This is a genomic window from Pseudomonas sp. C8002 (genome assembly GCF_013385765.1).
Classification (GTDB): domain Bacteria; phylum Pseudomonadota; class Gammaproteobacteria; order Pseudomonadales; family Pseudomonadaceae; genus Aquipseudomonas.
Map to the genome: position 1 here is coordinate 21916 of NZ_JACAPJ010000025.1, position 46575 is coordinate 68490.

The window sequence follows — 46575 nt, forward strand, 5'->3', positions numbered from 1 at the left end:
CGGGAGGCCGCTGTGCTCTTGATTTTGATCTGACTGCCCCATCCAGCCCGAGGCCGAACGCAGGCAGTGCGCAGCAGCCAACCTGTAACTACAGCCCCATCACCCGAGCCAGGGATTGGCCGCCAAATGCTCACGCTCAAACGCCTTGATCTGCTCACTGCGCTGCAACGTCGTGCCAATAGCATCCAACCCCAACAACAACGCAGTCTTGCGCAACGTATCGATCTGGAACGCAATCACCTGCCCGTCCGCCAAAAGGATCTCCTGCGCCTCCAGGTCCACACTGATCTGCGCCTGCTCAGGCTGACTCACCATCTGCCCCAACCGCTGCAACACCGCCTCCTCCAGCGTGATCAACAACACCCCGTTACGCTGGCAGTTGTCATAGAAAATCCCCGCAAAGCTGCTGCCGATCAACGCGCGAATGCCCATCTGCTTCAGGCCCCACACCGCATGCTCCCGGCTGGACCCACAGCCGAAGTTCGGCCCCACCACCATAAAGCTCGCGCCCTGCCAGGCCGGCTGGTTCAGCACAAATTGCGGGTCAGGCTCACCCGAGGGCAAAAAGCGCAAATCAAAGAACAACCCGCGATCCAGCCCGTTGCGGTCGATGCCCTTGAGAAACTGCTTGGGCATGATCACGTCGGTGTCGATATTGGCCGCCAGCATCGGCGCCGCCTTGCCGGTGATCCGAGTGAAGGGTTGCAAGCTCATGTGCGGTCTCCAAAGTGGCGAATATCTGTCAGCCGGCCAGTGATGGCCGCAGCGGCGACCATGGCCGGGCTCATCAGGTGCGTGCGGGCACCCGCGCCCTGGCGGCCTTCGAAATTGCGGTTGGTGCTGGAGGCGCAGCGGTCGCCCGGCTCCAGCACGTCGTCGTTCATCGCCAGGCACATCGAGCAGCCCGACTGGCGCCATTCAAACCCGGCGTCGATAAAGATCGCGGCAAGGCCTTCGGCTTCGGCCTGGTCACGCACTTCGGTGGAGCCCGGCACGATCATCGCCCGCACATGGTCGGCCACGTGCTTGCCGCGCACCACGCTGGCGGCGTCGCGCAGGTCTTCGATGCGGGCGTTGGTGCAGGAGCCGATAAACGCGTGGCTGATCACAATGTCGCTCAACGGCATGCCCGCTTCCAGGCCCATGTAGTTCAAGGCACGGCGCATGTCCTGGCGCAGGATCAGGTCGCTGATGTCTTGCGGGTCCGGCACGCGGGTACCGATGGGCGCGGCCTGGTCGGGGCTGGTGCCCCAGGTGACCATCGGCTCAAGGGCGCTGGCATCCAGCTGCACTTCGAGGTCGAACACCGCGTCGGCATCCGAGTGCAGTTGGCGCCAGCCCACCAGGGCGCGTTCCCACAACTCGCCCTTCGGCGCGCGTGGCTTGCCCTTGAGGTAGGCGAAGACCTTTTCGTCCGGCGCCATGAAGGCTCCACGTGCACCGGCTTCCACCGCCATGTTGCAGATGGTCATGCGCGCCTCGACGCTCAGGGCATCGATGGTCGACCCACAAAACTCAATGGCGTAGCCGGTGGCACCCGAGGCACCGATCTTGCCGATCAGCGCCATGATCACGTCCTTGGAGGTCAGCCCACGGGCCAGTTCGCCGTCCACGGTCACACGCAGGCTTTTCAAACGCTTGTAGACCAGGGTTTGCGAGGCCAGCAAATGCTCGATTTCCGAAGTGCCAATGCCAAAGCCGAACGCGCCCAAGGCCCCGTAGGTGGTGGTGTGGCTGTCGCCGGCGGCGATCACCATGCCCGGCAGGATAAAACCCTGTTCCGGGGCGATCACATGTTCGATGCCCTGGCGCTTGTCGAGGATATCCAACAGCTCGATCCCGAAATCCCGGCAGTTTTCCGCCAGGTACGACACCTGGCGCGCACCGCCCGCATCCGGCATGGTCGCGATGCGCTTGGGCGTGGTGGGGTTCACATGGTCGACCACCGCCAGCGCCGTACCGGGCCGCCACACACCACGGCCCGCCTCGCGCAAGCCGCTGAAAGCTTGCGGGCTGGTGTATTCATTGATCACCTGGCGGTCGATGTACAGCAGCACATGGCCCTGGTCATCCAGGCGGCACACCGTGTGGGAATCGATGTGTTTGTCGTAGAGGGTTCTGGCAGAAGTCATTATGGGGCTCGCTCAACGGTATGACCCCATCATAGGCAGCGCCCCCGCCCCATCAATCCCGCCTTGGTGATGGCTCGGAACATGTTTCGTGTTGCATGAATGCGTATTTGAAACATTTACTTTCATATCCGCCTTAGGGTTTTGTGTTTCTCATCCGTCTTAACTTAGATACAGCCGCTCGCGTCAGCAAAAGCTACGGGTGGCGTTTTCCGGGCCTTTACCGCCTCCCTCCGATCAAGACCCTCATTCACATGTCGAAGAAGTCACGCTCAAAACTCTGGTTTCTCGTGCACAGCTGGCTGGCATTGCCCATCTGGTTCTTTGTGCTGATCGTCTGCGTCACCGGCACCCTGGCGGTGGTCAGCCAGGAGATCGTCTGGCTGGCCAACCCGGACATCCGCGCCAGCAAGCCGTCGGACGATGCCGAACCGCTCACCTACGACCAGGTGATCGGCGCCATCAAGCGCGCCGAACCCCAGGTGATCGTCGAATCCCTGAGCCGCCCGGACGAATCGCACTTCGCCCTCAGCGCCGACCTCAGCTACCCCGACGGGCGCTCGCTGGAGGTCTACGTCAACCCATACACCGGGGTGATCCAGGGCATCAGCCCATCGTTCAACTTCCAGCAATTTACCCGTGCCCTGCATGGCTGGTGGCTGGTGCCTTTCACCAATGGCTACAGCTGGGGCTGGTACCTGGTCTCGCTGCTGGGCTTGCCGCTGCTGGCCTCGCTGGTCACCGGCCTCGTGGTCTACAAGCGTTTCTGGAAAGGTTTTTTCAGGCCGACCCTGCGCATTCGTCACGGTGCGCGGATTTTCTGGGGCGACTTCCACCGGTTGAGTGGCATCTGGTCGATCTGGTTTATCGCGGTGATTTCCATCACAGGCACCTGGTTCCTGATCCAGGCGATCCTGGGTGATAACCAGATCACCATTTCCAGCGAGCCGATCGTCCCGGCGATTGCCCGCGACAAAGTGCCGATGTCCGCCCCGGGCGTACCGGCGCCCATGATTCCCCTGGACGAGGCGATCAACATCGCCACCCAGCGCATTCCCGGGCTTGAGGCCAGCTTCGTGAGCCTGCCCAGCAACGCCTACAGCCACCTGCGCATCGGCGGGCGTGGCTGGTACCCGCTGATGTTCCAGACCGCGGAAATCAACCCGTACAACGGCGAAATCGCCGCCTCGCACCTGCTGTCCGACCGTTCGGCCCTGGAGTTCGTCACCGAATCCATGCGCCCGTTGCACACCGGGGACTTTGGCGGGATCTGGATCAAGCTGATCTGGGCCTTCTTCGGCCTGGTGCTGAGCATGATGGTCTTGAGCGGCTTGCTGATCTGGACCAAACGCACGGCTCTGGCCACCCTCAATGCGCTGAAACGCGAAGCCAAGGCAGCCCGTCAACCGGCGAAAACCCAGGCCTTGCAGGCTGAGACCACGGAGGCCAACCCATGAACAAGGCCATGACGGTTCAACCCCCCTCGCCCCTGCGGGCCTTCTGGCTCAAATGGCGCTTCCACATCAATATCCTGCTGTTGCTGGTGCCCCTGGGCTTCATGCCCAAGTACTTTGCCGACGCGGCACTGTTTCGCGGCGACAGCGGCCTGGGCGAACGGGAGATCGGCGAAGTACAGGTCGGCCCCTGGAGCCTGAAGCTCGCCGAGCTACGCAACGAGCCGCCGCGCCCGGACCCGGCAGGCCCGATGAAATCCTTCAACGCTGCCCTGTGTGCCACGTGCATCGACCAGGTCAAGGCGACCTACCTGCGTATCGGCAAGCCCCGCAGCCTGCGGGCGGCCGGGGTGATTTTCTTCGGCACCCCATACCGCATGGGCGCCGCGTTGCCGATCCCTGAGCGCACCCCGCTGGACGCCGAAGTGTGGATCACCATGGAAGGCTGGGACGGCGCCATGCACCAGGCCTCCATTCCCTTGAGCCAGGCATCGCCGGCCACCATCGACTGGCTGAAAAAACGAGGAGTTAAACCATGACTTTGCCGCAACTGGCCCGCACCGTTGGCGCGCTGATCCTCAGTGCCGGTTTCAGTACCGTCGCCCTGGCCCACAACCCGATGTGCGAATGCAAGGAAATCGCCGGCGAGCAGATCCAGTGCACCGGTGGTTTCTCCGATGGCAGCGGTGCCCCCGGCGTGACCCTGGATGTGATCGGCTACGACGAGACCATCCTGGTGCCCGGCAAGCTGGGAGAAGACTCGAAGCTGACCTTCAAGAAACCCTCCGCCGAGTTCTACGTGTTGTTTGATGCCGGCCCCGGCCACGTGGTGGAAATCGACCAAGCGGATATCCAGCCCCAATGAGCCGTACAACCCAAGTCGTGCGCCCGGCCGGTGCCGGGCACGAAACCCTGTATGTCCTGCTGTTGTGCCTGATCATCCTCGCCGTTGCCGGCACGGTGGTGGCCTTGCGCGGTGAAAGCCAGGAGATCGCCGCCGTGCCCAGCCACCAACTGGACGCCCGCCGCGACCTCAGCGCCGCCGAGCAAGGCATCTACGCCGACCTGCGGGTGACCCTGGATGAAATCCACTTGCTGCAGGAGGAACACAGCGCCCTGCCGACGCCTGAACAGCTGGCCGAAGAGGGCTTCGCGCCCTTCGCCCAGGACGCCAGTTCGGTGAGCCGTGGCGACCACCGCTGGCAGTTGCTGGACGCGGCCTATCTGGGCCTGAGCCAGACGCCGGACCTCAGCGGTTCGCTGTTGATGCGCATCCGCGGCGCCGAGCCGGATATCTGGCTCAACCGCAGCGCCCACCTCACCGCCCCCACCGACCTCACTGACCAGGCGCTGATCAGCGCGGGCTGGCAGCAGGTAGTCGCGCAATTCGATGCCGGTGTCACCCGCCAGCATCGTCACTGAATTCACGTTGCAGCCGAGAGAAGACCATGTCTATTTCATCTCCATTATTACGTCTGGTGCTGGTCGGCCTGATCACCGTGCTGCTGGCCCCGTTCGCCAGTGCCGACCCGGCAAAGCGCCTGCGCATCGGCATCACCCTGCACCCGTATTACAGCTACGTCGCCAATATCGTCGGCGACAAGGCTGAAGTTGTCCCGCTGATCCCGGCCGGTTTCAATCCCCATGCCTACGAACCCCGCGCCGAAGACATCAAACGCATCGGCACCCTTGATGTGATCGTGCTCAACGGCGTCGGCCATGACGATTTCGCCGACCGCATGATCGCCACCAGCGAGCGCCCGGACATCCCGGTGATCGAGGCCAACGCCAACGTGCCGCTGCTGGCCGCCACCGGCAACGCTGCGCGCGGTGCGGGCAAGGTGGTCAACCCGCACACCTTCCTGTCCATCAGCGCCTCGATTGCCCAGGTGAACAACATTGCCCGGGAACTGGGCAAACTCGACCCGGACAACGCCAAGACCTACACCCAGAACGCCCGCGCCTACGGCAAGCGCCTGCGCCAGATGCGCGCCGACGCCCTGGCCAAGCTCACCAGCGCGCCCAACCCCGACCTGCGGGTGGCCACCGTGCACGCGGCATATGACTACCTGCTGCGGGAATTCGGCCTGGAAGTCACCGCCGTGGTGGAACCGGCCCACGGCATCGAGCCGAGCCCCAGCCAGTTGAAGAAAACCATCGACCAACTGCGGGAACTGGACGTGAAAGTGATCTTCTCGGAGATGGATTTCCCGTCCAGCTACGTCGACACCATCCAGCGTGAATCCGGGGTGAAGCTGTACCCGCTGTCGCATATTTCCTATGGCGACTACAGCGCGGAAAAATACGAAGTGGAAATGACCGGCAACCTCAACACCGTGGTGCGGGCGATTCAGGAGTCCGGGGCATGACGGCGGCTGAACACCTGAGTGTGGCCAGCGTTGGCCCGACCCTCGACTTCGATAACGTCGCGCTGACCCTGGGCCGTACGGTGATCCTCGATGCAGTGAGTTTCCAGGTGCAGCCCGGCAGCATCCATGCGCTGGTGGGCCCCAACGGCGGCGGCAAAAGCTCGCTGATCAAGACCCTGCTGGGGCAAACGCCGCACCAGGGCCAGTTGAGCCTGCATTGGCCGGATGCACCCGGCACCATCGGCTACGTGCCCCAGGCGCTGGAGTTCGACCGGGGCTTGCCGATGACCGTCGACGATTTCATGGCCGCGATGTGCCAGCGGCGTCCGGCGTTTCTCGGGCTGTCCAAACATTACGCCGCCGCGATTGGCGACGCACTGGAACGGGTCGGCATGCAGGACAAGCGCAAGCGGCGCATGGGTGCCCTGTCTGGCGGTGAACGCCAGCGGGTGCTGTTGGCCCAGGGCTTGATCCCGGCACCGCACTTGCTGGTGCTGGACGAACCGATGTCGGCGCTGGACGAAGCCGGGATCCAGGTGTTCGAGCGGCTGCTGAACGACTGGCGCCAGGCCGGGATCACCGTGCTGTGGATCGAACACGACCTGGAAGCCGTCGGCCGCCTGGCCGATCGCGTCACCGGCCTGAACCGCCGCGTGCTGTTCGACGCCACGCCGAAAGAAGCACTGACCCCGGACCGCCTGCTGACCCTGTTCTCCACCCACCCACGGAGCCCGGCCTTATGAGCTATGAAGCCTTTCGCCTGATGGTCCAGGGCTGGGCGTCTTCCGGGTATCTGCCGGAAGCGCTGGCCTATGGATTTGTAGTCAACGCCCTGCTCGCCGGCCTGCTGATCGGCCCGGTGCTGGGCGGTTTGGGCACCCTGGTGGTGGTCAAGCGCTTTGCGTTCTTTTCCGAAGCCGTGGGCCATGCCGCACTGACCGGCGTGGCCGTGGGCATTCTGCTGGGGGAACCCTACACCGGGCCTTACGGCAGCCTGTTCGGCTACTGCCTGCTGTTCGGGATCCTGCTCAACTACCTGCGCAACCGCACCGGCCTGGCGCCGGACACGCTGATCGGCGTATTCCTCTCGGTGTCCCTGGCCCTGGGCGCGAGCCTGCTGCTGATTCTGGCGGGCAAGATCAACGTGCACATTCTCGAAAACGTGCTGTTCGGCTCGGTGCTGACCGTCAACGGCAATGACCTGCTGGTGCTGGCGATTGTCGGCGCATTGGTGATGGCCCTGGCCCTGCCGCTGTACAACCGCATCATGCTCGCCAGCTTCAACCCGCAGTTGGCAGCGGTGCGCGGGGTGGCGGTGAAGACCCTGGACTACCTGTTCGTGATCCTGGTGACCCTGATCACCGTGGCGGCGGTCAAGGTCATCGGTGCGATCCTGGTGGGTGCGTTGCTGGTGATTCCGGCGGCCGCCGCACGCCTGTTGAGCCAATCGCTCAAGGGCTTCTTCTGGATCTCGGTGGTGATCGCCACCGTCAGCACCCTGTGCGGGATCCTGCTGCCGATCATCTTCGACCTGCCGATTCCGTCCGGTGCCGCGATCATCCTGGTAGCCGGTATCGCCTTCGCCCTCGCCGCCATCGCCCGCGGCACGGTCCCCAGCCTGAAAGGGAATCTTGGATAATGCGCCCGATGTTTCGACCACTGCTTCTGGCCCTGGCCATTGCCACACCGGCATTCGCCGCCGACGGCGTCAAGCCGCTACAGATCACCGCCAACCAAGGCGTTGGCCATGTTGCCTTGAACCAGGCCAAGGCGACAAAACCGGTAAAAGTCCTCGCCGCCTTGCCGATCACCTATGGCTTGGCGCAGGTGTTGCTCAAAGGCACTGACGTACAGCTTGAGCGCGCGGCACCGGCCAACCTGCCCGGCTCGCGGCAAGTCGCCTATTTCACAGGGCGCGGTGCGCAGGCGCTGAACACCCTGGCGCTGGACGCCGATGCAGCCATCGGCCTGCGCTCGCTGTGGCCCGACGACCCGCTGTACCCGGTGGCCCGGCGCAGCAATATCCGCATCGTCGAAGTCGACGCCGCGCGCCCGGTGGACGGCGGCTTGCCGGGGATTGCCGTGCAGCCGGGCGCCACCGACGGCCTGAACAGCCAGCCGTGGCAAGCCATCAACAACATGGGGCGTATGGCCGATGTGATGGCCGCCGATCTGAGCCGTCTGGCGCCCGAGGCCAAGCCGCAGATCGAAGCCAACCTGGCCGCGCTCAAGCAACGCCTGCTCAAGCTCACCGCCGACAGCGAAGCGCGACTGGCCAAGGCCGATAACCTGACGGTGGCCAGCTTGAGCGATCACTTTGGTTATCTCGTCAGTGGCTTGAACCTGGAGCTGGTCAGCACCGATGCAAGGGCGGATACCGAGTGGACACCCGAGGCGTTGCAGCAACTGAGCGAAGGCTTGAAGGAGAATGAGGTGGCCGTGGTGCTGCATCACCGCAAGCCAAGCGATGCGGTACAGGCGGCGGTCACGGCGGGCGGGGCGAAGTTGCTGGTGCTGGGCACCGATGGCGCCGACCCGGTGGCGGAACTGGAAGGCAATGTGGATCAGGTGATCAAGGCGCTGTAACGCGCCTCTCACCGGCGAAACACAGTAAATGTGGGAGCGGGCTTGCTCGCGAATGCGGTGTGACAGTCAACACATACGGTGACTGAAACAACGCCTTCGCGAGCAAGCCCGCTCCCACATTTGAGTCGGTGTTATGCCCGAGGTCCGGGTCAGCCGGCAAGTGCCTGGCTATCCATCTTCTGGCGCAGGCTCAGCGGACGCATGTCGGTCCACACTTCTTCGATGTAGGCCAGGCACTCTTTCTTCATCCCGCTCTTGCCCACGGTGCGCCAGCCTTCCGGCACGGCCTTGTAGTCGGGCCAGATGGAATATTGCTCTTCATGGTTGACCACTACCTGAAACAGGATGTCTTCGCGGTCGAATACTGAGGTCATTGCTGTTCTCCGTCGGGGTAAGGCTGGCTGCGCACCACGCACAGCTGATGTAAGAAGGAACGTGCCAGCCCGATAAAAAATTAGAGGCTGGTGACTGACGCCGCCAGGGCGCGACCAAAAATCTCGGCCACACGGTCGATTTCTGCGGCAGTAATCACCAGCGGCGGCAGGAAACGCACGACGCTGCCGTGTCGCCCGCCCAGTTCGAGAATCAACCCGCGCTTGAGGCATTCACGCTGCACCAGCGGCGCCAGTTGGCGATGCACCGGCGGGTGGCCCTGGGCATCAGGCGCACCGGCGGGGTCCACCAGTTCCACACCGAGCATCAGCCCACGGCCACGAATGTCTCCCAACTGCGGGAAGTCGCGCTGCAGGATGCGCAGGTGTTCGCCGAGGCGCTCGCCCATGGCGGCCGCGTGGGCGGGAATGTCGTGGTCCTTGAGGTAACGCATCACCGCCGAGCCGGCCGCCATGGCCATCTGATTGCCACGGAAGGTCCCGGCATGGGCGCCCGGCAACCAGGTGTCGAGCCAGTCGCGATACACCACCACCGCCAGTGGCAGGCTGCCGCCGATGGCCTTGGACAGCACGACCACGTCCGGGACAATGCCGGCATGTTCGAAGGCAAACATCTTGCCGGTGCGACCAAAGCCGCTCTGGATTTCGTCAACGATCAGCGCCACACCAGCCTGCTCGGTAATGCGCCGCAGGCCGCGCAGCCAGTCGAGATCAGCCGGGATCACACCGCCCTCGCCTTGCACCACCTCGACGATCACCGCCGCCGGCAGCAATACACCGGCCTCGGGATCGTTGAGCAGGTTTTCCAGATAATGCAGGTTGACCTTCACCCCTTCCGCGCCGCCCAGCCCGAACGGGCAACGGTAGTCGTACGGGAATGGCAGGAATTGCACGCCATTGCCGAGCAACGCGCCCAGTGGCTTCTTCGGCCCCAGGCTGCCCATCAGGCTCAGGGCGCCCTGGCTCATGCCGTGATAACCGCCCTGGAATGACAACACCGTGCTCCGCCCGGTGGCGGTGCGCACCAGTTTCAGCGCGGCCTCCACCGCATCGGTGCCGGTGGGGCCGCAGAACTGGATCTTGGCTTCCTGCGCCAGCGCCGGCGGCAGCAGGCCGAACAGGTCCTGCACGAATTGGTCCTTGACCGGCGTGGTCAGGTCCAGGGTGTGCAACGGCAATTCATCGCTCAGCACCTGGCGAATGGCATCGATCACCACCGGGTGGTTGTGCCCCAGCGCCAGGGTGCCGGCACCGGCCAGGCAATCGATAAAGCTGCGGCCTTCGACGTCCTCGACATAGATCCCTCGGGCGCGCTTGAGCGCCAGGGGAATGCGCCGTGGGTAGCTGCGGGCATTGGATTCCTGCTGGCGCTGGCGGGCCAGCAGCGGGGTTTCATCGAACTGGTAAAGCGTTTCCGCAGGGACCGCCTGGGTCTCTTCGATACGGCTGGTAGCGACTGACATCTCTCGATCCCTCAATACGCTGATGATGGTGACCAAACTGCCCACCCGTTGGCGCCAGGCCCAAGGGCCGCGCACGGATTTCCTGTTCTGGAAACGCATCAGCGAAGGGAGGATTTACACCTGTGGTCGTTAAAAACAGCTTTAGCGGATTTACCCGGCCACCCCGGTGTATTTTTCATTCAACGCATACAGGATCGCGCAGGTCTGCGCATCCAGCCGCCCACTGTAGTCAGAGGGCCGAAAATGCATCTGGAACGCACGGACACGTTGCTGGAAACCCAGGCGATTTTTCGCCGGGGCATAACCGTAGCGCTGGAACGCCCGCTCCACCTCAACCTCTGGCGGCAGGCCGATGTCGAACCGACGTTGATAGGCCATCTTGGCCACCTCTTCATACCAGGCCCCCACGCCCGCCTCGAACAGGCAGCGCCATGGCAAGCGGGGGCCGGGGTCGCTCTTGCGCCAATAGGCAATGTCGGAATGCCCGAGGATGTCGGTAGGACCGATCGCCGGGTAACGCACCTGAATGTCACGAATCAAGGCGATCAACACGTCAATCTGCTCTGCGCCATACGCCGGGAAGGTCAACACACCGGCGTCATCCCGGGCCTGGTTGACGATTTCAATGCCGATGGAGCGGCTGTTGAGGTTATCGCGCCCGGCCCAGTGGCTGGTGCCGGCGTGCCAGGCGCGTTGCGCTTCGTCCACCAGGCGAAATACCCGCAACTCGTCATAGCCGGCGGCGCGGTAGCTGGCGTCATGGGGGTCGGCCAACAGGTAGTGGGCACTGAAACCGTCGCGGGTCAGTGCACGCAATGACGAGGCAAAGGGCGCGGCGGTGTAATGCACAATCACCTGGCGCACGGCCTGGCCATTGCGCTCATTGAAGTCGTTTGCGGGATACGTGGAATCGATAACCAACATAGGGGCTGTCCTTTTCAACACAGGCCGAGTCATTCAGCCGGTTCAAACACAAAAAAATGACCGCCATCCTGAAGCGTTGCGCTTGAGGATGGCGGTAGCTATGTGTGCTGTGAAAAGAAGGTTTCAGCGCCGCAACGGCATGCCCAGGTCGACGCGCATGCCATCGGCCTGGCTGTCGAATTTCAGGGAGCACGAGCAGCGCTGCACGATGGCCTGGACGATCGCCAACCCCAGGCCGCAACCCGGGCTGTTGCCGTTGCGCCAGAAGCGCTGGGTCAAGTGTTGCAAGTCTTCGCTGGAAATCGGCGCGCCATGGTCACGCACCCGGAACACCACATTGTCGCCAGCGCTGGACACACTCAGCTCCACCCGGGTATCGGCCGGGGTGTGGCGCAACGCGTTGTCCAGCAGGTTGCGCAGGGCGGCGACGGCCAGGCCCACCGGCATTTCCAAAGGTTTTTCGGACAAACCGTCTGCCAGGATCAGGTCAATACGCTGATTGTCGCCGCCGTTGGCATCCTGGATCGCCAGTTGCGCAACTTGCTCGGCACTCGATTGCAGGCCGTCATCAAACGACAGGCTGCCTTCGACCCGCGCCAGCAGCAGCAACTGCTCAAGGGTGCGGTGCAAGCGGTCGGCGCCCTCTTCAGCATGGGCCAGGGACTGGTCACGGGCGGCGCCTTCGGTCATGCGCGCCACTTGCAGGTGGGTCTTGATCGCGGTCAACGGGCTGCGCAGTTCGTGGGCCGCGTCACCGGTCAAGCGGCGTTCGCGTTCGATGGTCTTGGCGATGCGTTGCAGCAACTGGTTCTGGGTGTCGAGCAGTGGCTTGAGTTCGCTGGGCAGCGGGCTGATCTGCAACGGTTCGAGGGAGTCGGCACTGCGGCGCATCAAGGCGTCACGCATGCGGTTGAGCGGCAACAGGCTCTGGCCGATCCCCAGCCACAACAGGCACAGGCAGCCCAACAATGCCACGCCCACCGGCACCGAGGCGGCCAGCAGGATCGACAGGTTCAACGCTTCACGCTCCACCTGCCGGTCGGCGGTGGTGATAAACAAATCGCCACGGGACAGGGTAAAGCTGCGCCAGCCCACGCCATCAATCATCTGGTCGCGAAAGCCGCTCTTGCGCGACTCCAGGCCCTGGTCCGGCGTGGTGTGGCTGCGGGCCAAAACCACGCCGCGCAAGGAACTGACCTGGCACGCCATACCGCCTGGCACATTCAGTTGTTCGGCGCTGAAGTGCGCGCCCTCCCCCGTGCTGGAGAGGCCGGGCATCTGCTCCATCAGCCCCGCCACCATGCGCGCCGACGCCACCAGGCGCTGGTCGAGGGAGAACATCATCTGGTTGCGCAGGTCGTTGAGCATCCACGCGGCGGCCAGGACCCAGATCAGCACGAAAGCTGCGCCGAGCTTGAAGGTCAGCCGCAGGCGCAGGCTCATCACGAAGCGTCCTCTCCACCGTCAGCCGGGCCCAGGCGATAGCCCAGGCCGCGCACGGTTTCGACAATGCCGTTGCCGAGTTTGCGCCGCAGGTGGTGGATGTGCACGTTGAGGGCGTTGCTTTCCAGTTCGTCGTTCAGGCCGTAGACGCTGTCCTTGAGCTGCTCGCTGGAGAGCACCCGACCACGGTTTTGCAACAGGGCCTGCAACAGCGCCTGCTCGCGGCGGGACAGGTCCACCGACTCACCGCCCAGCAACGTTTCGCGGCTGCTGGGGTTGTAGGTCAGGCGCCCGTGCTCGATCAGGTTGACGCTGCGGCCGGCTACCCGGCGCAACAGGGTGTGCAGGCGTGCGGCGAGTTCGCGCAGGTCGAAGGGCTTGAGCAGGTAGTCGTCGGCACCGGCCTGCAGGCCGTCGACGCGGTTGGTCACCGAATCCCGTGCGGTCAGGATCAGCACTGGAATCTCCAGGCCCTGGCTGCGCAGTTGCTGCAACAGCTTCAAGCCGTCTTCATCCGGCAGGCCGAGGTCGAGTACCATCACGTCGAATTCCGCCACCTTGAGCATCGCCCGGGCAGCCGCAGCCGTGCCGACGCGCTCGACCGTCAGGCCCTGGGCGCTGAGCCCGGCAACAATGCCGCTGGCGATCAGCTCGTCGTCTTCACAGACCAGTACGTGCATGGTGAACCCTTTGCAAAATGTGAGGGTGATTAAAAAGGCAGTGGATTAAGCGTGCATTATGCCGCCAACGCCAAGAATCCCGGATAATCGCTTCTTTCTAGGATAGCCCGGTTAATCATCGGTTAATCAACGCCACACATTGTGTGTCCCACTTGCTTCGAACTAAGGCTTGATCATGCGGCATCTGTTTATCTTTCTGCTGGTAGTGTTTGCTGGATTCGCCCAGGCCGCGCCTGGCAACAATCCATTCGAGACCAAACCCGACTTCCTCCCGGTGGGCAAAGCCTTCACCTTTACCTCCGAGCGTCTGGCCTCCGGCGAAACCCAGTTGTATTGGCAGATTGCCGACGGTTACTACCTGTACCAGCAGCGCATGAAATTCGATGGCCTGGCCGAAAAGCCGACGTTGCCCCAGGGCGAAGCCCACAGCGACGAGTTCTTCGGCGAGCAGCAAGTCTATCGCCAGGGCCTGGAAGTGAAGATTCCCGCTGGCGCCACCGGCCAGGTCAAGCTCGGCTGGCAAGGCTGCGCCGATGCCGGCCTGTGCTACCCGCCGCAATCGATCACCGTGGACCTGGGCGGCAACCCTGCCGTCGCCGCCACCGGCCAGGCCCAGGACCAAAGCCTGGCCAGCGGCCTGCAACAACGCAGCCTGGGCTGGAGCCTGCTGGTGTTCTTCGGCCTGGGCCTGCTGCTGGCCTTCGCCCCGTGTTCCCTGCCGATGTTGCCGATCCTCGCCGGCCTTGTGGTCGGCAGCGGCGCCAGCCCACGGCGCGGCTTTGCCCTGGCCGCCAGCTACGTGGTGTGCATGGCGCTGGTGTATGCCGCGCTCGGTGTATTGGCTGCGCTACTCGGCGGCAACCTCGCCGCCCTGCTGCAAACCCCGTGGATCCTCGGCAGCTTCGCTGCGTTGTTTGTGATTCTCGCCCTGCCGATGTTCGGCTTCTTTGAACTGCAACTGCCGGCCTTCCTGCGCGATCGCCTGGACAACGTCAGCCGCAACCAAAGCGGCGGCAGCCTGGTAGGCGCCGGCGTGCTCGGCGCCCTGTCCGGCTTGCTGGTGGGCCCGTGCATGACTGCGCCCCTGGCCGGCGCGCTGCTGTACATCGCCCAAAGCGGCAACGCCTTGCACGGCGGCCTGATCCTGTTTGCCATGGGCATCGGCATCGGTGTGCCACTGTTGCTGCTGGTGACCGTGGGCAACCGCTTCCTGCCCAAGCCTGGCACCTGGATGAATATCCTCAAGGGCATCTTCGGCTTCCTGTTCCTCGCCACCGCCGTGCTGATGATTCGCCCGGTGGTCGGTGAAACCCTGTGGCTCGGCCTGTGGGGTGTGCTGGCGCTGGTCATGGCCTACTGCGGCTGGCGCCTGGCCCGCGATTTCGGGCGTACCGCCATGCTGTTCGGTGCCGGTTCGCTGGTGTTGGGCCTCTGGGGCAGCGTATTGGTGATCGGCGCGGCCGGCGGCAGCGACGACCTGTGGCAACCGCTGAAGGTCTACAGCGGCTCGCGGGTAGCCGGTGCTCCCACCGCCCACGAAGCCTTCATGACCATCAACGACCCGGCCGTACTGCAAAGCCAGCTCGACAGCGCCAAGGCCCAGGGCCAATGGGTGCTGGTGGACTACTACGCCGACTGGTGCGTGTCGTGCAAGATCATGGAAAAACAGGTGTTCGGCAAACCCGAGGTACTGGCCGCCCTCAAGGATGTGCGCCTGCTGCGCCTCGACGTCACCGCCGACAACGCCGCCAGCCGCGAGCTGCTGGGCCGCTACAAGGTCCCCGGCCCGCCGAGCTTCGTCTGGATCGGCCCCGACGGTGAAGAGCGCCGCGCCCAGCGCATCACCGGCGAAGTCGACGCCGCCGCCTTCCTGCAACGCTGGACCCAAGCCCGGGAAGCCCTCTGATGCTGACACTGACCATCGGCACCTTCGCCATCGCCCTGAATCACTTGCTGCTGATCACGGCGTTGATCCTCGCCACCCTGGTGGGCTGGCGGGTGGCCAAGCGCGGCGGCGAGAACCCCGAGTCGGTGCTGTTCACCCTGTTTCTGCTGGGCATGCTCGCCGCACGCGTCAGCTTCGTGCTGATGTACTGGTCGTACTACCAGAATGACCCGCTGCAAATCGTCGACCTGCGCGACGGCGGTTTTCTCGCCTGGCCCGGCGTGATCGTGCTGATCATCGGCGCGCTGATCTACGGCTGGCGCCGCCCGCTGCTGCGCAAGCCGCTGAGCGCCGGCGTGATCACCGGCCTGGCGTTCTGGGCCTTGACCAGCCTGTCCCTGACCCTCTACGAAAAAGGCACGCACCTGCCGGACATTGCCCTGCGCAACGCCAATGGCGAAACCGTGCAACTGGCCGACTACAAGGGCGGCCCGCTGGTGATCAACCTGTGGGCCACCTGGTGCCCGCCGTGCCGGCGCGAAATGCCGGTACTGGAAAGTGCCCAGCGCCAGCGCCCGGACGTGACCTTCCTGTTCGTCAACCAGGCCGAAAGCATGCAAAGCGTCGCCACCTACCTGGCGACCCAGGGCCTGAACCTGGATAACGTGCTGTTCGACGCCAGCGGCCGCCTCGGCCAGGCCGTCGGCTCCATGGCCTTGCCCACCACCCTCTTCTACCAACCTGATGGTCGCCTGATCAACAGCCACCTGGGCGAACTCTCACAGGCCAGCCTGGCCCGCGCCATGGAGCGCTTCGAGCCGACCACCGCCAAACCGGCCTTGCCGGCCACCACAAGGAATTCGCCATGCTCCGCCTCCGCCACCTGCTGACACTCCTGCCCCTGACCCTGGCCGCCAGCCTGGTCCACGCCGAAGACTGGCCGGCGCCGATCAAGAACATCGAAGCCAAGGGGGCCAAGATCATCGGCAAGTTCGATGCGCCCAGCGGCCTCACAGGTTACGCGGCGCAATACCAGAACCGTGGCATGGCGCTGTACCTGACTGCCGATGGCAAAAGCGTGATTGCCGGCAACCTGTACGACGCCGATGGCAATGACCTGAGCACCGCGCCGCTGGAGAAACTGGTGTATGCGCCGATGGCCAAGGAAGTCTGGGCCAAGATGGAACACAGCAACTGGATCCAGGACGGCAACAAGGACGCGCCGCGCATCGTGTACCTGTTCAGCGACCCGAACTGCCCGTACTGCAATATGTTCTGGGAGCAGGCGCGGCCTTGGGTGAAGTCGGGCAAGGTACAGTTGCGGCACATCATGGTGGGGATTATCCGTGAAGACAGCCCGGGCAAGTCGGCCGCGCTGTTTGCCGCCAAGGACCCGCAACAGGCCTTGGAAGCCCATGAGTCGGCCGGTAAAGGCAGCAAGTTGCAGGCGCTGGAGAAGATCCCGGCGGATATCCAGGCCAAGCTTGATTCGAATATGAAGCTGATGGACGAACTGGAGTTGTCGGCCACGCCGGCAATTTTCTATCTGGATGACAAGGGTGGATTGCAGCAACAGCAAGGAGCGCCGTCGCCGGATAAGCTGGTGAAGATTCTCGGTCCGAAATAAGCAGACTGTTGGAAAAGGCCTCCCAAAAGCCGGAGGCCTGTATCCTTCAAGCGACCAATTCCAAGCAGATCAAACCTCCTCCACCACCAGTAACGTCACATCGAAGTCATTGCCGGGGTTCCCCATCTGACGATTATCAACGCTGAGCCTTGTCGTTGAAGTGGCAGTAAAGGTTCCTTGGAGCAACTGCCAAGACAACCCAGGAGAGGTGATCGAAGTAATATCGGCCCCGTTTGCCACCAACACCATAGAAGGCTTTGGAGGTGAGCCGCTATTGTCACGTATCCAAGCACTGAACCTGTAAATACGGCCTGACTGCAGTTGAGTGTAGAGTTTGAAAAGCTTTTCGCGCTGTGTAACGGGGTTACTGGTGTACGTATTCCCCCAATCAAACAAGTAATACCCCGACGCTGCTCCCGGCACTGCCCCGGTTTTAAGTACCAGGTCACCCTGAGATGCTGCTCCCGCCCCTCTTTGCCAGTTATTCCAGCCTTTCTGGTTCGGGTTAAAGTCAGTTACATCTTTCATAGGCTTGGTAAAAACCAAACTCAGTACTGGGAAGACGATCTCCTGACCCGGGCTGGGACTGCCATCCGGCGTGCAGCCGAATGTCACGACCAACGGTGTAAGGTTACGCAACTGCTCCAACTCGGAGCGCAGGAGAACCCGTCTCAGGCCGTTCTCAACATCCCCCTCGGTAATCAGTTCGGCCATCATCACCCTGATGACATAGGCGCTCCCATCTTCCCTTGTGCCGTCTACTTGTAGCCAACCTCTCTGCCCCGCCAGGATAAACCACCATTTTTCCACAGTAATATGGGCATCTCCCGCGAATGTCCGCAGGTCCAGAATACCGCTTTGGGTCGCAGGTGGCGTGGCCTCGGGCACTACCGGCATCGGCAGCCGCACCGGTACACTGATGCGCAAATTGAGCGTTTTGGAGGGTGCCCGCTTGCAGGCACTGGTGACGGTGTAGTTAATCTGGATCGTTTTACCGGCGCCTTGAATCACCGCTTCACGGGGGATTGGGAAATCCACATAACCCGGGTCGCCGTTGCCGGGCTCCGGCGCCAACGGCAAGCGGGTACCGTCCGACCGAATCCAGTCCAGGCTGATCATTTGCCCCGAGCTGATGTGTGCATACTCCACACGCACCGTCACACCGTCCCGACCGTTCCAAATCGTCAGGTCCTGGCCGACTGCCTCCAGCACCCTTGGTGCGTCGAGCACCAGCGCTTCCTGTTCAAGCTCCAAGTGCAACACCGGGAACCGTTCAGCGCTGGCCAGATCAACCTGGCCATTGAAGTTCACCGCAAAGTGCACGCTCAACCCACTGCAATCCGCCAGTTTTTGCAGCTCATGCCGCGACAGCACCGCACTGACGCCGTCGTGCAACCACTCCTCGGCCAGCGGCTCCCCCTCCAGCACATCAAAATGATAAGGCGTGCCATCGTCCAATTCACCGGTGGCCCATAACCAGCAAGGCTGGCCCAAGGCACGATAAGGGAAAGGAATCACCAGGGCTTGTGCGTCACCGTGGAAGGTATTGAGGTCCAGTACATGGCCTGTGGCCTGGAGAACCTGCGGTGCAGGCAACTCGCTGACATTGAGAATTTGCACATGGCGTTCAGGCGATGGCCACGTCTGACCTTCCCGCTGGACCGTGTAATGGACCGTGACCTGTTCATTGAAATTGGCGCTGATAGCCGAGGGTGGCACGTGAAATTCCACAAACGCCTCATCGCCAGCATTTTTACATTCCAGCTGCGGGCTACCCGCCCCGGGCGTGCCCTCCCAATAGGCACACACCCAGTCGCATGGGCACATCTGCTCATAACTGACCCGGATGGTAGCCCCCTCCTGGGCATTGACCGGATTGAGTGCATAGTGTTCAGGCGAAATCAGCGTCGCTTCAACCAGCGTAGGTGCCACGAGATTCAAATGGGGTTCAGTGAGCACCGTCAATGTGGTACTCGGAAAAAGTCTGGATGCATCATCCTCCGGACCGTTAAAGGCCACGATAAATACCAGGGTCAGTTGACTGCCCTGTTTAAGCCCCCGCAGTTTGTCCAAGGGTAAAGCTCTGCGCCATCCCTCATGCACCTCGGCTTCTGTCACCTGCTCGTGATTGACCAGGCGAAGCGTAAAGGCGCTCCCGTCCGCCAGGGTGCCATAGAGGTCCAGCCAAACGAACTGAATCGGATCAATAAACACCCAAGGCGTCACATACACCTGCGGGTCTTGCCCACACAATACTGTAAGGTCCAACACCCCATCGACCGCCTGAGGCACGTCAGGATGGGGAAGATCGTTGAACGGCAATGTCACATAAATATCGCTCTCACTGCTGGAAAACTCCTCGCCATTATGGGTAACCACACAACGAAACAGCGCAAAGCGATTGATACGCAGCCCGACGTAATAGGGCGGGATATGAAAATCCACACACCCCTCTGTCACACCATGCAGGGGCTCAGGCGCATATTCTTCCCCTGGCAAGCTCTTCCAGAACACCCGAATGAGGTCATCCTCACTCATTCCTTCATAACAAACTCGAAGCGTTGCGCCGTCGATCGCATCAAGCGGATCCAGCCTTCGTCCCACAGCTTGAACCAATGTAACCTCAGGAACGATGGCGGTTGCAGATTTGGCAGGCATACCTAAACTCCTTTTCCATGAGAAGAGCGCCTCATGACGGACTGAAACCAGTCCGACTGGCGAGCCCTTATCAAATGCTGAAAAAGAAACCGAATCTACTGTCAGAATTCACAGTTCCAACCTCAAAAACCACGCCGCACGACGAGTGGCACGTCGTGGCACGAGTGATTTTCTATCTGGATGACAAGGGCGAACAGCAAGGAGCGCCGTCGCCGGATAAGCTGGTGAAGATTCTCGGTCCGAAATAATCAGCCCTAGCCTGAAAAGACAATGCCCGCATCGAAGCGGGCATTGTCTTTTCAGCGCGGATTAAATCCCCTCGACCAGGAAATCATCCATGTACCAATCGTTGCCGCTCGTAGCGCCTTCATGGCTATAGATTTCCAGCAGCACGGGAGCGATGGTTGGCGTAAAGGTGAAGCTCAGTGTGTGCCAGTTCAGGTCAACCAACTCTTCCACCGGTGTTTGTTGAATGGAGTCTTTGCGCAACGATAACTTGGGCGTCGCGAACGCAACGCTGTACCGTCGAATCCGTACGGAAAACCGATAAGTAAAACCGCTCTCCAAATCCAAGAAGCGCCGCTGCAGGATCGGGCCGAAACTGTTATTGGTGTATGTGAAATTCCTGACTGCGTAATCGGGCTTGCCGTCAGGTCCCGTCCCCATATATTCAATGCTGATATCCCTGGCATCGGGTGCGCCTGACCCTACGGTCCATAAACCCAAGGTCTGATCGTTGAAATCCGTCAGGTCTCTGTACTGCTTGCGCAACAGCAACATCAGCACAGGGAACACAATTGCTTCGCTCACATGGGAGCTGCCGTCCGCCGTAACCTTGAACACGATGTTCAATACGGACCTGTGGCGAAACTTTTCCAGTTCCTCACGAGGCAGAACGTGCGACAACCCATGGTTTGCCTGCTCTTGCGTGATCGGCTCATTGACCAGCAGCTTGAGGGTATGGGACGACCCGTCGAGCAAGGTTCCCGTACATTCCAGCCAGCCCTTTTGCCCCGCCAGGATGAACCACCAGGCTTGCAGCGTAATCTCGGCATCCCCGGTAAAGGTGCGCAAGTCCAGTGTCCCCTGGCCACCGGGCAATTGAGTGGCCTGCGGCACCTCTGGCGCAGGCAAGCGCTGCGGGACACTGATCTGTAGCTCCAGGTCAGCTGACGTGACGTGCTTGCATGCGCTCGCGACGCTGTAACTGACGGGCACTGTTTTGCCGCTTCCAGCGATTACAGCCTCGCGGGGAATGGTGAAGTCAACGTACTTCGGATCAGTGTTACCCGGCTTGGGTGGCAACGGCAGGCAACTACCGTCCGATTGTGTCCAACACACGCTGATCTCGTCATGAGCACTGATGTGGTCATATTCCACCCGTGCCGTCACGCCATCACGGCCATTCCATACCGTCAACTGCGAGCCCACGGCCTCCCGAATGGTCAAGGGTTTCAGGACCAGGTCTTCCTGATGAATATCCAGGTGCAGCACAGGAAACGGTTCGGCGCTGGCCCTGTCGGACCGGCCATCGAAGTTCACCGCAAAATGCACGTCAAAGCGGCTGCAATCGGCCAGTTTTTGCAGGTCGCGCCGGGACAGCAGCGTACTGACGCCCTCCTGCAGCCATTGCTCGGAGAGCGGCTCGCCGTCCAGCACATCGAAGCGATAAGGCGCGCCATCTTCCCGCTCACCGGTTACCCACATCCAGCAGGGCTGCCCCAAGGCGCCGTACGCATAGGCCGCCACCGTCAGTTGCGCGTCCCCCTGGAACGTATTGAGGTCCAGCGTACTGCCCGTGGCCTGTTCCACCTGCGGCTTGGGCAGGCCGGAGATATTCAGGATTTTTACCGGTCGCGGCAGCGCCGACCAGGTTTGCCCTTCCCGTCGGACGGTGTAGCGGACCGACACCTGCTTATTGAAATTGGCGCTGATGGCTGACGCCGGCACATTAAAATCAACAACGTCCCGATTGTCGGCCTGCTTGCACTCGAGTACCGGAGTGCCTGCCCCGGCAGTCCCTTCCCAGAAGGCGCAAACCCAGTCGCAAGGGCACATATGCTCATAGCTGACCCGGATGGTCGCACCGTCCTGGGTATTGACCGGATTCAATACGAGATTTTCAGGTGTGATTTGCGTGGCTTCCACCACCGTGGGCGCTACGAGATCCAAATGAGGCTCGATGAGCAACGTCAACACCAAACCAGAAATCAGCCGATACACCGGCCTGGAATCCGCACGCGGCAAAAACTCAACGTAGAACGCAATATAAAGCTCACTGTCATGCTTGAGCGTGGCCAGCTCGGCACGGGACAACTTTCGGGTCCAGCCGTGGCGCACGTCCTCCTCTGTTACCGGTGCATCTTCATAAGGGTAGAGACTGGCCTTGGACCCATCAGGGTAAATCCCCCCGATATAGACCTGAGCCACTTGAACCGGGTCGATGAACGGCCAGGCGTCGACATGCAGAACCGGGTCTTCACCGCACAACAAGGACAGGTCCAGAACACCGCCTGAGGCTTGAAAGATCTGCAGTTGCGGCAAATTGGACGGCAGCTTGATGAACACGTCGGCAACGGGGGAAGGATGTTCCTCGCCATCGCGGGTAACGACATAGGAAAACAGCGCGAAGTTATCAATGCGCAGCCCTACGTAATACGGGGGTACGTGGAACTCGACCGAGCCCGCTTCGACGCCATCCAGGGAGGCAATCGGCGCGTATTCCCCCGGTGTCGACTCCCAGCGCAACGCAATACTGTCGGTGCTGAGCATCCCTTCGTAGAACACCCGGACAGTAGCCCCCTCCAGCAACTGGAGCGGGTCAACCCGGGGCTCTCCCTCGGCTTCGACCAACTGTGGCTTGGGCAGGTCAAGGGTCAACGGTGATGACTTGGGCATGATAGAACTCCATTTCAACGAGTGATGGTGTTGCCCATCACACGCCGAAATGCCCCCCTTGCCTACTGTCAGAATTCACAGTTCGAACCTTAAAAACCGCGCCACCCGACGAGTGGCGCGTTGCGATCCGAGTTAAAAACCCTCCAGCTCCGCCATCAAATCACTCAACCGATCCACCTTCTCGGCGCTGATCTCATTCGCCGCCAGCCCGTCGATATACCCCGCCAACGCCTCCACCGTGCTGCACTCGAACATCGCCCGCAACGGCACATCCCGCTGCAGCGTCTTCTGCACCCGTGAAGCTATCTGCGTGGCCAGCAACGAATGCCCGCCCAGTTCGAAGAAGTTGTCCTGCACGCCGACGCGCTCGACCTTGAGCACCTCGGCCCAGATCCCGGCCAGCGTCTGCTCCAGCTCATTGCGCGGCGCCAGATATTCCTGGCTGTGCAACTGGCCGATCTCCAGTGCCGGCAAGGCCTTGCGGTCCAGCTTGCCGTTGGCGTTCAGCGGCAACCGGTCGAGCCACAACCAATGCAACGGCACCATGTATTCCGGCAGCTCGGCCCGCAGGCGTTGCTTGATGCGATCGAGGCGCTCACCCGGGTTGAGCTGCGCATCCGCCGCCACCAGGTAGCCCACCAGATGCTTGCCGTTGACGCCCTCCTGCACGCCCACCGCCGCATCCCGCACTTCAGGCTGCTCATGCAGGCGCGCTTCGATTTCACCCAGCTCGATCCGGTAACCGCGAATCTTCACCTGATGGTCGATGCGCCCGACGTACTCCAACACACCGTCGCTGCGACGGCGGGCCAAATCCCCTGTTCGATACAACCGGTCCGCACCAAATGGATTCGGCACAAACGCTTGCGCCGTGCGCAGCGGATCGCTGACATAACCACGCCCCACGCCCGTCCCGGCCACGCACAACTCGCCAACCGCGCCTTGGGGCACCAATTCCAGCGCGCCGTCCAGCAGGTACAACCGGTTGTTGTCAGTCGGCGTACCAATCGGCAGATAAGTGCCACGGGTCGACGCCAGGTCGACGCGGAAGAACGCCACGTCGTCAGAACATTCCGCCGGACCATACGCGTTGACCAGGCCAATCTGCGGATAACGCAGCAACCACTGGTGCGCCAGTTCCGGCGGCATCGCTTCACCCGTCGGCAGCATCCAGCGCAAGCCATCCAGGCTCATGCGCTCCTGGGCGAGCATGCCCTGGATCAGTGACGGCACGCTTTCCAGCACGGTAATGCCCTGGGCCTGGACGTGAGCGAGCAAGCCTTGCGGATCATGGGCAATGGTATTCGGCACAATGTCCACCCGCGCCCCGAACAGCGGTGCCGCGAGGAACTGCCACACCGAGATATCGAAACTTTGCGAGGCGGTCTGGGCGATCACATCGTGCTCAGTCAGTTGCAGATACGGCACCTTGCTCAACTGGTTATTGAGCATGCCGCGCTGCTCCACCATCACGCCCTTGGGCAAGCCGGTGGAGCCCGAGGTGTAGATCACGTAGGCAAGGTTGTCCGGCGCACTGTAGATACCGGGGTTTTCCTGCGAGCCAGCCATCTCCTCCCACACCAGCAACTTCGGCCGGCCGCAGCAGGCAAACTCTTCCAGCAGCACCTGCGCCTGCTCACGGCACGCTTCGGTGCACACCAGCAACGGCGTGCGGCTCAAGTCGATAATACGGCTCAAGCGCTGGCTCGGCAGGCCCGGGTCCAGCGGCAGGTAACCGGCACCGGCCTTGAAGCTGCCGATGATCATGCCCAGCAAATCCAGATTACGTTCAGCCAGCAACGCCACCGGTTGGTCCAGCCCGACACCCGCGGCAATCAGCGCATGACCCAGGCGGTTACTGCGCCGGTTCAGCTCAGAGTAGGTCCATTGCTGATCCAGGCAACTGGCGGCAATCCGCTGTGGATGCTGTGCCACCTGGGCTTCGAACAGCTCGATGTAACTGCGCTCCAGCGGATATTCATGCTCGCTCTGGTTGCAGCCGTCCACCAGGAACTCACGCTCCTGCTCGCCAATCAGCGGCAAGTCGGCCATGTCGCCATGGAAGCCCTGCACCAGCGCCAGCAGCAGCCGCTTGAATTCAGCGAGCATGCCTTGCACGGTGGTTTCATCGAAATAACGCTGGTCGTAGGACAGGTGCAAGCCCAGGTCATCGCCCGGGTAGCACACGGCCGTCAGCGGGAAGTTGGTGTGGGTGCGACCGGAATCCGAGGTGGCATTCAGGCTTTGCGCACGGTCCAGTACCGAGACTTCCACCGGGGCGTTCTCGAACACGAACAGGCTGTCGAACAGCGGCTGGCCTTTCGGCAGTTCGCTGTGCTCCTGGATGGTCACCAGCGGCAGGTACTCGTACTCGCGCAGTTGCATATTGCTGTCGAGCAGGCCGCTCAACCATTGGCGCACGCTGCACTGCTGATCGTCCTCCGGCAGCTTGACCCGCAAGGCGATACTGTTGATAAACAGCCCGACAGTGCGCTGCATCTCGGGCATTTCTACCGGGCGCCCTGCCACGGTGACGCCGAACAGCACGTCGCGATCGCCACTCAAGCGCCGCAGCACCAGGGCCCATGCCGCCTGGGCGAAGGTGTTCACCGTCAATTGATGAGCCTGGGCCAGCTCGCGCAATTGCGCGCCGTCGCGCACATCCAGGCGGGTGTAGCAGTCGCCTACCACCATGCCGCCGCTGTGGCCGGCATGCTCGCGCAGGAACGGCCGGTCGCTCGGAATCGGTGTGGTGCGTTCGAACCCTTGCAGGTTCTGCTGCCACCACTGGCGCGCCTCGGCGAGGTTCTGGCGTTGCAGCCAGGCGATGTAATCGCGGTAACGCGGTGGCGTCGCCAGTTGCGCTTCGCGACCTTCGCCGAGGGCCGTGTAGATGTCGAAGAAATCGTTCATCAGCAGCGAGCGGCACCACGCATCGATCAGGATGTGGTGGTTGCTCATCATGAACCAGTAGCGGGCTTCGCCTACGCGGATCAGCCGCAGGTGGAAGGGCGCCTGGTTAAGCAGATCGAAACCGGCTTCACGCTCGTTTTTCAGCAACGCTTGCAGGCGCGGTTCCTGCTCGCTTTCCGGCTCCTGGCTCCAGTCGAGGTACTCGATCGGCGTGCTGCCGGGCTTGTGGATAACCTGCAACATGTCTTCGCCGACGTTCCAGCAGAACGAGGCGCGCAAGGCTTCATGACGGGCGATCACCGCCTGCCAGGCCTGGGCGAAACGCTCGGGGTCCAGGGCGCTGTTGATGCGGTAGCGGTCCTGCATGTAGTAGAGGCCGGTGCCCGGTTCCAGCAGGGTGTGCAGCAGCAAGCCTTCCTGCATCGGGGTCAGCGGGTACACGTCTTCGATGGCATTGGCCGGCACCGGCAGCGCATCGAGTTGCCCCTGGGTCAGGTGCGCCAGCGGGAAGTCCGACGGCGTAAGGCCGCCCGCGTCTGCCTTGAGGCAATGTTCGATCAGGCTTTGCAGTTCCGCCAGGTAAGCGTCCGCCAGTTCAGCGATGGTCTGGCTGTGGTGACGCTCGCGGCTGAAGGTCCAGCGCAGCACCAGCTCACCGCCGTACACCTGGCTGTCGACACTCAGCGCGTTGGGCAACGGCGCGTCCGGGTCGTGGGCGATCCCGGCGGACTCGTCCAGCGGGTGGAACAGTGCGTCGGCGCCAAAGCTCTGGTCGAACTGGCCGAGGTAGTTGAAGGTGATACTGGCGCTCGGCAACGCGGCCATGGTCTGGCGGCACAGGTCGTCGGCCAGGTAGCGCAGCACGCCATAACCCAACCCTTTGTGGGGCACGCCGCGCAGTTGCTCCTTGATCGCCTTGATCGAGGCGCCCTGCCCGGCGGCCTCTTCGATATGCAGCGGGGTCAGGCGCAGCGGGTAGGCGCTGGTGAACCAGCCGACGCTGCGGGTCAGGTCGATCTCGTCGAATAGCGGTTCGCGGCCGTGGCCTTCCAGCTGGATCAATGCGGATTCATGGCCACTCCAACGGCACAGCACACGGGCCAGGGCCGTCAGCAGCAAATCGTTGACCTGGGTGCGGTAGGCACTTGGCGCCTGCTGCAACAACTGGCGGGTGCGCTCGGCATCCAGGCGCACGCTGACGGTATCGGCGTCGCGATTGCGCAGCGAACCCTGTGGGCGATCCACCGGCAACTCAACGGCAGGGCCGGCCAACTGTTGCTGCCACACGTGCAGCTCCTCACGCAGGGATTCGCTGCCGGCATACGCCTGCAACCGCGCCGCCCAGTCGCGCAAGGCGCTGGTCTTGGCCGGCAGGTTGACCGGCTGGCCGTCGCTCAACTGGCGATACACGGTCTGCAAATCTTCCAGCAATACCCGCCAGGAAACGCCGTCCACCACCAGGTGATGGATCGCGATCAGCAGCCGGCGCTGGCCTTGTGGGCCGTCCACCAGTAACGCGCGCAACAACGGGCCATGGGCGAGGTTGAGGCTGCGCTGGGTGTCGGTGAACAGCGCGCCGCACTGCTCCATGTCCGCCACCTGGGCCTGCAACAGCAGGCCGCCTTCCGGCACCGCCAAGTGTTCGGCGTGCCATTGGGCGTCGCGCTGGGTGAAGCTCAGGCGCAGGGCGTCGTGATGTTCCAGCACCGCCAGCAACGCTTGCTCCAGGCGATGAGGTTCCAGGGCCTGAACCGGCTCCAGCAGCAATGCCTGGTTCCAGTGTTGGCGCTCCGGGATGTCGGTGTCGAAGAACCAGTGCTGGATCGGCGTCAGCCCGGACGCGCCGGTCAACACGCCTTGTTCGGCGCTGACCTGCTCGCTGCGGGTCGCCACGGCGGCCAGGGTTTGCACGGTCTGGTGCTGGAACAAATCACGCGGGCTGAAATGAATCCCCGCCTGCCGGGCCCGGCTGACCACCTGGATCGACAGGATCGAGTCGCCGCCCAACTCGAAGAAGTTGTCGTCAAGGCCTACCTGTTGCACGTTCAGTACCGCGCACCAGATGGCCGCGAGGTTTTGCTCCAGCTCGTTGCGCGGCGCCACGTACTGTTGACGATTCGCCTCGGGGTCCGGCTGCGGCAAGGCGCGGCGGTCGAGTTTGCCGTTGGCGGTCAGCGGCATGCTGTCGAGGACGATCAGGTGCGCGGGCACCATGTAGTCCGGCAGCTGCGCTTTCAAATGCGCCTTGAGGGATTCACGCAGCGCGCCCTGCTCCTGGTCGCTGACCAGATAGGCCACCAACTGCTTGCCGCTCGGAGAGTCCAGCGCCAACACCACCGCTTCACGCACCGCCTCGTGTTCCAGCAGGCGGGTTTCAATTTCTCCCAGCTCGATGCGGAAACCACGAATCTTCACTTGATGGTCGATACGACCGAGGTATTCCACCAGGCCATCGGCACGCTGGCGCACCAGGTCACCGGTGCGATACAGGCGACCGCCGTTCGTGGCAAACGGGTCCGCGACAAAGCGCTCCGCGGTCATGCCCGGACGCTGGTGATACCCCTGGGCAAGGCCTGCACCGCCGACGTACAACTCGCCGGTCGCGCCTTGCGGCACCAGCGCCAGATCCGCATCCAGAATGTAGGCCACACGCGCGCCGATGATGCTGCCGATCGGCACGCTGCCGGCGCCCTCTTCCAGGGCTTCCGGGGCCAGGCTGGCCAACGGCATCACCACGGTTTCAGTCGGGCCATAGGCGTTGAAAAACAGCGCCGGCTTGAATGCCGCACGAATGCGCTGCAAGTGTTCGCCGGTCAGGGCCTCACCGCCGGTGATGCACATGCGCACCGCCAGGGTCTGGTCTTGCGTGGCCAGCCATTGCGCCAACTGGCTGCCATAGCTTGGGGTGAAGCCCAGGATATTGATGCGGTGCCGACGAATCAGCCCGCAGATTTCTTCCGCGTCCCATTGACCCTGGGCCCGCAACACCACCTGGGCACCACTGAGCAACGGCACCAGCAGACGCTCGGTGGCAGCGTCAAAGTTGATGGAATAGAAGTGCAGCTCGCAGTCATCCGGGCGCATGCCGAAGCGCTCGATCACCGCCTGGCAATGCATGGCGATTTCGCCGTGGGACACCACCACGCCCTTGGGCTTGCCGGTGGAACCGGAGGTGTAGATCAAGTAGGCCTGATGTTGCGGCAGGCTGATGAAAGGCAACTCGCTTGCCGGGTAGTCCGCCAGGGTCAGCAGGTCATCTTCCAGGCACCAGCGGCCGACACTCTCAGGCAGTTCGCCCAATGCGTCGAACATCGCGGCATCGCTAAGCAACAGGCCGATGCCACTGTCTTCGATCATGTAATGCAGGCGGTCCAGCGGGTATTCCGGGTCCAGCGGCACATAGGCGCCGCCGGCCTTGAGGATTGCCAGCAGGCCGACGACCATTTCCAGCGAACGCGACAACGCCAGGCCGACCCGCACCTGCGGGCCCACGCCGCGCTCGCGGAGCATCCAGGCCAGGCGATTGGCACGGCTGTCGAGTTCGCTGTAGCTCAGGGTCTGCCCGGCAAAGGTCAACGCCGGTGCATCGGCACGGGCCAGGGCCTGCTCGCTGAACAGGTGATGGATGCACTGGTCGAGGCGATGCTCGCCAGCCTCAATGCCGAGGCTGTCTTGCAGGGCGCGCTGTTCGCCAGCCTCCAGCAACGGCAACTCACTCAGGCGCTGTTGCGGATCGGCGAGCAAGGCTTCCAGCAGGTTTTGCCAATGCGCCGCCATGCGCGCAATGCGCGGCTCGTCGAACAGGTCGGTGCTGTAGGTCAGGCAGCAACCCAGGCGATGATCGAGGTCAGTGACTTCCAGGTTGAGGTCGAACTTGGTGGCGCGGGCGTCGTTAGCCAGGTATTCGACTGTCATCCCGGCCAGGGTGCGGCTCTGCTGGAATTCCCAGCGCTGCACGTTGCACATCACCTGGAACAGCGGGTTGTACGCCGCGCTGCGGGTTGGTTGCAGGGCCTCCACCAGATGGTCGAACGGCAGGTCCTGATGGGACTGGCCTTCGATCACGGTGTGGCGAACCTGGTCAAACAGTTCGCCGACACTCATCTGCCCGTTAAGCTGGCAACGCAGCACCTGGGTGTTGAGAAATGCGCCAATCAGCCCTTCGCTTTCCGGGCGAATCCGGTTGGCCACCGGCGCACCGATGCGCAGGTCGGTCTGGCCGCTGTAGCGGTAGAGCAATACCGCGAGGGTGGCGGTCATGGTCATGAACAGGGTCAGGCCACGTTCGGCGTTGAAGGCACGCACGCGGGCGGCGAGGTCATCGTTCAAATCGAAACGGTACAGCTCGCCCTGGTGACTTTGCACCGGCGGCCGCGGACGGTCGGCCGGCAGTTCCAGCAGCGGATGTTCGGTGCCCAGTTGCGCGGTCCAGTAATCCAGTTGGCGCTGGCGTTCGCCGGACTCCAGCCACTGGCGCTGCCACACGCTGTAGTCGAGGTACTGCACCGGCAGTGGCGCCAGTGGCGATTCGCGGTCGTCGATGAACGCTTCATACAGCGCGCTGAGTTCACGGGCAAAGATGTCCATGGCCCAGCCTTCGGTGACGATATGGTGCAGGGTCAGCACCAGGTAATGTTCCTGCTCGCCGGCCTTGACCAGGCAGGCGCGCAGCAGTGGACCGGTTTCCAGATTGAACGGCGTGTGGGCTTCATGATCGGCCAGTTGCTGCACACGCCGTTGCCGCTCGGCCTCACTGAACGCCGAGAAATCCTGCCAATCCATGCGCACGCCGGTTTGCGCCGCAACCTTCTGCTGCGCCACGCCATTGATGCTCGGGAAAGTCGTGCGCAGGGTTTCATGACGCATGATCAAGGCCTGCAACGCCGCCTCGAAACGGCCCACGTCCAGCACCCCGCGAAAGCGCGCCATGCCGCCGACGTTATACGCCGGGCTGTCGGGCTCCATCTGCCAGAGGAACCACATGCGCTGCTGGGAATAGGACAGTGGCACCGGTTGGCTGCGGTCAACCTTGCCAATGGCCAGCTGTTGGTTACGTTGCCCGGCGGCCTGGATCAGCCGGACCTGCTCGGCGAAAGCCCCCAGCTCGCTGGCGTCGAACAGCGTGCGCAACGGCAGTTCGACGTCACAGGCCTGGCGGGTGCGGGAGATGATTTGCGTGGCCAGCAACGAATGGCCGCCAAGGGCGAAGAAGTCGTCCCGCAGGCCGATGCGTGGCAGCGCCAGGACTTCACGCCAGATCGCGGCGATTTGCTGTTCCAGCGCTGTTTCAGGTTCGACGTGCTCACGTACCTGCCACACCGGTTCCGGCAAGGCGCGGCGATCCAGTTTGCCGCTTGGGCTCAGGGGCATCGCGTCCAGGCGCATCAACTGCGCCGGGACCATGTACTCCGGCAGCTCGGCGGCCAGGGCGGTTTTTACGTCCTGTTCATCCAACGGTTCGCTGGCGGTGTAGTAACCGATCAACTGCGCACCGGCTGCGGTTTCCCGCACCAGCACCACCGCTTGGGCGATGCCGTCGAGAGCCAGCAGGCGGGCTTCGATTTCTTCAGGCTCGACACGGAAGCCACGCAGTTTGACCTGCTGATCCAGGCGCCCGAGGTATTCCAGCACACCGTCGGTGCTCCAGCGCACGCGGTCACCGGTGCGATACAGGCGTGCGCCCGCCTCACCCAACGGGTCGGCGACAAAGCGTTCGGCGGTCAGCCCCGCACGCCCGAGGTAACCCCGGGCCAGGCCGATGCCACCGATGCACAACTCACCCGGCACACCCGCCGGCAGCGGCTCGAACTGATCATCCAGCACCCGGCAAATCACATTGCCCAGCGGCCGGCCAATCGGCGAACGCTCGCCGTCCTCGGCCTGGCAATGCCAGTGCGTCACGTTGATCGCGGTTTCGGTGGGGCCATACCGATTGTGCAGCTGCACCGCCGGCAACTGCGCCAGCACCCGGTTGCGCAACTCGGCAGGCAGCGCTTCACCGCCGGAGAACAGGCGACGCAGGCTGGTGCATTCGGCAGCCAACGGTTCGTCGACAAACAGCTGCAACAGCGGCGGCACAAAGTGCAGGGTGGTCACGCCGTGCTCCTGCACCAACTGCGCGATGCGATGGGGATCGCGATGCTCGCCGGGGCCGGCCAGCACCAGGCGGCAACCGGTGATCAGCGGCCAGAAACACTCCCACACCGACACGTCGAAACTGATGGGCGCCTTTTGCATCAGCACATCGGTTTCATCCAATTGGTAGGTGGCTTGCATCCACTGCAAGCGCTCGGCCAGCGCGGCATGGGTGTTGCCCACGCCCTTGGGCTGGCCGGTGGAGCCGGAGGTGTAGATCACATAGGCGAGGTTGTCGCCATTGAGGTGCAAACCCGGCGCGTGGGTCGGCCAACTGTCGAGCTTGAGGCTGTCCATGGCGATGACGCACACGCCTTGCGCCGTGGGCAGTTGTTCCAGCAGTGAAGTCTGGGTCAGCAGCAGTTGCACGCCGCTGTCCTTGAGCATGTAGGCCAGGCGTTCGGCGGGATAATCCGGGTCCAGCGGCACATAGGCGCCGCCGGCCTTGATGATTGCCAGCAGGCCGATCAGCAGTTGCGGCGAACGCTCGGCGGCGATGGCCACGCACACGTCCGGGCCGACGCCCTTGTCCCGCAGGTAATGGGCCAGGCGGTTGGCCTGGGTGTGCAATTGCGCGAAGGTCAGGCTGCCGTCCTGCCACACCAGTGCGGTGCGTTCCGAGACGTGTTGGTTGAGTTGTTCCGGCAGCCAGCGCTGCGCCGGTGTGCACGGCGCAGCGCTCCACTGCTGTTGTTGGCGCTGCTCGTCGGCGTGCAACAGCTTCAGGTCGCCGATGGCCTGTTGTGGTTGCTCGCAAATGGCTTGCAGCAGGTTGATGAAGTGCCCGGCCAGGCGCTCGATGGTGGCGGCGTCGAACAGCTCATCGGCGTAGTCGAAGGACAGGCTCAAGCGCCCGTTGCGGTCTTCTTCAGTGTGCAGTTGCAGGTCGAACTTGGCTTCGCGGCTGTGCCATGCCAGCTCGTCGGCAAGCAGGCCCGGCAAGCGGCGCAGGGCGCCGAGGTCACGTTGCTGGTGGTTGAACATCACTTGGAACAGGCCTTGTTCCCGAGCTTGGGGGAAGGCTTCCAGCAGTTGTTCGAAAGGCAGGTCCTGATGGGCCTGGGCACCCAGCGCTGCGGTGCGGGTTGCCGTCAGCAACTCGGCGAAGGGCAGGCGCGCATCCAGTTCGGCGCGCAGTACGAGGGTGTTGATAAAGAACCCGATCAGGCCTTGGGTTTCCTGGCGCGGACGGTTGGCGTTGGGCACGCCGATGCGGATATCGCGTTGGCCGCTGTAGCGATAGAGCAGGCTCTGGAACGCCGCGAGCAACAGCATGAACGGCGTGGATTCGTGGCTTTGGGCAGTCTTGCGAATGGCTTCGCCGAGGCTCGCGCTCACACGCACACTGTGACGCGAGGCACTGCGCAGGTGCTGCGCCGAACGCGGGTGATCGGTGGCCAGGCTCAGGGTTGGGTGCTCGTCGCCCAGTTGTTGTTTCCAGTAAGCCAGTTGTCGCTGGCCCTCGCCTTCGGCCAGCCACTGGCGCTGCCAACTTCCGTAGTCGGCGTATTGCAGGGCCAGCGCTGGCAGCTCCAGGGGTTGGCCCTGGGACGCAGCGGCGTACAGTCGCGAGAATTCGTCGATCAACACGTTCAGCGACCAGCCGTCCGCGATGATGTGGTGCATCGTCACCAGCAGTTGGTGGTCGTCGTCATCCAGGCGCACCAGCGTTACCCACAGCAGCGGGCCTTTCTCCAGGTCGAACTGGGTGCGGGCTTCGTCTTCACGAATCTGCTTGGCACGGGCTTCCCGCTCGGCGGCAGGCAAATCGCTGAGGTCGATGACTTGCAGATCGAAATCAGCCTTGGCGTCGACCCGCTGGAAGGCCTGGCCATCGCGCTCGAAGAAGCGCGTGCGCAGGGCTTCGTGGCGCTGGATCAGTTGCTGGAAGGTTGCGCGCACCGCGTCTTCATCCAGCTCGCCGCGCAACCGCAAGGCGCCGGGAATGGTGTAGGCGCTGCTGTGCGGGTCGAGTTGCCAGGTGATCCACAAGCGGTTTTGCGCGAGGGATTGCGGCAGGTCTTCCTGTCGCGACAACCCATGGATTGCGCCTTGGGCCACGCCGCCGTCCTGCTGCAATTGCCCGACGCTGGTGGCGAAGGCAGCCAGGGTGGGCGCTTCGAACAACAGGCGCAGGTTCAGTTCCAGGCCGAGGGTTTCCCGCAGCCGGGCGACGACCTGGGTGGCGCTGATGGAGTTGCCCCCCAGCAGGAAGAAGTGATCGTCGGCGGCGACCTGCGTCACCTGCAATTGCTCGCACCAGATCGCGGCAATCTGGTTTTGCAGTTCGGATTGCAGGACAGCATCGCCGACCGGCGCCTGCACGCCGGGGAACTGCGCATAACTGTCGAGGCTGCCGTCCGCCAGGCGTGTGCGGCAGGCCGAGCGCTGCACCTTGCCGCTGGACGTTTTCGGCAAGCCACCGGGGTTGAGCAGCACCACCACGCTCGGCGCTTCCTGGCAGGCTTCGGCCACCGCCTGGCGAATCGCCTTGATCAGTGCTTCCGGCGGCAGGATTTTCTGCACGCTGCGGCTGATTTCGGCGGCGATGCCAATGCCTTCCAGGCCCTGGTCATTCACCGCGAACGCGGCGACCCGGCCCTTGCGCACCACTTCCACTTCACGCTCGATGGCTTGCTCGATGTCCTGGGGATACAGGTTGTGGCCCCGCACGATCAGCAGGTCTTTCAGCCGGCCGGTGATGAACACTTCACCTTCGCGGATAAACCCGAGGTCGCCGGTCCGCAGCCAGGTACGGCCTTCGTGCTGAACGAAAGTCTTGGCGGTGGCTTCAGGGTTGCGCCAGTAGCCGTGGGCGATGCTCGGGCCGGTGGCCCAGATTTCACCGACGGCATTGTCGGGGAGCGTCGCCAGGGTGGCGGGGTCGGCAATCAGCACCGCGTGCGCGGGCTGGCTGGTGCCGCAACTCATGATCGCCGCGCCCTGACCGGGCTCGGCGCGATTGGCGGCCAGAGCCTGTTCGTCCAGGCGCACGGCCGGGATGCCCTGGCCACGGGTGCCGCCGGCAACGAACAAGGTGGCCTCCGCCAAGCCGTAGGAGGCGAAGAAATTGTTCGGGGTAAAACCGCAGGCGGCGAACTTCTCGGCGAAGCGTTCGAGGGTGTCGAGGCGGATCGGCTCGGAGCCGGAATACGCCACGCGCCATTTGCTCAGGTCCAGGCGATCCAATGCCGATTCGCTGACTCGCTCGCTGCACAAGCGATAGGCGAAGTCCGGCCCGCCGCTGATGGTGCCGCCGTATTCGCTGATCGCTTCGAGCCAGCGCAATGGCCGGCCAAGGAAGTACGCCGGCGACATCAATACGCACGGCACACCGCTGAAGATCGGCTGCAGCAGCCCGCCGATCAGGCCCATGTCGTGGTAAAGCGGCAACCAACTGACGATCACATCGTCGGGGTTCAGGTCGATGCCGAAGCCGTGACGGATCAGCAATTCGTTGGCCACCAGGTTGCCGTGGGTCACTTGCACGCCCTTGGGCAACGCAGTGGAGCCGGAGGTGTATTGCAGGAAGGCGATGTCATCGTCCTGCAAGTTGGGCGCGATCCAATTGCCCGCGATTTCAACATGGAGACTGTCAACGCACAGCAACTGCGGCGCGCCTTCGAGTTGCGCCAGCGAATCACCGAGGCTGGACGTGGTCAGCAGCAACCGCGGCTCGGCGTCTGCAATGATCGACAGCAGCCGCTCCTGATGATGGCGGCGGGCGGACTCCGGCGGATAGGCCGGCACCGCGATGACCCCGGCGTACAGGCAACCAAAGAACGCCGCGACGTAATCCGGCCCGCTGGGGAACAGCAGCACCGCACGATCGCCCAGCCCGGCGTCGGCCTGCAAGGCGGCGGCAATGGTGCGGGCGCGCAGGTCGAGGTCGCGGTAACTGAGGACAACGCTCTGTTCGGCCGTCTCGGCAAGGAAGCGCAACGCCAGTCGATCCGGGGTTTGCGCGGCGCGGCGTTGAAGGGACTGAACCAGGGTGCGGGGAAGTTCGAAGGCGTCCATCATGGGGTTCCTGCCTGAAATCGGCTTACTGGGAAATCGGGGAATGTGTGGCCGGGGGGGCTTGTTCAGCCGGTTGCCCGGGCCATCTGCCGCGCGGCGTCGTTGCGCCAGCGGGCCAGGTGTTCGTCGGCGTAACGCCGCACACAGCGCAGTACGGAACTCTCGTGCTGCACCAGGAAGAAGTGGTGACCGTCGAACATGTCGAGGGAGAAACCGCTGGCGGTGTCTTGCTGCCAGTCCAGCAGTTGATCGGCGCGCACCGTGTCCTGCTTGCCGCCGAATACATGGATGGGCAGGCTCAGCGGCTCACGCTCGCCGTATTCGAAACTGCCGCACAGCAGGAAGTCGGCCCGCAGGATCGGCAGCATCAACTGCATCAGTTCGGCGTTGGCCAGCACGTCTTCGCCCGTGCCCTTGAGTTCCCGCAGGCGGGCGATCAGTTGTTCGTCGTTTTTCTCGATGGCGTATTCGCTGACATCGCGACAGGCCGGGCCGGCGGTACCCGAGGCAAACAGCGCCAATGGCGGCGGCGCGCCCCGTTCGCGCAGGGCATGGGCCAGTTCGAAGGCCAGCAGGCCGCCGAGGCTGTGGCCGAACAAGGCGTAGGGGCCGTCCAGCTCGGCGCGGATCTCATCAGCCAGTTGCCCGGCCAGGTTTTTGATATCGCGCTGCAACGGCTCGTCCATGCGCATGCCGCGCCCCGGCAACTCCAGCGGCCGCACCTGCAACCACTCCGGCAGCGCCCGCCGCCAGCGGCTGTAGACCATGGCGCTGGCGCCGGAGTAAGGCAGGCAAAACAGGCGTAATCGAGCCGGCGTGTTCATTTCAGACCACTCCCGCTCACACGATAAAAACCCATTTTGTCCTCCTCCAGGCGCTGATCCTTGGCCGGTTTGTTAACTGGCCTTTCACCCATGAGAACGGATGGCACCGGGAAATAATTAGTCAGCGAGACGCCGTTCACACCTCTCGATAAAGCATAAGATTAGTTCGTCTTCTCATTTGACAATCATTATCATTAAGCATAATTTGTTGCCCGATGTGTAGGAGGCCTCAGCAAGGACGCCCTCCCCCAACCTTCTCTTGCAACAAGGTGATTTCCATGACGGAACAAGTATCCACAGGCAGGTGCGACTCACCCCTACTCCAGGCCTTCGTCGACAATCGACTGATCCTGGTCAAGATCGCAGCGCGTATTACCGGCTGCCGATCCCGCGCCGAAGACGTGGTGCAAGACGCCTACTTCCGGTTGCAATCGGCCCCCACCATCACGTCATCGTTCAAGGCGCAGCTCAGTTACCTGTTCCAGATCGTGCGCAACCTGGCTATTGATCACTACCGCAAGCAGGCGCTGGAGCTGAAATATTCCGGCACGGAAGAGGAAGGCTTGAATGTGGTTATTCACGGCGCTTCACCTGAGACCTCGCACATCAACTTTTCGACGCTGGAGAACATTGCCGACGCCTTGACCGAGTTGCCTCAGCGCACGCGTTACGCGTTTGAGATGTACCGGCTGCACGGGGTGCCGCAGAAGGATATTGCCAAGGAGCTGGGGGTTTCACCGACGTTGGTGAACTTTATGATTCGCGATGCACTGGTGCATTGCCGGAAGGTTTCCGGGACCCATAGCGACACGTTTGCGCGGCGGGCCTGACGCGCCACACATCCCATGTGGGAGCGGGCTTGCTCGCGAAAGCGGTGGATCAGTCACACATGCATTGACTGACACTGCGCTTTCGCGAGCAAGCCCGCTCCCACATTTGATCTTCGTGCACTCAGATTTTTTGCTCAGTCAAACCAACCCACACCGCTCAAAAAACCGCTCCCGCCCCAGAATCATCAACGCCGCCCGCTTATGAGGAAAATCAAACTCCTTCTCACAGTGGAAACACTGATTCTGCATATGCCCAATCATCTTCCCGTTATCCGCCCGAGGCTCAGCCACTACACGCTGCGTACGCGGATCATCGAGAAACAAGTAATGCACCAGCGCCGACAACCAACTCGCTACCTTGTGCGGACCACGGTGGTGCTCTTCGCCCACCAGCATATGAATCCCGCGATCGTAATCCGCCGCATCATAAAACGGCGCAATCCGATCCTCCTTCGCCCAATACGCCTCGAAATAAGCAAACGGCTCATCATCGAAACAGCCAATCAACGTCAACGCATGGGGATCCGCTTCCAGCTTGTCCAGATACTCCCGATGCTGTTCCAGGCTGCCAGTTTCCTGCCAGAAATTCGCCACCCGCGCACTGTTCTGCCAACGATTGAAGCGCGCCAGATCAACATCAATCTCCACCGTACGCAGTGAAATCCACGCCCCCAGCCGCGCATCAAACCGCCGATACACCTCGCCCCGCGGCTTCGGCGCACGGGCAGGATGACGCTTGCCGCCGCTGATGATCATCTGCTGCGGATAAGCCCCCGTGAGAGATTGCCCCAGCCACGGTTGCGGCAACTGCCAGAACAGCGTGCGCTCGCAATGAAACTGCCCGGCAACCCCGGTCGCCACCAGCAACCCACTGCGCAAGGCATCTTCCGGCGCATGCTCAAGACACCAGACCAGTCGCTGACGCCCGGGCTCCCTGGCAAACAGCCAATAACACGCCGCCCACAAGGCACGGGCAGCCGGCACACTGGCGGGCTCCTGCAAATGCACCTGCACCTCATCACCCCGCTCAAGGCGCAGGCGAATCAGCGGCTGGCCCTCAAGGGTGAGGCTCAGGCGGCTATCAGTTTCATCAGCATTCAGGGCGGGTCCCGCCGGCAAGGGCAGCACTGACAGGTCATTCAGATTGGACATGGGATGGGCTCACGAATCGTCGACAGTTCAACAAGTGACGTGAGCCGAGGGCAAAAATTTAGACGATCACGGTACCGGCATTACATCGATGCGGTAAGGCTCGAAGATCTTCAGCAACTGGCCGTTGTCCCTCAGCTGCTTGAGCAGCCCGGCGAACGCCGGCCCCGTGATCGGCGCCTTGGGCCGCAGCAACGCATAGTGGTGGTACACCTGGTCGATCCGCTCGGACACCAGGAACTGCCCCGCCGTATCGGCATTGCGCACCAGGAAATCACTGAGGTAGGAACGTGTCACCAGGGCGATGTCGGCCCGGCCCCGGGCGACCATCAGCAGGTTGCTGTCGTGGGAATAGGTCAAGGTGGCGTTGAAGTGCTCCGCCATGTACTTGGGGTCGGGGTTGAAATTGGCGAACGCGTAGTGATAGCCGCTGAACACCGCCAGGCGCTTGCCGGTCAGGTCGGCGAAATACGATTGGTCGCGACCGGGCTCCTGCTGGGCCACGAAGATTTCCGCATCCTCCAGGCCCATGTCGACATCGGTGTGGGCAATATCCTGCCAGCCCCACTTGGGGTTTTCGAAGATCGCCATGTCCACCCGACCTTGCTGGAAGTCGCGAAAACGCCGGGGAATCGAGGTGGGTACCAGCACAAACTGGTAGTCGGTTTGCAGGGCGTTCAAGGCTTCCACCAGTTGCGGCAGCAACCCGGTGTCGGCACCCTGCTCCGGGCGCACGGTGTATGGCGGGAAATGCGCAGCACCGACCCTCACCAGTTGGGCGGCCGAGGCAGGCATCAGCCACAGTGCGCCAAGTGCCCATATTGAGAGTCCTGCAGCCAATCGCCAAGGCGAAAACATCAAGGCACACACCGTCGAAAACTTTGATCCCGCTAAGCTAGGCGTTTTTGTCTATCGAGACAACTTTCTGCCACACAATTAATAGCTTGCGCGAAAGGGCTAGTCAGCTTTCAACACCATCAGCAAGGCTTCGTCGGCCAGTTGCTCGAGGGTCATGCTGCCCTGGGCGCGAAACCAGGTGGTGGTCCAGGACAAGGCGCCCGTCAGGAAACGCCGCGTGATAAACACATCGCCCTTGATGTAACCGGCGTTTTTCGCCTCCCCCAGCACCTGCAACCAGATCTCTTCGTAGATGTCGCGCAAGGCCAGCACCTGGGCCTGGCCCTCGGCCGACAGGGAACGCCATTCATACACCAGCACCGCCATGGCCTCGCCACTGCCGCCCATGATCGACTGCAATTCGCAACGAATCAGCGCCAGCACCCGCTCGCGCACGTTGCTCGCCTCGGCCAGGGAAGCGCGCATCAGGGCGGTGTTGTAGTGGATGGTTTCCTCCATCACCGCCCGCAGGATTTCGTCCTTGCTCTTGAAGTGATGAAAGATGCTGCCGGACTGGATCCCGACCGCGCCGGCCAGGTCACGCACGGTGGTGCGCTCAAAACCCTTGTTGCGAAACAGGTGGGCCGCGGTTTGCAGCAGCTTGCCACGGGCACTGTCGGGGTCGGTCAATTGGCCGGCTTCGACCATGGTGCGCATCACCCGCAGGGCTTTTTGCTCATCCATGCTGCTCTCCTTAACTTCTGGTTACGTCTTGGGCGGCAATTTAGGCCGTGGCAGCCAACCAAGCAAGCGCTTGGGGCAAAGTTATGACCAGAGTTTACAAACCAAGCGCTTGCTTGGTAGTGTTGGTATCAGCAAACCAGAGGAAGGACGCCCCATGAACAAGACGGTACGCATCGGCTGCGCCAGCGCCTTCTGGGGCGACACCTGCACCGCCGCTGCGCAGTTGGTGCACGGCGGCACGCTGGATTACCTGGTGTTCGACTACCTGGCGGAAGTCACCCTGTCGATCCTCGCCGGAGCGCGAATGAAAGACCCCCAGGCCGGCTATGCCACGGATTTCGTCGAGGTGCTGACGCCGCTGCTGGCGGATATCCAGCGCCAGGGCATCCGCGTGATCAGCAACGCCGGCGGGATCAACCCCCAGGCCTGCGCCGCCGCGTTGCAGGCGGCCTGCGACCAGGCCCGAATCCCGTTGAAGATCGCCGTACTGCTGGGGGATGACCTGCTACCGCAGTTCAAGCAACTGCACGGCGTCACCGACATGTTCAGCGGCGCGCCCTTGCCGCCGATGTGCGTATCCACCAACGCCTACCTCGGCGCGCCCGGTATCGTGCAGGCGTTGAAGCTGGGCGCCGATATCGTCATCACCGGCCGTGTGGTCGACAGCGCAGTGGTCAGCGCAGCGCTGGTGCATGAATTCGACTGGTCCTGGCAGGACTACGACCGCCTGGCCCAGGCGGCATTGGCCGGGCATATCATCGAATGCGGCGCGCAGTGCACCGGCGGCAACTTCACCGATTGGCGGGAGGTGCCGGACTACGAACACATCGGTTTCCCGATTGTGGAGGTCAGTGCCGACGGCCAGTTCACCGTCAGCAAGGTCGAGGGCACCGGCGGACTGATCAGCGAACTGAGCGTCGCCGAGCAACTGCTGTATGAAATCGGCGACCCGCGCGCCTACCTGTTGCCCGACGTGATCTGCGACTTCAGCCAGGTCAAGCTCCGGCAACAAGGCAAAAACCGCGTGCACCTGCACGGCGCCAAAGGCCTGCCGCCCACCGACCAGTACAAGATCAGCGCCACCTACCCGGATGGTTTTCGCTGCACCGCCAGTTGCCTGATCGCCGGGATCGACGCGGTGGCCAAGGCCGAACGGGTCAGCCAGGCGATCATCAACAAGACCTCAGAGCTGTTCAGCCAGCGCGGCTGGGCGCCCTACACCGACATCAACATCGAACTGCTGGGCAGCGAAGCCACCTACGGCCCCCATGCCCAACGCCAGGACTGCCGCGAAGTGGTGGTGAAACTGGCGGTGCGTCACCCCAGCAAACAGGCGCTGGTGCTGTTCGCCCGGGAGATTGCCCAGGCGGCCACCGGCATGGCGCCGGGGCTCACCGGGATCGTCGGCGGGCGACCCACGGTGTACCCGCTGATTCGGTTGTTTTCATTCCTGATCGATAAAAGCGCCTGCCAATTGCAGGTCGATTTCCTTGGCGAACGGCATGCCTGCGAATTGCCCGTCGCCAAACCGCTGAACACCTCGATCGCATTGATCGACCCGCCCAAACCCCAAGGCCGCGCCGACGCCAACGTGCCGCTGGTCAAGCTGGCCGTGGCCCGCTCCGGCGACAAGGGCAACCACAGCAACATCGGGGTGATCGCCCGCCAGCCCGAGTACCTGCCGTGGATCGCCGAGGCGCTGACGCCCGAAGTGATCGTCGACTGGATGAGCCACGTGCTCGACCCGATCCACGGCCGCGTCGAGCGCTGGTATTTGCCCGGCAGCCACAGCCTGAACTTCCTGCTGGAAAACGCCCTGGGTGGCGGCGGGATTGCCAGCCTGCGCATCGATCCCCAAGGCAAGGCCTTCGCCCAGCAACTGCTGGAAATCCCGATTGCCGTGCCGCAGCACATTGCCGATCAATTCACTTAAAGGACCCGCGCCGTGGCCTTCGACTCGATCTTCAAAGCCGACCTGTTCCAGGGGCAGACCATCATCGTTACCGGCGGCGGCAGTGGCATTGGCCGTTGCACCGCCCACGAGCTGGCAGCCCTCGGCGCCCATGTGATCCTGGTGGGGCGCAAGCCGGAAAAACTGCAAACGGTGGCGGCGGAGGTCAGTGAGGACGGCGGTCGCGCCAGCTGGCAGGCCTGCGATATTCGTGATGAAGAAGCGGTCAAGGCGCTGGTCGGCCAGGTCCTGCAGGAGCACGGCCCGATTCATGGCCTGGTGAACAACGCCGGCGGCCAGTACCCCTCGCCGCTCGCGTCGATCAACCAGAAGGGCTTTGAAACCGTGTTGCGCACCAACCTGGTGGGCGGTTTCCTGATGGCCCGGGAAGTGTTCAACCAGAGCATGAGCAAGCACGGCGGATCCATCGTCAACATGCTCGCCGACATGTGGGGCGGCATGCCCGGCATGGGGCACTCCGGTGCGGCACGTTCGGGCATGGACAACTTCACCAAGACCGCCGCCTTTGAATGGGGTTACGCGGGGGTGCGGGTCAACGCCGTGGCGCCGGGCTGGATTGCCTCCAGCGGCATGGACACCTACGAAGGCGCATTCAAGGCGGTGATCCCGACCTTGCGCGAGCATGTACCGCTCAAGCGCATCGGCACCGAATCGGAAGTCAGCGCGGCGATTGTGTTCTTGCTCAGCCCCGCCGCCGCGTTCGTCAGCGGCAGCACCTTGCGCATCGACGGCGCCGCCAGCCTGGGCAGCCGCGCCTGGCCGCTGCACAAGGCGCAACCGCCGAGCGTGTCCTTTAATGGTTTCCACCGGGCTTACTTGCCGGACGTGCTCAAGGAGGAGAAATAAGCCATGCCGGTGATCGACTCGCAACTCGACGCCCACAGCCCGCAATTCGCGCAGAACCGCGAAGCGATGCTCACGGGCGTCAATCAATTGCGCCAGCTGGAGCAAAACCTGCTGGGCAAGGCCGCCGAAGCCAAGGCCAGGTTCGACAAGCGCGGGCAACTGCTGCCACGGGAACGCCTGAATCTATTGCTCGACCCCGGCGCGCCGTTCCTCGAACTGGCGAGCCTGGCCGGCTACAAACTGCACGATGACAAGGACGGCAGCGCCGCTGGCGGCGGGTTGATCGCCGGCATCGGCTACGTCAGCGGCGTGCGCATGCTGGTGGTGGCCAACAACAGCGCGATCAAGGGCGGGACCATTTCCCCCTCGGGCCTGAAAAAATCCCTGCGCCTGCAACAGATCGCCATGGAAAACAAACTGCCGGTGGTGACGCTGGCAGAAAGCGGCGGCGCCAACCTCAACTACGCCGCCGAGATTTTCGTCGAAGGCGCCCGCAGCTTCGCCAACCAGGCGCGGATGTCGGCCATGGGCCTGCCGCAGATCACCGTGGTGCATGGCTCGGCCACGGCGGGCGGCGCTTATCAGCCGGGTCTTTCGGATTACGTGGTGGTGGTGCGTGGCAAGGCCAAGCTGTTCCTGGCCGGCCCGCCGCTGCTCAAGGCCGCCACCGGCGAAGTCGCCACCGATGAAGAACTGGGCGGCGCCGAGATGCATGCGCAAACCGCCGGCACCGCTGAATACCTGGCGGAAAACGACGCTGACGGCGTGCGCATCGTGCGTGAGATTGTCAGCCTGTTGCCGTGGGATGACCGCTTGCCGCCTGTGCCAAAGCGCGCTTACAGCGAGCCGCTGTACCCGATTGACGAGCTGTTGGGGCTGATCCCCGACGATCCGAAAAAGCCCTACGACGTGCGCGAAATCCTCGCGCGGTTGGCGGACGCTTCCAACTTCCTCGAATTCAAGGGCGAGTTCGACCCGCACACCGTCTGCGGCCACCTGCATATCCAGGGCCGCGCCTGTGGCTTTATCGGCAACAACGGGCCAATCACCCCGAAGGGTGCGAGCAAGGCCGCGCAATTTATCCAGCTGTGCGACCAGAGCCAGACACCGCTGCTGTTCTTCCACAACACCACCGGCTTCATGGTGGGCACCGAGTCGGAACAGCAAGGCGTGATCAAGCACGGCGCGAAGATGATCCAGGCGGTGGCCAATGCGCGGGTGCCGAAACTGACCATCGTCGTCGGCGGCTCCTACGGTGCCGGCAACTATGCGATGTGCGGCCGTGGGCTCGACCCGCGTTTTATCTTCGCCTGGCCCAACAGTCGCACCGCCGTGATGGGCGGCGCCCAGGCGGGCAAGGTGCTGCGGATCGTCACCGAAGCCAAGCAACTGAAAGACGGCCTGGTGCCCGACCCCAAGGTGCTCGACATGCTCGAACAGGTCACCGCACAGAAACTCGACAGCCAGTCCACCGCCCTCTACGGCAGCGCAAACCTATGGGACGACGGGCTGATTGACCCACGGGATACACGAACCTTGCTCGGGTTTCTGCTGGACATCTGCCACGAGGCCGAGGTGCGGCAACTACAGCCCAACAGCTTTGGTGCAGCGCGGTTTTGATGATCGTTCCCACGCCCCGCGTGGGAATGCAGCCCGGGACGCCCCGCGTCCCCATAGGGAGAACAATAAAAATGATCTTCACCCAGGAACACGAAGCACTGCGTCGCACCGTCCGTGGCTTTGTCGAGCGCGAGATCAACCCGCATGTGGATGAGTGGGAAAAGGCCGGACGCTTTCCGATCCACGAGATCTTCCGCAAGGCCGGCGACCTCGGTTTGCTGGGTATTTCCAAGCCGGAAAAATTCGGTGGCATGGGTCTCGACTACAGCTACTCGATCGTCGCCGCCGAAGAGTTCGGCAGCATTCGCTGCGGCGGCATCCCGATGTCCATCGGCGTGCAGACCGACATGTGCACCCCGGCCCTCGCCCGCTTCGGCTCCGATGAATTGCGCGAAGAATTCCTGCGCCCGGCCATCAGCGGCGAACAGGTGGGCTGCATCGGCGTTTCGGAAACCGGCGCCGGCTCCGACGTGGCCGGGCTGAAAACCCATGCCCGCAAGGACGGCACTGACTACGTGATCAACGGCAGCAAGATGTGGATCACCAACTCACCGAGCGCCGACTTCATCTGCCTGCTGGCCAACACCTCGGACGACAAGCCGCACATCAACAAGTCGCTGATCATGGTGCCGATGAACACCCCCGGCATCAGCGTCAGCCCGCCCCTGGAAAAGCTCGGCATGCACAGCTCGGAAACCGCCCAGGTGTTTTTCGACGACGTGCGCATCCCCCAGCGCAACCGCATCGGCCATGAAGGTGCGGGATTCATGATGCAGATGCTGCAGTTCCAGGAAGAGCGGCTGTTCGGCGCGGCCAATATGGTCAAGGGCCTGGAGTACTGCATCGACAGCACCATCGATTACTGCAAGGAACGCAAGACCTTCGGCAAGGCGCTGATCGACAACCAGGTGATCCACTTCCGCCTGGCCGAACTGTCCACCGAAATCGAATGCCTGCGGGCGCTGGTGTACCAGGCCACCGAGCAGTACATCAAGGGCCAGGACGTGACGCGCCTGGCCTCCATGGCCAAGCTCAAGGCCGGCCGCCTGGGCCGGGAAGTCAGCGACAGTTGCCTGCAATATTGGGGCGGCATGGGGTTCATGTGGGACAACCCGGTGGCCCGGGCTTATCGCGATGTGCGGCTGGTGTCGATTGGTGGTGGGGCGGACGAGATCATGCTGGGGATCATTTGCAAATTGATGGGCACCCTGCCGGGGAAGAAGTCGTGAACACGTTGTTGCTGGAACCGCATAACGGGGTGCTGCATGTGACCCTCAATCGGCCGGACAGCCGCAATGCCATGAGCCTGGAAATGGTCAACGAACTGCGTGCGGTACTGGCCGATGTGGCTGGGGACAAGAGCGTGCGGGCGTTGGTTATCAGCGGCGCGGGTGGGCATTTTTCGGCCGGTGGCGATGTGAAGGACATGGCTCGCGCGGGAGCCGCGGGTGGCTTGCAGGCGTTGAACCGGGCGTTCGGTACGCTGTTGCAGGAAGTGGAGGCGCTGCCGCAGGTGGTGATTGTGGTGCTTGAGGGTGCCGTGCTGGGCGGCGGGTTTGGGTTGGTGTGTGTCAGTGATGTAGCGATTGCGGATCATCAGGCGCAGTTTGGGTTGCCGGAGACCGGCCTTGGGTTGTTGCCGGCGCAGATTGCCCCGTTCGTGGTGAAGCGTATCGGGCTGACCCAGGCGCGGCGGCTGGCTTTGACGGCGGCGCGGTTTGATGGGGTTGAGGCGCTGCGGTTGGGGTTGGTGCATTTTGTGGAGCACGATCCGCAGGCGTTGGCGGAGCGGCTGGATGAGGTGTTGGGGCAGGTTTTGCGATGTGCTCCGGGGGCTAATGCGCGGACCAAGGCGTTGCTGCTGGCCAGTGGTGAGCAGGCGTTGGGGCCGTTGTTGGACCAGGCTGCCGAGTGGTTTGCCGAGGCGGTTTGTGGTGAGGAAGGGGTTGAGGGGACTCAGGCGTTTGTGCAGAAGCGCAGGCCGGGGTGGGCGCGATGAATCGGGGGCATATCCGTTATTTTTGTAATGGCGACTATGGGTTCCGCTCTTACAGCGGGTCACTTTTGAAAAGCGCAAAAGTAACCAAAACGCTCTTGCCCCACCACTCGGCACCTCGCCTAGGCTCGGTGTGCCCTCACTCCGGCTTTGGAGCGTGGGCCGCCGTCATGGGCCATCC

The 46575-nt window shown here is 62.9% G+C and carries 31 protein-coding genes and 1 pseudogene; 18 read left to right on the forward strand and 14 right to left on the reverse strand.

Annotation, left to right across the window (positions count from 1 at the left end):
* Positions 1–99 precede the first annotated feature (99 nt).
* Together leuD and leuC are read right to left on the reverse strand one after the other, a co-directional pair.
* A complete protein-coding gene (gene leuD / locus HX814_RS24845; protein WP_003208984.1) occupies positions 100–714 on the reverse strand; it encodes a 3-isopropylmalate dehydratase small subunit in 615 nt (204 codons plus the stop codon).
* Positions 711–2132, reverse strand: a complete 1422-nt coding sequence (gene leuC, locus HX814_RS24850) for a 3-isopropylmalate dehydratase large subunit (RefSeq protein ID WP_177008987.1) — start codon at positions 2130–2132, stop codon at positions 711–713. Before leuC ends, leuD begins: the two co-directional genes overlap by 4 nt.
* A gap of 251 nt (positions 2133–2383) precedes the next feature.
* Between leuC and HX814_RS24855 the strand changes: the two genes are divergently transcribed.
* From HX814_RS24855 to HX814_RS24890, 8 genes are read left to right on the forward strand one after another with little or no spacing between them, the layout of a single operon-like run.
* Positions 2384–3586, forward strand: coding sequence for a PepSY domain-containing protein (locus tag HX814_RS24855; protein ID WP_087695105.1), 1203 nt, complete (start codon positions 2384–2386; stop codon positions 3584–3586).
* Positions 3583–4122 carry a hypothetical protein gene (locus tag HX814_RS24860; RefSeq protein WP_008431660.1) on the forward strand — a complete coding sequence of 180 codons (540 nt, stop codon included), beginning with the start codon at positions 3583–3585 and terminating at the stop codon, positions 4120–4122. Before HX814_RS24855 ends, HX814_RS24860 begins: the two co-directional genes overlap by 4 nt.
* The gene (locus tag HX814_RS24865) at positions 4119–4448 is read left to right on the forward strand and encodes a hypothetical protein (protein WP_003208992.1); all 330 of its coding nucleotides are present in this window, start codon (positions 4119–4121) and stop codon (positions 4446–4448) included. Before HX814_RS24860 ends, HX814_RS24865 begins: the two co-directional genes overlap by 4 nt.
* Complete coding sequence (locus tag HX814_RS24870; RefSeq protein ID WP_102605703.1) at positions 4445–5005, forward strand: DUF6162 family protein; 561 nt, start codon at positions 4445–4447, stop codon at positions 5003–5005. Before HX814_RS24865 ends, HX814_RS24870 begins: the two co-directional genes overlap by 4 nt.
* A gap of 26 nt (positions 5006–5031) precedes the next feature.
* Positions 5032–5952, forward strand: a complete 921-nt coding sequence (locus HX814_RS24875; protein WP_023659272.1) for a metal ABC transporter substrate-binding protein — start codon at positions 5032–5034, stop codon at positions 5950–5952.
* Positions 5949–6695 (forward strand): metal ABC transporter ATP-binding protein, encoded by a 747-nt coding sequence (locus HX814_RS24880; RefSeq protein ID WP_177008988.1) that lies wholly within the window; start codon positions 5949–5951, stop codon positions 6693–6695. The genes HX814_RS24875 and HX814_RS24880 overlap by 4 nt, the downstream gene beginning before the upstream one ends.
* The gene (locus HX814_RS24885; RefSeq protein ID WP_003208998.1) at positions 6692–7591 is read left to right on the forward strand and encodes a metal ABC transporter permease; all 900 of its coding nucleotides are present in this window, start codon (positions 6692–6694) and stop codon (positions 7589–7591) included. Before HX814_RS24880 ends, HX814_RS24885 begins: the two co-directional genes overlap by 4 nt.
* The gene (locus tag HX814_RS24890; protein ID WP_134327059.1) at positions 7591–8538 is read left to right on the forward strand and encodes a metal ABC transporter solute-binding protein, Zn/Mn family; all 948 of its coding nucleotides are present in this window, start codon (positions 7591–7593) and stop codon (positions 8536–8538) included. The genes HX814_RS24885 and HX814_RS24890 overlap by 1 nt, the downstream gene beginning before the upstream one ends.
* 149 nt (positions 8539–8687) lie before the next feature.
* On the opposite strand, the gene HX814_RS24895 is transcribed toward HX814_RS24890, so the two are convergent.
* The 5 genes from HX814_RS24895 to HX814_RS24915 all read right to left on the reverse strand — a co-directional run bounded on the left by HX814_RS24895 (position 8688) and on the right by HX814_RS24915 (position 13440).
* Complete coding sequence (locus tag HX814_RS24895; RefSeq protein WP_003209001.1) at positions 8688–8912, reverse strand: MbtH family protein; 225 nt, start codon at positions 8910–8912, stop codon at positions 8688–8690.
* An 80-nt stretch (positions 8913–8992) separates the two neighbouring features.
* Positions 8993–10393, reverse strand: a complete 1401-nt coding sequence (locus tag HX814_RS24900) for an aspartate aminotransferase family protein (protein WP_087695097.1) — start codon at positions 10391–10393, stop codon at positions 8993–8995.
* Between the two features lie 150 nt (positions 10394–10543).
* Positions 10544–11317: an N-acetylmuramoyl-L-alanine amidase gene (locus HX814_RS24905; protein ID WP_003209007.1), complete on the reverse strand. Its 774-nt coding sequence runs from the start codon at positions 11315–11317 to the stop codon at positions 10544–10546.
* A gap of 123 nt (positions 11318–11440) precedes the next feature.
* The gene (locus HX814_RS24910) at positions 11441–12760 is read right to left on the reverse strand and encodes an ATP-binding protein (RefSeq protein WP_008431673.1); all 1320 of its coding nucleotides are present in this window, start codon (positions 12758–12760) and stop codon (positions 11441–11443) included.
* Complete coding sequence (locus HX814_RS24915; RefSeq protein WP_003209011.1) at positions 12760–13440, reverse strand: response regulator; 681 nt, start codon at positions 13438–13440, stop codon at positions 12760–12762. The genes HX814_RS24910 and HX814_RS24915 overlap by 1 nt, the downstream gene beginning before the upstream one ends.
* A gap of 175 nt (positions 13441–13615) precedes the next feature.
* Between HX814_RS24915 and dsbD the strand changes: the two genes are divergently transcribed.
* From dsbD to dsbG, 3 genes are read left to right on the forward strand one after another with little or no spacing between them, the layout of a single operon-like run.
* Complete coding sequence (gene dsbD / locus HX814_RS24920; protein ID WP_177008989.1) at positions 13616–15346, forward strand: protein-disulfide reductase DsbD; 1731 nt, start codon at positions 13616–13618, stop codon at positions 15344–15346.
* On the forward strand, positions 15346–16215 hold the full coding sequence (locus HX814_RS24925) for a TlpA disulfide reductase family protein (RefSeq protein WP_177008990.1): 870 nt from the start codon (positions 15346–15348) through the stop codon (positions 16213–16215). The genes dsbD and HX814_RS24925 overlap by 1 nt, the downstream gene beginning before the upstream one ends.
* Positions 16191–16952, forward strand: a complete 762-nt coding sequence (dsbG, locus tag HX814_RS24930) for a thiol:disulfide interchange protein DsbG (protein WP_003209017.1) — start codon at positions 16191–16193, stop codon at positions 16950–16952. The genes HX814_RS24925 and dsbG overlap by 25 nt, the downstream gene beginning before the upstream one ends.
* A 69-nt stretch (positions 16953–17021) precedes the next feature.
* Here dsbG and HX814_RS24935 read toward each other — a convergent pair whose 3' ends face one another.
* Positions 17022–19610, reverse strand: coding sequence for a hypothetical protein (locus HX814_RS24935; protein WP_177008991.1), 2589 nt, complete (start codon positions 19608–19610; stop codon positions 17022–17024).
* 167 nt (positions 19611–19777) lie between these two features.
* On the opposite strand from HX814_RS24935, the pseudogene HX814_RS24940 reads away from it, so the two are divergent.
* Positions 19778–19858: pseudogene (locus tag HX814_RS24940) on the forward strand (thiol:disulfide interchange protein DsbG); the annotation flags it as partial.
* A 61-nt stretch (positions 19859–19919) separates the two neighbouring features.
* Here the strand turns inward: HX814_RS24940 and HX814_RS24945 are convergent.
* The 3 genes from HX814_RS24945 to HX814_RS24955 all read right to left on the reverse strand — a co-directional run bounded on the left by HX814_RS24945 (position 19920) and on the right by HX814_RS24955 (position 36400).
* Positions 19920–22508: a hypothetical protein gene (locus tag HX814_RS24945; protein WP_177008992.1), complete on the reverse strand. Its 2589-nt coding sequence runs from the start codon at positions 22506–22508 to the stop codon at positions 19920–19922.
* A 132-nt stretch (positions 22509–22640) separates the two neighbouring features.
* Entirely contained in the window at positions 22641–35579 is a 12939-nt protein-coding gene (locus tag HX814_RS24950; RefSeq protein WP_177008993.1) for a non-ribosomal peptide synthetase, read from the reverse strand.
* Between the two features lie 62 nt (positions 35580–35641).
* Positions 35642–36400 (reverse strand): thioesterase II family protein, encoded by a 759-nt coding sequence (locus HX814_RS24955; protein WP_003209023.1) that lies wholly within the window; start codon positions 36398–36400, stop codon positions 35642–35644.
* 278 nt (positions 36401–36678) lie between these two features.
* Between HX814_RS24955 and HX814_RS24960 the strand changes: the two genes are divergently transcribed.
* The gene (locus HX814_RS24960; protein WP_003209024.1) at positions 36679–37230 is read left to right on the forward strand and encodes an RNA polymerase factor sigma-70; all 552 of its coding nucleotides are present in this window, start codon (positions 36679–36681) and stop codon (positions 37228–37230) included.
* Positions 37231–37368: 138 nt separating this feature from the next.
* Here the strand turns inward: HX814_RS24960 and HX814_RS24965 are convergent, their stop codons facing one another.
* The 3 genes from HX814_RS24965 to HX814_RS24975 all read right to left on the reverse strand — a co-directional run bounded on the left by HX814_RS24965 (position 37369) and on the right by HX814_RS24975 (position 39960).
* Positions 37369–38382, reverse strand: a complete 1014-nt coding sequence (locus HX814_RS24965; RefSeq protein ID WP_008431680.1) for a GNAT family N-acetyltransferase — start codon at positions 38380–38382, stop codon at positions 37369–37371.
* Between the two features lie 66 nt (positions 38383–38448).
* On the reverse strand, positions 38449–39237 hold the full coding sequence (locus HX814_RS24970; protein ID WP_083853176.1) for an ABC transporter substrate-binding protein: 789 nt from the start codon (positions 39235–39237) through the stop codon (positions 38449–38451).
* 99 nt (positions 39238–39336) lie between these two features.
* Positions 39337–39960: a TetR/AcrR family transcriptional regulator gene (locus HX814_RS24975; RefSeq protein WP_008431685.1), complete on the reverse strand. Its 624-nt coding sequence runs from the start codon at positions 39958–39960 to the stop codon at positions 39337–39339.
* A gap of 154 nt (positions 39961–40114) precedes the next feature.
* Between HX814_RS24975 and HX814_RS24980 the strand changes: the two genes are divergently transcribed.
* The 5 genes from HX814_RS24980 to HX814_RS25000 all read left to right on the forward strand — a co-directional run bounded on the left by HX814_RS24980 (position 40115) and on the right by HX814_RS25000 (position 46397).
* On the forward strand, positions 40115–41893 hold the full coding sequence (locus HX814_RS24980) for an acyclic terpene utilization AtuA family protein (RefSeq protein ID WP_177008994.1): 1779 nt from the start codon (positions 40115–40117) through the stop codon (positions 41891–41893).
* A gap of 12 nt (positions 41894–41905) precedes the next feature.
* Positions 41906–42778, forward strand: a complete 873-nt coding sequence (locus HX814_RS24985; protein WP_102369612.1) for an SDR family oxidoreductase — start codon at positions 41906–41908, stop codon at positions 42776–42778.
* 3 nt (positions 42779–42781) lie between these two features.
* Positions 42782–44398 (forward strand): geranyl-CoA carboxylase subunit beta, encoded by a 1617-nt coding sequence (gene atuC, locus HX814_RS24990; protein ID WP_008431693.1) that lies wholly within the window; start codon positions 42782–42784, stop codon positions 44396–44398.
* Positions 44399–44469: 71 nt separating this feature from the next.
* A complete protein-coding gene (gene atuD / locus HX814_RS24995) occupies positions 44470–45627 on the forward strand; it encodes a citronellyl-CoA dehydrogenase (protein ID WP_003209038.1) in 1158 nt (385 codons plus the stop codon).
* On the forward strand, positions 45624–46397 hold the full coding sequence (locus HX814_RS25000; protein WP_087695083.1) for an enoyl-CoA hydratase/isomerase family protein: 774 nt from the start codon (positions 45624–45626) through the stop codon (positions 46395–46397). Before atuD ends, HX814_RS25000 begins: the two co-directional genes overlap by 4 nt.
* Positions 46398–46575: the final 178 nt, after the last annotated feature.

Excerpts from the sequence above, each read along its gene's own strand:
- dsbD (WP_177008989.1), top strand. The coding sequence starts at position 13,616 with ATGCGGCATCTGTTTATCTTTCTGCTGGTAGTGTTTGCTGGATTCGCC.
- HX814_RS24910 (WP_008431673.1), bottom strand. The coding sequence starts at position 12,760 with ATGAGCCTGCGCCTGCGGCTGACCTTCAAGCTCGGCGCAGCTTTCGTG.
- HX814_RS24925 (WP_177008990.1), top strand. The coding sequence starts at position 15,346 with ATGCTGACACTGACCATCGGCACCTTCGCCATCGCCCTGAATCACTTG.
- HX814_RS24915 (WP_003209011.1), bottom strand. The coding sequence starts at position 13,440 with ATGCACGTACTGGTCTGTGAAGACGACGAGCTGATCGCCAGCGGCATT.
- HX814_RS24890 (WP_134327059.1), top strand. The coding sequence starts at position 7,591 with ATGCGCCCGATGTTTCGACCACTGCTTCTGGCCCTGGCCATTGCCACA.
- leuD (WP_003208984.1), bottom strand. The coding sequence starts at position 714 with ATGAGCTTGCAACCCTTCACTCGGATCACCGGCAAGGCGGCGCCGATG.
- dsbG (WP_003209017.1), top strand. The coding sequence starts at position 16,191 with ATGCTCCGCCTCCGCCACCTGCTGACACTCCTGCCCCTGACCCTGGCC.
- atuD (WP_003209038.1), top strand. The coding sequence starts at position 44,470 with ATGATCTTCACCCAGGAACACGAAGCACTGCGTCGCACCGTCCGTGGC.
- leuC (WP_177008987.1), bottom strand. The coding sequence starts at position 2,132 with ATGACTTCTGCCAGAACCCTCTACGACAAACACATCGATTCCCACACG.
- HX814_RS24950 (WP_177008993.1), bottom strand. The coding sequence starts at position 35,579 with ATGATGGACGCCTTCGAACTTCCCCGCACCCTGGTTCAGTCCCTTCAA.
- HX814_RS24885 (WP_003208998.1), top strand. The coding sequence starts at position 6,692 with ATGAGCTATGAAGCCTTTCGCCTGATGGTCCAGGGCTGGGCGTCTTCC.
- HX814_RS24880 (WP_177008988.1), top strand. The coding sequence starts at position 5,949 with ATGACGGCGGCTGAACACCTGAGTGTGGCCAGCGTTGGCCCGACCCTC.
- HX814_RS24945 (WP_177008992.1), bottom strand. The coding sequence starts at position 22,508 with ATGCCCAAGTCATCACCGTTGACCCTTGACCTGCCCAAGCCACAGTTG.
- HX814_RS24860 (WP_008431660.1), top strand. The coding sequence starts at position 3,583 with ATGAACAAGGCCATGACGGTTCAACCCCCCTCGCCCCTGCGGGCCTTC.
- HX814_RS24955 (WP_003209023.1), bottom strand. The coding sequence starts at position 36,400 with ATGAACACGCCGGCTCGATTACGCCTGTTTTGCCTGCCTTACTCCGGC.
- HX814_RS24900 (WP_087695097.1), bottom strand. The coding sequence starts at position 10,393 with ATGTCAGTCGCTACCAGCCGTATCGAAGAGACCCAGGCGGTCCCTGCG.
- HX814_RS24970 (WP_083853176.1), bottom strand. The coding sequence starts at position 39,237 with ATGTTTTCGCCTTGGCGATTGGCTGCAGGACTCTCAATATGGGCACTT.
- HX814_RS24895 (WP_003209001.1), bottom strand. The coding sequence starts at position 8,912 with ATGACCTCAGTATTCGACCGCGAAGACATCCTGTTTCAGGTAGTGGTC.
- HX814_RS24935 (WP_177008991.1), bottom strand. The coding sequence starts at position 19,610 with ATGCCTGCCAAATCTGCAACCGCCATCGTTCCTGAGGTTACATTGGTT.
- HX814_RS24855 (WP_087695105.1), top strand. The coding sequence starts at position 2,384 with ATGTCGAAGAAGTCACGCTCAAAACTCTGGTTTCTCGTGCACAGCTGG.
- HX814_RS24875 (WP_023659272.1), top strand. The coding sequence starts at position 5,032 with ATGTCTATTTCATCTCCATTATTACGTCTGGTGCTGGTCGGCCTGATC.
- HX814_RS24870 (WP_102605703.1), top strand. The coding sequence starts at position 4,445 with ATGAGCCGTACAACCCAAGTCGTGCGCCCGGCCGGTGCCGGGCACGAA.
- HX814_RS24975 (WP_008431685.1), bottom strand. The coding sequence starts at position 39,960 with ATGGATGAGCAAAAAGCCCTGCGGGTGATGCGCACCATGGTCGAAGCC.
- HX814_RS24960 (WP_003209024.1), top strand. The coding sequence starts at position 36,679 with ATGACGGAACAAGTATCCACAGGCAGGTGCGACTCACCCCTACTCCAG.
- HX814_RS24965 (WP_008431680.1), bottom strand. The coding sequence starts at position 38,382 with ATGTCCAATCTGAATGACCTGTCAGTGCTGCCCTTGCCGGCGGGACCC.
- HX814_RS24905 (WP_003209007.1), bottom strand. The coding sequence starts at position 11,317 with ATGTTGGTTATCGATTCCACGTATCCCGCAAACGACTTCAATGAGCGC.
- HX814_RS24865 (WP_003208992.1), top strand. The coding sequence starts at position 4,119 with ATGACTTTGCCGCAACTGGCCCGCACCGTTGGCGCGCTGATCCTCAGT.
- HX814_RS24980 (WP_177008994.1), top strand. The coding sequence starts at position 40,115 with ATGAACAAGACGGTACGCATCGGCTGCGCCAGCGCCTTCTGGGGCGAC.
- atuC (WP_008431693.1), top strand. The coding sequence starts at position 42,782 with ATGCCGGTGATCGACTCGCAACTCGACGCCCACAGCCCGCAATTCGCG.